46 protein-coding genes, 1 pseudogene and 1 riboswitch (2 of these 48 running past the window's edge) are annotated in these 57,671 nt (G+C 70.2%); of the genes and pseudogenes, 13 read left to right on the forward strand and 34 right to left on the reverse strand.

Annotated features, from left to right (window positions below; genetic code table 11):
• Nucleotides 1–399: the final stretch of a rhamnulokinase family protein gene (locus BGO46_RS13215; RefSeq protein WP_292675284.1), read on the forward strand. The gene continues 1,032 nt to the left of window position 1, outside the view; only the last 399 of its 1,431 coding nucleotides appear in the window; its start codon lies off the left edge, out of view; its stop codon occupies nt 397–399.
• Nucleotides 400–526: 127 nt separating this feature from the next.
• On the opposite strand, the gene BGO46_RS13220 is transcribed toward BGO46_RS13215, so the two are convergent.
• Nucleotides 527–2,575 carry a beta-galactosidase gene (locus BGO46_RS13220; protein WP_292675287.1) on the reverse strand — a complete coding sequence of 683 codons (2,049 nt, stop codon included), beginning with the start codon at nt 2,573–2,575 and terminating at the stop codon, nt 527–529.
• 69 nt (nt 2,576–2,644) lie between these two features.
• On the opposite strand from BGO46_RS13220, the gene BGO46_RS13225 reads away from it, so the two are divergent.
• From BGO46_RS13225 to BGO46_RS13235, 3 genes are all read left to right on the forward strand, one after another.
• Nucleotides 2,645–3,250, forward strand: coding sequence for a TetR/AcrR family transcriptional regulator (locus tag BGO46_RS13225; RefSeq protein ID WP_292675290.1), 606 nt, complete (start codon nt 2,645–2,647; stop codon nt 3,248–3,250).
• 116 nt (nt 3,251–3,366) lie between these two features.
• Nucleotides 3,367–4,935: a carboxyl transferase domain-containing protein gene (locus BGO46_RS13230; protein ID WP_292675293.1), complete on the forward strand. Its 1,569-nt coding sequence runs from the start codon at nt 3,367–3,369 to the stop codon at nt 4,933–4,935.
• 2 nt (nt 4,936–4,937) lie between these two features.
• Nucleotides 4,938–7,163 carry a biotin carboxylase N-terminal domain-containing protein gene (locus tag BGO46_RS13235; protein ID WP_292675296.1) on the forward strand — a complete coding sequence of 742 codons (2,226 nt, stop codon included), beginning with the start codon at nt 4,938–4,940 and terminating at the stop codon, nt 7,161–7,163.
• A 123-nt stretch (nt 7,164–7,286) separates the two neighbouring features.
• Here the strand turns inward: BGO46_RS13235 and BGO46_RS13240 are convergent, their stop codons facing one another.
• The 9 genes from BGO46_RS13240 to ddaH form a co-directional block, all read right to left on the reverse strand.
• The gene (locus BGO46_RS13240) at nt 7,287–7,661 is read right to left on the reverse strand and encodes a type II toxin-antitoxin system VapC family toxin (RefSeq protein WP_292675299.1); all 375 of its coding nucleotides are present in this window, start codon (nt 7,659–7,661) and stop codon (nt 7,287–7,289) included.
• Nucleotides 7,658–7,900, reverse strand: a complete 243-nt coding sequence (locus BGO46_RS13245) for a ribbon-helix-helix protein, CopG family (RefSeq protein ID WP_292675302.1) — start codon at nt 7,898–7,900, stop codon at nt 7,658–7,660. The genes BGO46_RS13240 and BGO46_RS13245 overlap by 4 nt, the downstream gene beginning before the upstream one ends.
• A gap of 222 nt (nt 7,901–8,122) precedes the next feature.
• Nucleotides 8,123–9,136 carry a zinc-dependent alcohol dehydrogenase family protein gene (locus tag BGO46_RS13250; protein WP_292675434.1) on the reverse strand — a complete coding sequence of 338 codons (1,014 nt, stop codon included), beginning with the start codon at nt 9,134–9,136 and terminating at the stop codon, nt 8,123–8,125.
• A gap of 118 nt (nt 9,137–9,254) precedes the next feature.
• Nucleotides 9,255–10,667 (reverse strand): MFS transporter, encoded by a 1,413-nt coding sequence (locus tag BGO46_RS13255; protein WP_292675305.1) that lies wholly within the window; start codon nt 10,665–10,667, stop codon nt 9,255–9,257.
• 168 nt (nt 10,668–10,835) lie between these two features.
• Nucleotides 10,836–11,732, reverse strand: coding sequence for a transglutaminase family protein (locus tag BGO46_RS13260; RefSeq protein WP_292675310.1), 897 nt, complete (start codon nt 11,730–11,732; stop codon nt 10,836–10,838).
• Nucleotides 11,729–12,661 (reverse strand): alpha-E domain-containing protein, encoded by a 933-nt coding sequence (locus tag BGO46_RS13265; RefSeq protein WP_292675313.1) that lies wholly within the window; start codon nt 12,659–12,661, stop codon nt 11,729–11,731. The genes BGO46_RS13260 and BGO46_RS13265 overlap by 4 nt, the downstream gene beginning before the upstream one ends.
• Entirely contained in the window at nt 12,655–14,439 is a 1,785-nt protein-coding gene (locus tag BGO46_RS13270; protein ID WP_292675316.1) for a circularly permuted type 2 ATP-grasp protein, read from the reverse strand. The genes BGO46_RS13265 and BGO46_RS13270 overlap by 7 nt, the downstream gene beginning before the upstream one ends.
• A 124-nt stretch (nt 14,440–14,563) precedes the next feature.
• Nucleotides 14,564–15,784: an ornithine--oxo-acid transaminase gene (gene rocD / locus BGO46_RS13275; protein ID WP_292675318.1), complete on the reverse strand. Its 1,221-nt coding sequence runs from the start codon at nt 15,782–15,784 to the stop codon at nt 14,564–14,566.
• A complete protein-coding gene (ddaH, locus tag BGO46_RS13280) occupies nt 15,781–16,659 on the reverse strand; it encodes a dimethylargininase (protein ID WP_292675321.1) in 879 nt (292 codons plus the stop codon). Before ddaH ends, rocD begins: the two co-directional genes overlap by 4 nt.
• Nucleotides 16,660–16,936: 277 nt before the next feature.
• On the opposite strand from ddaH, the gene BGO46_RS13285 reads away from it, so the two are divergent.
• A complete protein-coding gene (locus BGO46_RS13285) occupies nt 16,937–17,638 on the forward strand; it encodes a hypothetical protein (protein WP_292675324.1) in 702 nt (233 codons plus the stop codon).
• A 227-nt stretch (nt 17,639–17,865) separates the two neighbouring features.
• Here BGO46_RS13285 and BGO46_RS13290 read toward each other — a convergent pair whose 3' ends face one another.
• The 3 genes from BGO46_RS13290 to BGO46_RS13300 all read right to left on the reverse strand — a co-directional run bounded on the left by BGO46_RS13290 (nt 17,866) and on the right by BGO46_RS13300 (nt 23,991).
• Nucleotides 17,866–19,377 (reverse strand): alpha-N-arabinofuranosidase, encoded by a 1,512-nt coding sequence (locus tag BGO46_RS13290; protein ID WP_292675327.1) that lies wholly within the window; start codon nt 19,375–19,377, stop codon nt 17,866–17,868.
• Nucleotides 19,378–19,591: 214 nt separating this feature from the next.
• On the reverse strand, nt 19,592–23,320 hold the full coding sequence (locus BGO46_RS13295; RefSeq protein ID WP_292675330.1) for a bifunctional proline dehydrogenase/L-glutamate gamma-semialdehyde dehydrogenase: 3,729 nt from the start codon (nt 23,318–23,320) through the stop codon (nt 19,592–19,594).
• Nucleotides 23,321–23,430: 110 nt separating this feature from the next.
• Nucleotides 23,431–23,991, reverse strand: coding sequence for an acyl-CoA thioesterase (locus tag BGO46_RS13300; protein WP_292675333.1), 561 nt, complete (start codon nt 23,989–23,991; stop codon nt 23,431–23,433).
• 124 nt (nt 23,992–24,115) lie between these two features.
• Between BGO46_RS13300 and BGO46_RS13305 the strand changes: the two genes are divergently transcribed.
• Entirely contained in the window at nt 24,116–24,634 is a 519-nt protein-coding gene (locus BGO46_RS13305) for a GNAT family N-acetyltransferase (RefSeq protein WP_292675336.1), read from the forward strand.
• Nucleotides 24,635–24,747: 113 nt separating this feature from the next.
• Here the strand turns inward: BGO46_RS13305 and BGO46_RS13310 are convergent, their stop codons facing one another.
• The 11 genes from BGO46_RS13310 to BGO46_RS13360 all read right to left on the reverse strand — a co-directional run bounded on the left by BGO46_RS13310 (nt 24,748) and on the right by BGO46_RS13360 (nt 42,298).
• Nucleotides 24,748–26,388, reverse strand: coding sequence for a cytochrome b/b6 domain-containing protein (locus BGO46_RS13310; protein ID WP_292675339.1), 1,641 nt, complete (start codon nt 26,386–26,388; stop codon nt 24,748–24,750).
• Nucleotides 26,389–26,394: 6 nt separating this feature from the next.
• Nucleotides 26,395–27,381: an electron transfer flavoprotein subunit alpha/FixB family protein gene (locus BGO46_RS13315; protein WP_292675341.1), complete on the reverse strand. Its 987-nt coding sequence runs from the start codon at nt 27,379–27,381 to the stop codon at nt 26,395–26,397.
• A gap of 11 nt (nt 27,382–27,392) precedes the next feature.
• A complete protein-coding gene (locus tag BGO46_RS13320; protein WP_292675344.1) occupies nt 27,393–28,169 on the reverse strand; it encodes an electron transfer flavoprotein subunit beta/FixA family protein in 777 nt (258 codons plus the stop codon).
• A 180-nt stretch (nt 28,170–28,349) separates the two neighbouring features.
• Entirely contained in the window at nt 28,350–29,126 is a 777-nt protein-coding gene (locus BGO46_RS13325) for an enoyl-CoA hydratase-related protein (protein WP_292675347.1), read from the reverse strand.
• 102 nt (nt 29,127–29,228) lie between these two features.
• Nucleotides 29,229–30,383, reverse strand: a complete 1,155-nt coding sequence (locus BGO46_RS13330) for an acyl-CoA dehydrogenase family protein (protein ID WP_292675350.1) — start codon at nt 30,381–30,383, stop codon at nt 29,229–29,231.
• Nucleotides 30,384–30,490: 107 nt separating this feature from the next.
• Nucleotides 30,491–31,684: a thiolase family protein gene (locus BGO46_RS13335; RefSeq protein ID WP_292675353.1), complete on the reverse strand. Its 1,194-nt coding sequence runs from the start codon at nt 31,682–31,684 to the stop codon at nt 30,491–30,493.
• Between the two features lie 41 nt (nt 31,685–31,725).
• Nucleotides 31,726–37,785 carry a pullulanase-type alpha-1,6-glucosidase gene (gene pulA / locus BGO46_RS13340; protein ID WP_292675356.1) on the reverse strand — a complete coding sequence of 2,020 codons (6,060 nt, stop codon included), beginning with the start codon at nt 37,783–37,785 and terminating at the stop codon, nt 31,726–31,728.
• 125 nt (nt 37,786–37,910) lie between these two features.
• The gene (locus BGO46_RS13345; RefSeq protein ID WP_292675359.1) at nt 37,911–39,101 is read right to left on the reverse strand and encodes a bifunctional 2-methylcitrate synthase/citrate synthase; all 1,191 of its coding nucleotides are present in this window, start codon (nt 39,099–39,101) and stop codon (nt 37,911–37,913) included.
• A gap of 2 nt (nt 39,102–39,103) precedes the next feature.
• Entirely contained in the window at nt 39,104–40,006 is a 903-nt protein-coding gene (gene prpB, locus BGO46_RS13350) for a methylisocitrate lyase (protein WP_292675361.1), read from the reverse strand.
• Between the two features lie 139 nt (nt 40,007–40,145).
• The gene (locus tag BGO46_RS13355) at nt 40,146–41,666 is read right to left on the reverse strand and encodes an MmgE/PrpD family protein (RefSeq protein ID WP_292675364.1); all 1,521 of its coding nucleotides are present in this window, start codon (nt 41,664–41,666) and stop codon (nt 40,146–40,148) included.
• Complete coding sequence (locus BGO46_RS13360; RefSeq protein ID WP_292675367.1) at nt 41,663–42,298, reverse strand: GntR family transcriptional regulator; 636 nt, start codon at nt 42,296–42,298, stop codon at nt 41,663–41,665. The genes BGO46_RS13355 and BGO46_RS13360 overlap by 4 nt, the downstream gene beginning before the upstream one ends.
• Before the next feature lie 119 nt (nt 42,299–42,417).
• On the opposite strand from BGO46_RS13360, the gene BGO46_RS13365 reads away from it, so the two are divergent.
• Nucleotides 42,418–42,954, forward strand: a complete 537-nt coding sequence (locus BGO46_RS13365) for a ribonuclease H (protein ID WP_292675369.1) — start codon at nt 42,418–42,420, stop codon at nt 42,952–42,954.
• 99 nt (nt 42,955–43,053) lie between these two features.
• On the opposite strand, the gene BGO46_RS13370 is transcribed toward BGO46_RS13365, so the two are convergent.
• Genes BGO46_RS13370 through rlmN form a run of 4 tightly spaced genes read right to left on the reverse strand, consistent with a single transcriptional unit; the run spans nt 43,054 to nt 46,253 of the window.
• Nucleotides 43,054–43,413 carry a VOC family protein gene (locus BGO46_RS13370; protein WP_292675372.1) on the reverse strand — a complete coding sequence of 120 codons (360 nt, stop codon included), beginning with the start codon at nt 43,411–43,413 and terminating at the stop codon, nt 43,054–43,056.
• A gap of 58 nt (nt 43,414–43,471) precedes the next feature.
• Entirely contained in the window at nt 43,472–43,945 is a 474-nt protein-coding gene (locus BGO46_RS13375) for an NUDIX domain-containing protein (RefSeq protein ID WP_292675375.1), read from the reverse strand.
• A 19-nt stretch (nt 43,946–43,964) separates the two neighbouring features.
• Entirely contained in the window at nt 43,965–44,978 is a 1,014-nt protein-coding gene (locus BGO46_RS13380) for an aldo/keto reductase family protein (protein WP_292675377.1), read from the reverse strand.
• Nucleotides 44,979–45,020: 42 nt separating this feature from the next.
• Nucleotides 45,021–46,253, reverse strand: coding sequence for a 23S rRNA (adenine(2503)-C(2))-methyltransferase RlmN (rlmN, locus tag BGO46_RS13385; protein ID WP_292675380.1), 1,233 nt, complete (start codon nt 46,251–46,253; stop codon nt 45,021–45,023).
• A 266-nt stretch (nt 46,254–46,519) separates the two neighbouring features.
• On the opposite strand from rlmN, the gene BGO46_RS13390 reads away from it, so the two are divergent.
• The 3 genes and pseudogenes from BGO46_RS13390 to BGO46_RS13400 all read left to right on the forward strand — a co-directional run bounded on the left by BGO46_RS13390 (nt 46,520) and on the right by BGO46_RS13400 (nt 48,909).
• Nucleotides 46,520–47,638 (forward strand): glucose PTS transporter subunit IIA, encoded by a 1,119-nt coding sequence (locus BGO46_RS13390; protein WP_292675436.1) that lies wholly within the window; start codon nt 46,520–46,522, stop codon nt 47,636–47,638.
• Nucleotides 47,611–47,832: pseudogene (locus BGO46_RS13395) on the forward strand (family 1 glycosylhydrolase); the annotation flags it as partial. The gene BGO46_RS13390 and the pseudogene BGO46_RS13395, both read left to right, overlap by 28 nt.
• Before the next feature lie 192 nt (nt 47,833–48,024).
• Nucleotides 48,025–48,909, forward strand: coding sequence for a Cof-type HAD-IIB family hydrolase (locus BGO46_RS13400; RefSeq protein WP_292675384.1), 885 nt, complete (start codon nt 48,025–48,027; stop codon nt 48,907–48,909).
• A 155-nt stretch (nt 48,910–49,064) separates the two neighbouring features.
• Here BGO46_RS13400 and BGO46_RS13405 read toward each other — a convergent pair whose 3' ends face one another.
• The 3 genes from BGO46_RS13405 to BGO46_RS13415 form a co-directional block, all read right to left on the reverse strand.
• A complete protein-coding gene (locus tag BGO46_RS13405) occupies nt 49,065–49,907 on the reverse strand; it encodes an NAD(P)-dependent oxidoreductase (protein WP_292675387.1) in 843 nt (280 codons plus the stop codon).
• A complete protein-coding gene (locus BGO46_RS13410) occupies nt 49,904–50,680 on the reverse strand; it encodes an enoyl-CoA hydratase/isomerase family protein (RefSeq protein ID WP_292675388.1) in 777 nt (258 codons plus the stop codon). Before BGO46_RS13410 ends, BGO46_RS13405 begins: the two co-directional genes overlap by 4 nt.
• A gap of 184 nt (nt 50,681–50,864) precedes the next feature.
• A complete protein-coding gene (locus BGO46_RS13415) occupies nt 50,865–51,626 on the reverse strand; it encodes an SDR family NAD(P)-dependent oxidoreductase (protein ID WP_292675391.1) in 762 nt (253 codons plus the stop codon).
• A gap of 144 nt (nt 51,627–51,770) precedes the next feature.
• Here BGO46_RS13415 and BGO46_RS13420 point away from each other — a divergent pair, with 144 nt between their 5' ends.
• Nucleotides 51,771–52,130, forward strand: coding sequence for a DUF488 family protein (locus BGO46_RS13420; protein ID WP_292675394.1), 360 nt, complete (start codon nt 51,771–51,773; stop codon nt 52,128–52,130).
• An 82-nt stretch (nt 52,131–52,212) separates the two neighbouring features.
• Here the strand turns inward: BGO46_RS13420 and BGO46_RS13425 are convergent, their stop codons facing one another.
• The 3 genes from BGO46_RS13425 to BGO46_RS13435 all read right to left on the reverse strand — a co-directional run bounded on the left by BGO46_RS13425 (nt 52,213) and on the right by BGO46_RS13435 (nt 55,146).
• A complete protein-coding gene (locus tag BGO46_RS13425) occupies nt 52,213–53,001 on the reverse strand; it encodes an energy-coupling factor transporter transmembrane component T (RefSeq protein ID WP_292675396.1) in 789 nt (262 codons plus the stop codon).
• Entirely contained in the window at nt 52,998–54,488 is a 1,491-nt protein-coding gene (locus BGO46_RS13430) for an ATP-binding cassette domain-containing protein (RefSeq protein ID WP_292675399.1), read from the reverse strand. The genes BGO46_RS13425 and BGO46_RS13430 overlap by 4 nt, the downstream gene beginning before the upstream one ends.
• 13 nt (nt 54,489–54,501) lie before the next feature.
• Entirely contained in the window at nt 54,502–55,146 is a 645-nt protein-coding gene (locus BGO46_RS13435; protein WP_292675402.1) for an ECF transporter S component, read from the reverse strand.
• Nucleotides 55,139–55,248: riboswitch (TPP riboswitch) on the reverse strand. (Overlaps the previous gene by 8 nt.)
• A gap of 39 nt (nt 55,249–55,287) precedes the next feature.
• Here BGO46_RS13435 and BGO46_RS13440 point away from each other — a divergent pair.
• Nucleotides 55,288–56,814: a D-alanyl-D-alanine carboxypeptidase gene (locus BGO46_RS13440; RefSeq protein ID WP_292675439.1), complete on the forward strand. Its 1,527-nt coding sequence runs from the start codon at nt 55,288–55,290 to the stop codon at nt 56,812–56,814.
• A gap of 269 nt (nt 56,815–57,083) precedes the next feature.
• Nucleotides 57,084–57,671, forward strand: the 5' portion of a protein-coding gene (locus tag BGO46_RS13445) for an aldo/keto reductase (RefSeq protein ID WP_292675404.1). It continues 303 nt past the right edge of the window; the window shows 588 of its 891 coding nt (coding positions 1–588); the start codon lies at nt 57,084–57,086; the stop codon falls past the right edge of the window.

The following is a 57,671-nucleotide window of genomic DNA, read 5'->3' on the forward strand; positions in this document are numbered from 1 at the left end:
CCGCCGCGCGATGTCGCGGGCGACATGACCACCCGCATCGACGCGTGGTGCGCCGAGCACGACGTCGCCGCGCCGCGCACGCGCGCCGAGTACGCCCGCTCGATCGTCGAGTCGCTCGCGCAGGCGTTCGCGCAGACCGCGCTGACGGCGGGGCGCCTCGGCGGCGTCGACGTGCGCACGATCCACATCGTCGGCGGTGGCGCGCTCAACGCCCTGCTGTGCCAGCGCACGGCAGACCGCGCGGGAGTCCCGGTGCTGGCCGGCCCCGTCGAGGCGACCGCGCTCGGCAACGTGCTCGTCCAAGCGCGCGCGGGCGGCTTCGTCGACGGATCGCTCGAGGCGCTGCGCGACCTCGTCGCCCGCACGCACGCGCCGCGGCGGTTCACGCCGCGGGCGTAGCGCCCCGCCTCGCGCCGCGCTTTCTCGCCGAGTGCGCCGGTTCCGGCCGAGTGCGCCGGTTCCGGCCGTGCCGCAGGCGGCGCACTCGACACCACCCGGCGCACTCGATGCGGGCCCCGCGCCCGGGCTACGCCGGCACGACCTCGCGCCGCGGATCGGCGGTGAGCACCTGCGTGCCGGCGAGCACGACGACCGCGCGCGGGGCGACCTCGACCTCGCCGGCCTCGGTCGCCGCGACGACCGGCTCATCGGTGCGGTTGGCGAGGAACACGAACCGCTGCTCGGATGCCTCGCGCACGATCACCTCGAGACGGCCGTCCGCCGCGAGCGGGTGCGCCTGCAGCGCGACCGTGTCGGCGGCGAGGCGCTCGATGAGCGCCCGCACCCCGTCACGGCCGAGGTCGGCCGACACGTAGGTGGCCGTGCCGTCGCCGACACGGCGGCGGGTCACCGCCGGTGCACCGGCGAGATCACCGTCGGCGTAGGTGTCGAGCACCTCGGCATCCACCCCCACGCGCACGATGCGCTCGGTCCACTGCGTCGCGGCAGCGCCGGATACCAGTCGCACGGGGGCATCCGGCAGCAGCGGCACGAACTCTTCAACGGTGATGCCGAGCAGGTCGCGCAGCGCGCCCGGGTAGCCGCCGAGCCACACGCGGTCGTGCTCGTCGACGATGCCCGAGAAGAACGTCGTGATGAGGTGACGGCCGCCCCGCACGACCGCCTCGAGGCGCGTGCGCAGCGCGTCGGGCACGACGTGCAGCATCGGCGCGATCACGACGTCGTAGTCGTCGAATGATGCGCTCGCGGGCAGCACGTCGACACGGTTGCCCGCGTCGAGCAGCGCGCGGTACCAGTTCAGCGTCTCGACGTCGTAGCGCAGTTCGTCGGTGGGGTGCGAGTCGCGCTCGCTGACCCACCACGACTCGTAGTCGAATACGAGCGCGACGCGCGCGCGCTCGCGGCGCGAGCCGGTGACGGGCGCGAGCTCCTTCAGCTGCGCGCCGAGGCCGACGACATCGCGGAAGACCCGGCTGTCCGGCCCCGCGTGCGGCACCATCGCGGAGTGGTAGCGCTCGCCACCCGCGCGCGACTGCCGCCACTGGAAGTAGCAGACGGCGTCGGCGCCGTGCGCGACGTGCGTGAGGGCGTCGCGCACGAGCTCACCCGGCCGCTTGGGCGTGTTGACCTCACGCCAGTTGACGGCGCTCGTGGCGTGCTCCATGAGGAACCACGGGCGGCCACCGGCGATGTTGCCCGTGAGGTTCGCCCAGAACGACAGGTCATCGCGGCCGAACTCACCCGGACGCAGATAGTGGTCGTTCGAGACGAAGTCGACGTCGCCCACCCACGTCGTGTAGTCGATGTCGCGCACATTCTGCGCGACCATGAAGTTCGTCGTGCGCGGGATGCCGGGGCTCACCTCGGCGAGCACCGCCGCTTCCGCGCGCAGGTGGTCGCGCACCGCGTCATTCGAGAACCGCGTGAAGTCGAGCTGCTGCCCGGGGTTGCGCTGCGTCGGGGCGACACGCGGCGGCAGGATCTGCTCCCAGTCGGTGTAGTGCTGCGACCAGAAGGCCGTGCCCCACGCGGCATTGAGGGCGTCGAGCGTGCCGTAGCGCGAGCGCAGCCAGACCCGGAACGCGCGTGCCGCGTCGTCGGAGAAGTCGTATAGGTTGTGGCATCCGAGCTCATTCGAGATGTGCCAGGCGACGACGGCGGGGTGGTCGGCGTAGCGCTCGCCGAGCGCGCGCACGAGCCGCAGCGCGTACTCGCGGAAGATCGGCGAGGTCGGCCGCCAGTGCTGACGGGCGCCGGGCGAGAGCACCGTGCCGTCGATCGTCTGCGGCAGGATCTCGGGGTGCAGCTGCGCCATCCACGGCGGCGGCGAGGCGGTCGCCGTCGCGAGGTCGACGTCGATGCTGCCGGCGTGCAGCAGCTCGATGACCTCGTCGAGCCACGAGAAGTCGAACTCGCCGGGACGCGGCTCGAGCAGCGCCCACGAGAAGATCCCGAGCGAGACGATGTTCACGCCCGCCTCGCGCATGAGGCGCACGTCTTCGTGCCACACGTCGCGCGACCACTGTTCGGGGTTGTAGTCGGCGCCGTAGCGCATGCGCCCGGGGCCGAGCTCTCCGTCGTTTACCCAGCGGTAGGTCTTCTCGTCTGCTGCCATGCGTCCATCGTAACCCAAATCCGTGCACATGCACGGTTTACCCATCACAGGCCGGTACGATCGGATGCCATGAGCACAGCACCGGCCGCACGCCGCGGGCCGTATGCCAAGACCGCCGAGCGTCGCAGCGAGATCATCGCGTCGGCGACGGCGGTCTTCAGCGCGCACGGTTACCAGGGCGGATCGCTGCGCCAGATCGCGAAGCAGCTCGACCTCAGCCTGACGACCGTCATGCACCACTTCCCCACGAAGGTGTCACTGCTGGCGGCCGTGCTCGAGCAAGAGGATGCCGCCGACCCCGACTTCGCCGAGCGCTCGCGCCGCGACGGGTTCGTCCCCTCGATCCTCGGAATCGTGCGCCGCAACCTCGGCCGGCGCGAGCTCGTGCGCATGTTCTCGATCGTCTCGGCCGAGGCGACCTACCCCGGCCACGAAGCGCACGCGTGGCTGCAGCGGCGCTACGCGACCGTGACGGCCGACTACGCCGAGCTCATCGCGCACGACGTCGCGGCCGGCCGGCTTGCGCCCGCCGGCGGCACGGCCGACGCGGTCACGCTGGCGGGGCTCGTCGTCACCGGGTGGGAGGGCATCCAGATCCGCTGGCTCGCCGACGACACCGACCCCGTCGCCGCGATGGATGCCCTGCTGCACGCGCTGCTGCGCCCGCGCGGCTGACGCCCCGCCCGCGGTCGAGGAGCGCAAACGGCTCTGTTTCGACCCGAAACGCGACCGTGTGCGCTCCTCGAATGGGAACCCTCGACAACTCAGTTAATGAACGCTAACCTGACGGCATGTATCCAACGACGGATGCCACCGACTACCGCGCACTCGTGGACGAGTTGCGCGCGCAGCGCGCTCGCGCCGCGCGGGGCGGCCCCGAGGCATCCCGTCGCCGGCACCTCGAACGCGGCAAGCTGCTCGCCCGCGACCGCGTCGATGCCCTCCTCGACCGCGGATCGCCGTTCCTCGAGCTCGCGCCGCTGGCCGGGTGCGACCTCGGCGACGAGTGGCCGTCGGCGGGAGTGGTCGCGGGGATCGGACTCGTGCACGGCCGTCACGTCATGGTCGTCGCCAACGACGCGACCGTCAAGGGCGGCACCTACCACCCGCTGACGGTCAAGAAGCACCTGCGCGCGCAGGAGGTCGCCGCCGAGAACCGCCTGCCGTGCATCTACCTCGTCGATTCGGGCGGCGCGTTCCTGCCGATGCAAGACGAGGTCTTTCCCGACAAAGAGCACTTCGGCCGCATCTTCTACAACCAGGCCCGGCTCTCACGCGAGGGCATCCCGCAGATCGCGGCCGTGATGGGGTCGTCGACCGCGGGCGGCGCGTACGTGCCGGCAATGAGCGACGAGACCGTGATCGTCCGGCGGCAGGGCACGGTCTTCCTCGGCGGGCCGCCCCTCGTGAGGGCCGCGACGGGCGAGATCGTCAGCGCCGAAGAGCTCGGCGGCGGCGACACGCACGCCCGCATCTCCGGAGTCGTCGACCACCTCGCCGACGACGACGCGCACGCCCTGCGCATCGTGCGCGACATCGTCGCGACCCTGCCCGCCGCGGCGCCGCTCGCCGGCCCGCCCACGCCGGCAGCAGAGCCCGAGGCATCCGCCGATTCGCTCTGCGACCTCGTTCCGGTCGAGCTGACGACCCCCTACGACGCCCGCGAGATCATCACGCGGCTCGTCGACGGCAGCCGCTTCGACGAGTTCAAGCGCGAGTACGGCGAGACGCTCGTGACGGGGTTCGCGCGCATCCACGGGCACCGCGTCGGTATCCTCGCGAACAACGGCGTGCTGTTCAGCGAGTCGGCCCTCAAAGGCGCGCACTTCATCGAGCTGTGCGACCAACGGGGCATCCCGCTGCTGTTCCTGCAGAACATCACGGGGTTCATGGTCGGCCGCGAGTACGAGCACGGCGGCATCGCGAAGCACGGCGCGAAGATGGTGAACGCCGTCGCGTGCGCGCGGGTACCCAAGCTCACCGTCGTCGTGGGCGGCTCGTTCGGCGCCGGCACGTACTCGATGTGCGGCCGTGCGTACTCGCCGCGATTCCTGTGGCTGTGGCCGGGCGCACGCGTGTCGGTCATGGGCGGGCCGCAGGCGGCATCGGTGCTTTCGACGGTGCGCAGCGAGCAGCTGGATGCCGCGGGCACGCCCTGGACCCCCGAAGAGCGCGCCGCATTCGAGCAGCCGATCCGCGAGCAATACGAGCGCCAGGGCAGCCCCTACTACTCGACGTCACGCCTGTGGGACGACGGCATCATCGCCCCCGATGAGACCCGCGACGTCCTCGGCCTCGCGCTCGATGTCGTGATGCGCGCGCCGATGGAGCCGGTCGGCTACGGCGTCTTCCGGATGTGACCATGACCGCTTCACGCCCCTTCGACACCAACCTCTTCGACACCGCTCTGTTCGACACCGTGCTCATCGCGAACCGCGGCGAGATCGCGGTGCGCATCATCCACACGCTGCGTCGCCTCGGCATCCGCTCGATCGCCGTGTACAGCGAGGCGGATGCCGGTGCCCTGCACGTCCGCGAAGCCGACGAGGCCGTGCGGCTCGGCCCGGCTGCGGCGGCGGAGAGCTACCTGTCGATCGACCGCGTGATCGACGCCGCGCGACGCACGGGCGCGCAGGCGATCCACCCGGGGTTCGGGTTCCTCGCCGAGAACGCCGCGTTCGCGCGCGCGTGCGCCGCGGCGGGCATCGTCTTCATCGGGCCGACGCCAGAGTCGATCGAGGCGATGGGCGACAAGATCTCGGCGCGTGCCGCCGTCGAAGCGCGCGGCGTCGCGACCGTGCCCGGGCTCGCGCGGGCGGACCTGACCGACGCCGACCTCATCGCGGGAGCGTCCGCCGTCGGCTTCCCCGTGCTGATCAAGCCGTCGGCCGGGGGCGGCGGCAAGGGCATGCACGTCGTGACGGATGCCACGGAACTGCCCGCCGCGCTCGCTGCCGCGCGGCGCGAGGCCGCGGCATCCTTCGGCGACGACACGCTCTTTCTGGAGCGCTACGTGGCCTCACCCCGGCACATCGAGGTGCAGATCGTCGCCGACGCGCACGGCAACGTCATCCACCTGGGCGAACGCGAGTGCTCGCTGCAGCGCCGACACCAGAAGGTCATCGAGGAGGCGCCGTCGCCGCTGCTCGAAGGGCTCGAGAACGGTGCGGTGCTGCGGGCGCAGCTCGGCGCGGCGGCGTGCGAGACCGCGCGTAGCGTCGACTATGTCGGAGCTGGCACGGTCGAGTTCATCGTCTCGGCGGATGCCCCCGACGAGTTCTTCTTCATGGAGATGAACACCCGTCTGCAGGTCGAACACCCCGTGACCGAGCAGGTGACTGGCCTCGACCTCGTCGAGTTGCAGGTGCGCATCGCCGCCGGCGAGACCCTGCCGGTGAGCCAGGACGACATCGTGCTGACGGGGCACAGCATCGAGGCACGCGTGTACGGGGAAGACCCGCAGGCGGGATTCCTGCCGACGGGCGGGCGGGTGCTGCGGGTCGTGCACCCGGGGCCCGCTGTGGGTTCGGGGGTGGCGGTCGCGCGCCCGGGGCTCCCCGTGGGTTCGGGCGTGCGGGTCGACACCGCGCTCGCCGATGGCCTCGACGTGTCCACCGACTACGACCCGATGCTTGCGAAGATCATCGCGACCGGCACCGACCGCGCCGAGGCGCTACGACGTCTCACCACCGCGCTGAGCTCGACCGCGGTGCTGGGGTTCGAGACGAACCTCGAGTTCCTGCGGCTGCTGCTGCAGACGCCCGAAGTGGTGGCGGGCGACCTCGACACGGGACTGATCGCGCGGGTTTTCGACGCCCTGCCGTTCGCCGAGCCGGATGCCCGGCGCTTCGCCGAGGCGGCCCTCGTGTGGGATGCCGTGGGTTCGGGCGCTCCGCGGGGTGGCGGCGCGACTGGTGTGGGCGGCACGGGTGGCGCGGCTGGGCCGTGGCTGCGGGGCGACGGCTGGCGGCTCGGGCCCGCGGCGGCGCGGCGATGGCGGTTGGAGGCGGGCGGGCGGGAGCGCGTGGTGGCGGTGCGGGGGGCGGCTCATCCGTCCGGAAGTGCGGCTTCGGGGCATCCCACCCCGCCGAACGGGACGGATGAAGCCCGCGTGCAAGTCGACGACGGCCCCGAGTGGCGGGCATCCGTCACCATCGCCGGCGACGGCCACACGCTGGTGACGATCGCCGGGGTCACGCGCCCCGTCGTGTGGGCCGCCGATCCCGATGGGCCGGGCGGCGGCGGGCCGGGCCCCGACGGCTCGGGCGGCCTGTGGCTCGCCGCCGGCGGCGCGACCTTCCGGTTCACCGAGCGGGTTGCGGGCCGCGCGTCGGCGGCGGATGCCGAGGGGTCACCCCAGGTGGTGTCGCCCCTTCCCGGGACCGTCGTACTGGTGCCGGCATCCGACGGAGGTGCCGTGGCGGTCGGCGACCCGCTCGTCGTCGTCGAGGCGATGAAGATGGAGCACGTCCTGCGCGCCGCTGTCGCCGGCACCGTGCGGATCGCCGTCTCCCCCGGCGATCGCGTCACCCGCGGCGCCGTCGTCGCGACGGTCGAACCGCTCCCCACCGCCGCCCCGCCGCAATAACTCAGGAGTTGCGCCCCGGAAACGGCCCACGACCGCCCGAATGGGGCTCGATGCGGGCTCCGTTCCTGAGTTATTGCGGGTGGGCGGTGCATGCCGGCCCCCGCCCGCGGGCGCGAGCGGCGCTCAGTACGGAGCGACAAGCCCCGGGATCATCGGGAAGTGCTTCACGTTGCGGGTCAGCAACGGCACGCCGAGCCCGAGCGCCGTTGCCGCGATGGCCAGGTCGGCGCTGTCGATGCCGCGATGCGACGGCAGCCACTCGCGCCCGAGCGCTCCCGCGCGCTCTGCAACGCCCTCATCAACGGGATGCCACGTGAGCAGCCGCAAGAGTGTGCGCGTCGGCGCTTCCTCCCTCGGGCGCATTCCGGCGAGGACTTCCATCCGAGTGATCTCGCTCGCGTGCAGCGGCCCGCGCCGATGCGAGGCCTGCAGCACGGCGACCGCGGCATCCTGCCCCCGCAGCACGTCGATGAGGATCGACGTGTCGACGAGGGTCATGAGCCGAGTCGCGCGCCGGAGCGCACGCGCTCGACGTACGAGCGCCCGCCCTCGTCGCGGCCGCTCCACGCTCCTGCGACGGCAGCGATCGTGGCTTGCCCCTCCGGCGCGCTCGCGCCACCGTAGACACTCACCACTGCGTTGCGGATGAGCGCCGACATCGACAGCCCCGTGCGCGCGGCCGCCGCATCGAGCAGCCGACGCTCCTCGTCGCCGAGCGAGATCTGCGTGCGCATCATGATGTAAGGCTACATCATAAACCCATCGTGGGCCACCGGCAGTCCGGCGCCAGCACCGCCCCGCCGCAATAACTCAGGACTCGCGCCCCTGAAACGGCCCGCGACCGCCCAAATGGGGCTCACCGCGGGGTCCGTTCCTGGATTATTGCGGTGGGCGGCACGAGCCGAGCGCACCGCGAGCAGCGCGGCGCGCGGCGGCCGCGGCGCGCCCGCGCGCCTGCCTCAGGGCCGCACGAGGGTCTTGATCGCGCGGCGCTCGTCCATGGCGGCGTACGCCTCGGCGATCTCGCTCAGGGGCAGCTCGAGGTCGAAGACGAGACCCGGGTTGATCTTGCGCTGCCACACGAGATCCATCAGGTGCGGGAGGTACGCGCGGCAGTTGGCGGGCCCGCCCTTGAGCCCGACGTTGCGCCAGAACAGCTGGTCGACGGGCAGGTCACCGTGCGGCACGCCGACGATGCCGATGTTGCCGCCGTCGCGCACGCTGCCGACGGACTGCAGTCGCGCGCTCTCGGTGCCGACGCACTCCAGCACGCAGTCCGCGCCGATGCCGTCGGTCACCTCGCGGATGCGCTCGCTGCCGGCCTCGTCGCGCTCTTCGACGATGTGTGTCGCACCGAACTCGCGGGCCACGCGCTGGCGCGCCTCGTGCCGGCTCATCGCGATGATGGTCGTGGCGCCCAGCTCACGCGCGGCGAGGATGGCACACAGGCCCACGGCGCCGTCGCCGACGACCGCGACCGACGAGCCCGGGCCGACGCCCGCGCTGACTGCCGCGTGCCAGCCCGTGCACATGACGTCCGAGAGGGCGAGCAGGCTCGGGATGAGGTCAGCGGGCGGCGCCGCCGGCGTCGCGACGAGCGTGCCGTCGGCCATCGGGATGCGCACGACGTCGGCCTGCGCACCGTCGTAGTGCGACCCGTGCCGGCAGTTGGCGGTCGCGCCCTTGAGGCACAGCGGACACGTGCCGTCGGACGGGTTGAAGCCGCCCACGACGAAGTCGCCGACCTTGATCGTCGTGACGGCAGACCCGACCTCGGTCACGACGCCGCACAGCTCATGCCCGATCGGCGTCGGCCCGTCGACCTTCGAGATGCCGCGGTAACGCCACAGGTCTGACCCGCACACGCACGCGGCGGTGACCTCGAGGATCGCATCGGTCGGCTCGAGCAGCACGGGGCGCGGGCGCTGCTCATAGCGGACGTCGCCCGGCGCGTGGATGACGGCGCCGAACATCGTGCGGGTTTCAGTGACAGTGGTCATGACAGTCCTTTCGAGGGAGCGAACCGAGGAGAGCGAACGGAGAAGAGCGGACGGAGGGAGCGAACCGAGGAAGCGAACGGAAAACGACAGGTCAGCGACGGCGCGTCGCCGGGACGATCGTGAACAGGATGACAGCGGTCGCGATCGCAAGGAAGGCGCTCGCGCCGAGCAGCGCCGTCGAGACCTCGGCCGTGACGGCGGCGGCTCCGGCGGTCGCCGACGACGCTGCGGCCGTTCCGATTGCGACGAGGATGCCCAGGCCCAGCGACGACCCGATCTGGTGGAAGGTGTTGAGCACTCCCGAGGCGGCGCCGGCGTCGGAGGCATCCGCCCCGGCGATGCCGAAGGACGTGAGCGGCGCGAGCGCGAGGCCTTGCCCTGCACCGATCAGCACCATCGGCAGCGCGACTGAGACGAGGTATGAGCTGTCGGCGGTGACGCGGCTGAGCCAGAAGATCCCGGCGAGGGTGACCACGACGCCGACGACGAGGATGATCGTGCCGCCGAACCGGCGGACGAGACGCGGGATCGCAAGCGCGACGACGAAGTTGACGATCGTCATCGGCAGGAACGCGAGCCCCGCCTGCACCGGCGTGAACCCGAACACGAGCTGCAGGAACTGACTCGTGAAGTAGAAGAACCCGATCATCGACGCGAGGTACAGCAGGCGCGTGACGTAGGCGCCCGTGCGGACGGGGCTCGAGAACAGCTGCAGCGGCACGATGGGCTGCGCCGCGCGCGACTCGATGAACACGAACAGCGCGAGCGCGACGAGAGCGAACGCGGCCGAGAGGTAGGGGACGGGGCTGTCCCAGCCGAACTCGGCGCCGAACAGGATCGCGAACACGAGCGCACCGACACCGAGCATCGAGGCGACCGCACCGAGCACGTCGAAGCGGCCCGACTGCTTGCCACCGCCCGGCAGGAACCGCGGGGCAAGCAGCAGCATCGCGATGCCGATCGGCACGTTGATGAAGAATCCGGCGCGCCACGAGAAGAGGGATGCCGCGGCTCCGCCGACGACCATGCCCAGGCTCGCGCCGATGCCCGCCGCCGCGGAGTACCACGCGACCGCGCGATTGCGCTCCTCGCCCTCGAAGCTCGCGGTGATGAGCGCAAGCGACGACGGCGCGACGATCGCCGCGCCGATCCCCTGCAGGGCGCGGGCCGCGATGATGAGCCAGGATGCCGGGGCGATCGCGATCAGCAGCGACGCGGTCGAGAAGATGATGAGCCCTGTGATGAACACGGGCTTGCGTCCGAGCAGGTCGCCGGCGCGGGCGCCGACCAGCAGCAGACCGCCGAAAACGAGCGTGTAGGCATCCTGCACCCATGCCAGCTCGGTCGCCGACATGCCGAACTCAGCCTGCAGACTCGGCAGCCCCGTGAAGATCACCGAGTTGTCCAGGATGATCATGAAGTAGCTGACGAGCACGATCGCGAGCATCGCGCCCTTGTGGAGCGCGCGCGAGGCGACGGTCTGGGTTCCGGTAGTCGTGGTCACACATCAAGTAGACGCGCGCCGTGGCATCCGCGGCAGTGTCGCCCGTGCCCGGTACTGGCGGAACCCCCTTCGCCGCCGCGGCCGCCGCGCGCGCCTACGCCTACGCCTCGCGAGTACCCTTCGATACACCGCGCTGCGCGCGGCACTCAGGGACCGACGGCTGCGAGGCTACGCCTCGCGAGTTATTGTGACCTGGACGTGCAGCTCGCTCTTGAACGGGCCGGCGTACACGCCGCGCAGGGGCGGCACGTCGTTGTAGTCGCGGCCACGGCCCACGAGCACGTGCCGTTCGCCGATCTCGATGCGGTTGGTCGGGTCGAACCCCTGCCACTCGCCGGCGAACCACTCCACCCACGCGTGCGACTCGCCGGTGACGGCGACGCCGACCTCGGGGTGGGCGCTGGGGTGCAGGTAGCCCGACACGTAGCGCGCCGGGATGCCGACCTCGCGCAGCGCGCCGAGGGTGATGTGGGTGATGTCCTGGCAGACGCCTTTGTGCTGTCCCCACGCGTCGGCCGCCGTCGAGTGGACGCCGGTCGTGCCAGGCATGTACTCCACGGCATCCCGCACCGCCGCCGCGATCGCGAGGGCGGCGCGCGCCGGCTCGTCGTGCTGGGCGGCGATCGTGCGCGCGAGGTCTGCGACCTCGGCAGGCGGCGCCGTGCGGTGTGACTGCCCACGCATCTCGACCGTCGCGATCGACTGCGCACTCTCGAGCGCGAGGCGCTCCCACCCGTAGGCGAAGTACGCGAGCGGTCGCGGGCGCACCTCGACGAGCGAGCGGGCCGTGATCGACAGGTCGGTGTGCGCGGCGAGCACGTCGAATGCCGCCACGCGCGTGCCGAAGTAGTCGGTGTAGTAGTTGACGCTCGTGGACGGGTCGATGTCGAGCTGTGAACTCAGCACGAACTGCGTCTCGGTCGAGCTCGGCAGCATGCGCGCCTCGTTGTACGACGCGCCGACCTCGCCCTGGTAGGCGAAGCCCGTCGCGTGCTCGATCCGCAGCCGGTGCGGGCCCGACAGGGTCTGCGTGAAGGCCGCCGGCAGCGCCCGGTCGTCGGTCATGAGGTCTCTCCGATCCAGCTGGGCTCGGCGTGCGTCGGGAAGAACCGGGCGCGGATCGCCTCGGATGCCTCGCGCGTGACCTTCTGCACCTGCTCCATGTGCTCGGGCAGCTCGCTGAGGATCTCTTCGATCGGCCGGTACTCGAGGTCGTTGCGGATGCGTCCGAGCGCGCGCAGCACCGTGTTCGAGTGCCCGACGCGGTCGGCGACCGGGTCGATCGCGCTCATGCACTTCTCGGCGCGGGCGATCGAGTGGATGACCGAGCGCGGGAACAGCCGGTCCAGCAGCAGGAACTCGGCGGCGTTGGAAGCACTGGGCATCCCCCGGTACGTGCGCAGGTACGCCTCGTAGGCACCGCACGAACGCAGGATCGTCGTCCACGACGGGCCGGATGCCTCGGTCAGCGACCGCGTCGCGAGCAGCCGCGCCGTCATGTCGGTGCGCTCAATCGCGCGCCCGAGGGCGAGGAACTGCCAGGCCTCGTCGCGGCTCGTGGACGAGTCGGTGATGCCGACGGCGAGGGCCGAGCGCTCGCGCACCCACTGGAAGAACTCGTGCACCTTCTCGTTGTTGATGCGTCGGGGCATCCGCGAATAGGTCGTGTTGAGGGTCTCCCACAGGTCGGTCGAGACGATCTCGCGGGCGCGCCGGGCGTTCTCGCGCGACGCCTGCACGGCGTACGCGATGCTCGACGGGTTGGTCCGGTCGACGGCGAGGCTCGTGAGCACGTCGCTGCGCGTGACCTTCTCGGTGCCTTCGGGCGGGAACGAGCCCATGACCCCCATAAGCGAGCGGCACGCGGTGTCTTCGTCGACCCAGGGGTCTTCCAGCAGCAGCTGCAGGTGCACGTCGAGGATGCGCGCCGTCCCGTCCGCACGCTCGATGTAGCGCCCGATCCAGAACAGGCTCTCGGCGATGCGGCTCAGCATCCGCCCTCACCTCCCCGCCCGTGTCCCACTTCCGGCAGACCATGTCCCAAATGATGCTGGTCCAGGCCCTCAGAAGCAGCATTTTTTGGGACATGGTTCGGGAGCGACGCGGATGCCTGCTGCTGCTGTTCCTGCTGCTGCTGTTCCTGCTGCTCGGCCATCGAGCGGGGGCGATCCTGCGGCGAGTGGGTCTGCTCGTCCTGCGGGTCGTAGATGATCGGGATCGCCTGCGTGACGGATGCCTGGTCGGCGACCAGTCCGGCAAGACCGTCCGGCCCGCGCAGGCCGCGCTGCGGCGCATCGCCGCCGACGATCCAGGTGTCCTTCGAGCCGCCGCCCTGCGACGAGTTCACGACGAGCTGCCCCTCGGGCAGCGCGACGCGCGTGAGGCCACCGGGCAGCACCCACACCTCGTCGCCGTTGTTGACGGCGAAGGGGCGCAGGTCGGCGTGCCGGGGCCGCATGCCGTCTTCGACGAGGGTCGGGATCGTCGAGAGCATGATGACCGGCTGCGCGATCCAGCCGCGCGGGTCGGCGATGAGCTTCTTGCGCAGCTTGTTGAGCTCTGCTGGTGAGGCATCCGGCCCCACGACCAAGCCCTTGCCGCCCGACCCGTCGACGGGCTTGACGACGAGCTCGTCCAGCCGGTCGAGGACTTCTTCGAGCGCGGCGGGCTCTTCGAGCCGCCAGGTGTCTACGTTCTTGAGGATCGGCTCTTCGGCCAGGTAGTACCGGATCAGGTCGGGCACGTACGTGTACAGCAGCTTGTCGTCGGCGACGCCGTTGCCGACGGCGTTGGCGATCGTGACGTTGCCCAGGCGCGCGGCGAGCATGAGCCCGGGGGCGCCGAGCATCGAGTCGGCGCGGAACTGAAGCGGGTCGAGGAAGTCATCGTCGACGCGGCGGTAGATCACGTCGACGCGCTTGAGGCCGCGCGTCGTGCGCATGAACACCTTGCCGCCGATGCACTGCAGGTCGCGGCCCTCGACGAGCTCGATGCCCATCAGGCGCGCCAGCAGCGTGTGCTCGAAGTACGCGGAGTTGTAGACGCCGGGGGTGAGCACGACGACGTTGGGGTCGTCGATGCCCGACGGCGCGGACGCCCGCAGGGCCTGCAGCAGCTTGTTGGGGTAGTCGCCGACGGGCTGCACGCGCATCGAGTGGAACAGCTCGGGCAGGGTCTGCGCCATCACCCGGCGGTTGGAGATCACGTAGCTGACCCCGGAGGGCACCCGCACGTTGTCTTCCAGCACCCGCATCTCGCCGTGCTCGTCGCGGATCAGGTCGATGCCGGCGACCTGGATCCGCACGCCGTTGGCGGCGTGAATGCCGGATGCCTGACGGTAGAAGTACTGGCTCGACGCGATGAGCGCGGCCGGCAGCACTCCGTCGCGCACGCAGTGCTGGTATCCGTACGCGTCGTCGAGGAACGCCTCGAGCGCGCGCACGCGCTGCTGCACGCCCTTCTCGATCGTCGTCCACTCGTCGTACGCGATGACGCGCGGCACGGCGTCGAGCGGGAAGGGCCGCTCTTCACCCGCGAAGTCGAACGTGACGCCCTGCGCGAGGTACGAACTGGCGAGCGATTCGGTGCGCCCGCGCAGTTCTTCCTGGGTCAGCTGGGCCAGCGCCTGGTACAGCTCGCGATACGCCGCGCGCGACGGCGCAAGCCCCTCGGCACCGACGGATGCCTCGAACATCTCGTCGAACGCCGGGACACCCGACACGGTCTTCCGTGGCGCCAGAGTGGAGCCGTAGCCCTCGAACAGGTCACCCATGGCATGAGCCTAGTCCGCGCCGTGTTTCGGGAGTGTGACGCGCCCGTCGACCCGTCCGGTCAAGCCGGCGAGACCAGCCGGTCAGCCGGCGAGGCGACGCGATCAGCCCACGACAACGACGCGGTCAGCCGGCGAGGACGAGGCGGAGCTGCTCGACGGCCCAGTCGAGCTCGGTGGCGCGCACCACGAGCGGCGGGGCCATGCGGATGGTCTGGCCGTGCGTGTCCTTGACGAGCACGCCGCGGGCAAGCAGCCGCTCGGCGACCTCGCGTCCCGTGCCGTGCACCGGGTCGATGTCGATGCCGGCCCACAGCCCCGCGATGCGGACGGCCGTGACACCGCTGCCGACGAGCGATGCCAGCGACGCGGCGAGGTGCTCGCCGAGCGCGTGCGCGCGGGTCTGGAACTCGCCCGAGGCGAGCATCTCGACGACCTGCAGGCCGACGGCGCACGCGAGCGGGTTGCCACCGAAGGTCGACCCGTGCTCGCCGGGGCGGATGACCCCGAGCACGTCGGCGTTCGCGACGACCGCAGACAGGGGCAGGATGCCTCCGCCGAGCGCCTTGCCGAGCAGGTAGATGTCGGGTACGACGTCCTCACGGTCGCACGCGAAGGTCGTGCCGACGCGGGCGAGTCCGGACTGGATCTCGTCGGCGATGAACAGCACGTTGTTGCGGTCGCAGATCTCGCGGATCTGGCGCAGGTAACCCGTCGGCGGGATGATGACGCCGGCTTCGCCCTGGATCGGCTCGACGAGCACCGCCGCGGTGCTCTCGTCGATCGCGGCTTCGATCGCCGCGGCATCCCCATAGGGCACCGACACGAATCCGGGGGTGAACGGGCCGAAGTCGTCCCGCGCCTGCGGGTCGTCGCTGAAGCTCACGATCGTGGTCGTGCGGCCGTGGAAGTTGCCGTCGGCGACGATGATCTTCGCCTCGCCCGCGGCGACGCCCTTGACGCGATACGCCCACGCGCGCGCGACCTTGATGCCCGTCTCGACGGCTTCGGCGCCCGTGTTCATCGGCAGCACGAGGTCTTTGCCGCAGAGTTCGGCGAGCGCTCCCGCGAAGGCGCCGAGCTTGTCGTTGTGGAACGCGCGGCTCGTGAGCGTGACGCGGCCGAGCTGCTCGGTGGCGGCCGCGACGATCGCGGGGTGGCGGTGCCCGAAGTTCAGCGCGGAGTACGCCGACAGCAGGTCGAGGTAGCGCTTGCCCTCGACGTCGGTGACCCACGCGCCCTCGGCGCGCGCGACCACGACCGGCAGCGGGTGGTAGTTGTGTGCGACGTGGGCTTCTTCGGCGGCGATCAGGTCACCGGTCAGCGCGTCGATGGTGGGGGTGGTCATGGCTTTCCTCGCAGTTCGAGTGTGCAGCATTTGATGCCGCCGCCGCCGAGCAGCAGCTCGGACAGGTCGATCAGGATCGGGTTGTAGCCGCGCTCGCGCAATTGGGCCTCGAAGCCCGTCGCGCGCGGCGAGATGAAGACGTTGTAGCCGTCGGATGCCGAGTTGAGGCCGAACACGGCACCGTCGGCATCCGACACCTGGATCGCATCGGGGTAGCGCTCGCGCAGGATCTGCAGCGACGGCTCGTCGAACGCTGATGGCAGGTAGGCGATGTTCGCCTTCTCGACGCCGCTGGCGCCTTGGACCGGGTCGAGCACCGAGATCGCGGTGTCGAGGTGGTAGAACCGCGGGTCGACCAGGCGCAGCGAGACGACCTCGCGGCCGAAGACCTCGGCGACTTCGCGGTGGCTGTCGCCGACCGAGCGGAATCCGGTGCCGGCGAGGATCGTGTCGCCGACGAGCAGGAAGTCGCCCTCACCTTCCTGCACCTCGATCGGCTCGACGACCTCGAACCCGTGGGCGGCGAACCAATCCATGAACGGACGCTCCTCGCCACGGCGCTCGTCCACACGGAAGCGCACACCGAGGGCGCGACCGTCGATGATGAAGCCGCCGTTGGCGGTGTAGACCATGTCGGGCAGGCCTTCGACGGGGTCGATCAGCTCGACCTCGTGACCGAGCGCGAGGTACGTGTCGTAGAGGGTCTGCCACTGCGCGACGGCCTTGGCGGTGTCGGTCGGCTTGGCCGGCTCCATCCACGGATTGATGCGGTAGCTGACCGTGAAGTGCTCGGGCCGGCACATGAGGTACCGCCGGTGGTGCGCGCGCCGCGCGGGTGTCGTCTGCGGCTGCTGCGCTGGTGAAAGGGTGGACATCTCGCTCCTCGACGTGAAGGGCGGCGGACGCTGTCCAGAGGCCCGTTGCTCTTGCGAGAACCCTTCGACCCGGCTCGCTGCGCGTCGCACGGCGGACGAGGAAAGGCTGTGGCGGGCACGCCGGCATCCATTGTGCCACGCGGATGCCGTGCTGACGCCGAACCGGCACCGGGTGGATGCCGAGCGACCACCTCGCCAAAAGTGAGTAGATTTCTTCTCTATGGGGCGTCGTACGGGGGACGAGACACGCGCGCTGTTGCTGCGCGTGGGGATGCAGATGTTGCTCGAACGCGGAGTGTCCGCGGGGGTGCAGCACATCAGGTTGCAGGACGTGTTGCGTCACGCGGGGCTGACAACGGGGGCTGCCTACCGACTGTGGGCCGACCAGAACGACTACCAGCGCGATCTTGCCGTCGCGATGGTGCGGCTGCGGCTCAGCAGCCCTGCCGACTACGCCCGCACGGCCGTGCAGGACCTCATCGACGCCGGCGCGACCGGCGATGACGTCATCCGCGCCGCCGCCGAGGCGCACGTCCGCACCGCCGATGCCGACGTCGACGACCCCGCGCAGGCGCGCGACGCGCAGCAGTTCCTCATCGCTCTCGCGCTGCGCACGACAGCGGACACGTGGCCCGAGCTGCGGGATGCCAGCCGCGCGCGCCACCACGAGTCGATGGCCGCATTCGCGGATTTCTACACCGACGTGATGGCGATCTACGGCATGCGCATGAAGGCGCCGATGACCGTCATGGACTTCACCGAGGCGATGGCGGCGATGGGCGAGGGGTTCGCGGTCCGCGCACTCGAGGGCATCGATCACCCGCGCTACGACGTGGGCGAAGCCGACGAGATGCCGACTGGCCAGTGGACGCTGTTCGCACTGGGCGTCAGGGCCCTGGTGAACGAGTTCATGACGACAATCGACGGCGCCGAAGAGGCAGAGCGTCCCGACGGGGGCGGGAGCTCTGGGGCCGAGTGATCCCCCAACCCCAGAGCGACACTCCCCCCGGCGTGTCAGTGACGGTCCGACCTACGGCGAATGCCGCGCTGGAACCGGTCTCCGTCGGCGCTCCCCAGATGCGCCACTGCTATCGTGGCCCGACTCACGCGCGGGGGTACAGAAAGATAAGTTGTTTCTCTTGATTCCAAAATGCTGGCCTGACTCCAGAGATTTCGGCCCGCCGAATCAGGGTCGCTGAAGGGCCGCTACGCCAGCGCGATCGCGGTCCACGACACCGGCGGCAGGGTGATGGTCAGCTCGCCTCCGGCGATCCGGGCCGTGTCGTTGGGCTTCGGCGAGACACGCTCGCGGTCGTCGAGCGTGTTCTTCGCGTACACGTCGTCGTCGCTGATCGTGTGCGACTCGACGACGGCCACCTCGCCGAGCGCCGCGACGTCGATCGTCAGGGTGACGGGTTCTGTCGTCGAGCGGTTCACGAGGAAGACTGCGCTGCGCCCCGCCTCGGCGTCGTGCGTCGCCACGGCATCCACCAGGGATACCTCGCCGTAGGCCTCGGTCTCATACGTCGGCGCGTCAAGCTTCACCCGCAGTGCTTCGCCGCGCGCGAGGCGCGACGTGATCGAGAACGGGAAGAACGTCGTCTGGCGCCAGGCCGGGCCGCCGGGCTCGGTCATGATCGGCGCGATGACGTTGACGAGTTGCGCGAGCGACGCGGATGCCACACGATCGGCGTGCTTGAGCAGCGAGATCATGAGGTTGCCGAACACGACCGCGTCGACGACCGAGTAGACGTCTTCGAGCAGGCGCGGCGCGATCGGCCAGTTGTCGATGCCTTCGATCTTGTCGACGCCGTGGTAGCGCTCGAGGTACCAGACGTTCCACTCGTCGAACGAGATGTCGATCTGCTTGCTCGAACCGCGCACGGCCTTCACGTGGTCGGCGGTCGCGACGACCGACTCGATGAAGCCGTCCATATCGACGGCAGAAGCGAGGAAGCTGCCGATGTCACCGCCGCGCTCTTCGTAGTAGGCGTGGCACGAGATGAGGTCGACGTCGTCGTACGTGTGCGTCAGCACGACGCGCTCCCACTCGCCGAACGTCGGCATGTGGGCACTCGACGAGCCGCACACGACGAGCTGGACATCGGGGTCGAGCTGGCGCATGCCCTTGGCCGCCTGCGACGCGATCTTGCCGTAGTCGTCGGCCGAGCGGTGGCCGAGCTGCCACGGGCCGTCCATCTCGTTGCCGAGGCACCACATGCGCACGTTGAACGGCTCGATGCGTCCGTTGGCGATGCGGCGCTCGCTGAGGGCCGTGCCGCCGGCGATGTTCGAGTACTCGAGCAGGTCGATCGCCTCGAGCGTGCCGCGCGTGCCGAGGTTGACCGCCATCATCAGGTCGCTGCCGACCTTGTCCAGCCACGAGGCGAACTCGTGCAGGCCGACCTCGTTGGTCTCGGTCGAGTGCCAGGCGAGGTCGAGCCGACGCGGGCGCTGCGCGACGGGTCCGACCGAGTCTTCCCAGCGGAAACCCGACACGAAGTTTCCGCCGGGGTAGCGGATCGTGTCGACGCCGAGCTCGCGCACGAGGTCGATGACGTCGGTGCGGAAGCCCTCGGCATCCGCCGTCTCGTGCCCCGGCTCGTAGATGCCGTCGTAGACGTGCCGGCCGAGGTGCTCGACGAAGCCGCCGAACAGCTTGCGGCGGATCGGTCCGATCGAGAAGTGCGGGTCGATGGTCAGGCGTGCGGAGGGCATCATCGCCTTTCTGCTCGTGTCAGCACGACTATAACGTTTCAACGGCACCGATGGCGGGCGTATGCGCTGGCCACGGCCGCGCTCGGGCTCGGTCTCCACATCCGCGCGGCGCATAACTCAGGCAGTTCGGTCGGGTCGTAGCGGCCGACCCGCGGATTTCCGCGGGTTCGGCGCTCGAGCCCACGCAGATTGCCTGAGTTATGCGCCATGGCGGTCAGATGACGGCGCGGCTCCAGTCGTCGGGGTTGCCGAAGCGGTGCGCGGTGATGGTGACCGACTGCTCATGCAGGAACGGCAAGAGTTCGATGCGGCCGGCCGTCGTGACCGGCCCCGCGTAGACGGCGAGGTCGGGGTCTCCGCCGGATGCCTCGGCGAGCGCCGTCTGCAGGGCACGCACCGACTCGACCGCACCCACGAGCCGCGCGCGCGGCACCCGCTCGGCCGCGTCCGTTCCGGTGAACGCAACGATGCGCCCGATCCATTCGTCGTCGGTCTCGACCCACACCGGCACGCCGAGGTCGCCGAGTTCTCGGCGCACGGCTGCGGGCACGGGACCGGGCACGCTGAGGTCGAACCGGCCGCCCGCGCGGACACCCGCCACGACGACGCGCAGGATGCTCTGCCACGTGGCATCCCGCGTCGCGCGCACGGCCACGTGGTCGACGGGCCGGTAGCGGAACAGGTTGCGCTCGATCTTCAACTGCGAGACGTCCTGCACGCGCCCGAACTCGCGGTCCCACGCGACGGCATCCGACAGCGCGCCTCGGCGCAGCCACTCGAACGCCTCGTAGTCGAGCGTCGGCTGGGCCGCCTCGATCAGATCGGTGATGCGCGAGTCGAGCCCGCGCAGGTGCAGCGTGGACGACGGCGCTCCACCCGACGACGGCCGCCACGACCCGAGCCCGATCAGGTAGTTCGGGCCACCCGCCTTCGTACCGGCCCCGACCGACGACCGCTTCCAGCCGCCGAACGGCTGGCGCTGAACGATCGCGCCGGTGATCCCGCGGTTCACGTACAGATTGCCCGCCTGCACGCCATCGAGCCACAGCTGCAGATCGGCGGGGTTCTGCGTGTACAGCCCCGCCGTCAGGCCGTATGCGACCGCGTTCTGCAGCTCGATCGCCTCGGCGAGCGAATGCGCGTGCATGATGCCCAGCATCGGGCCGAAGAACTCTTCGAGGTGCGTCCGCGATCCCGGCCGCACGCCCACCCGGATGCCCGGCCGCCACAGCCGGTCGGCATACTCGGGCGGCGCATCGGCGATCCGCTCGGGCTCGACGAGCCACTGCTCGCCCTCTTCGAGGGTCGTCAGCGCCCAGGCGAGCTTGCCGCGGGGCGCCTCGATCACGGGCCCGACCTCACTGCGCGGGTCGGAGGGGACGCCGACGCGCAGTGATCGCGTCGCGTCGATGAGCTGGCGGGCGAAGCGCTCCGACCGGCCGACCGGCCCGACGAGGATCGCGAGCGAGGCCGCCGAACACTTCTGGCCGGCGTGCCCGAAGGCGCTCTTGACGAGATCGGATGCCGCGAGGTCGAGATCGGCCGACGGCATGATGATCATCGCGTTCTTGCCGCTCGTCTCCGCCAGCAGCGGAAGCTCGGGCCGCCACGACCGGAACAGCGCCGCCGTCTCCCACGACCCGGTCAAGATCACCCGGTCGACATCGGGGTGGGCGATCAACTGCCGGCCGAGACCGCCCTCATCGATGTCGACGAGTGCGAGGACATCGCGCGGCACGCCGGCATCGTCGAGCGCCTGCCACAGCGCTTCGGCGACGACCGCCGCACAGCGGCGCGCCTGCGGCGCGGGCTTGAACACGACGCCCGACCCGGCGGCGAGCGCTGCGAGCACGCCGCCCGCGGGGATCGCGATCGGGAAGTTCCACGGCGGAGTCACCACCGTCAGTCGCGCCGGTGTGAAGACCGCGCCGGCGACCCGGTCGAGCTCTTTCGCCGTCGCGGCGTAATAGTTCGCGAAGTCGACGGCCTCGCTGACTTCGACGTCGGCCTCGGCGAACACCTTGCCGGTCTCGGATGCCGCGACGTCGATCAGCTCGCCGCGGCGCTCTTCGAGCGCGCGAGCCGTGGCCTGCAGCACGGCCGCCCGCTCGGCGGCGGGCTTCGCGCCCCACCCCGCTGCAGCCGTCCGCACCCGCTGCACGGTCTGCTCAAGGAGTTCCTCGTCGACGATGCGGGCGGCGGTGATCGTGGCATCCCCCGCCGTCGACGTCTCGACGTGCGCGAGGATCTCGGTCGCCCACGCCCGGTTGGCGGGCAGCGCCGGGTCGGAGTCGGGCGCATTCGCGAACCCGGGCGCCCCGGCGAAGCGTGCGTCGGACTCGCGCGCGGCGTACACCGCGGTCTCCACGAACTCGGGGCCGAACAGCGAACCCGCACCGTCGGCGACGACCGCGTCATCGTCATCCCGGGTTGTGCGGGCGATGCCGAGCACAGCCTGGGTCAGTCCGTCGTCGGCGGGCCCGGCCGCCCGCACGAGACGCCGCGCGGCCCGTCCGTCCGCGGCCGCCTCACCCGGCCCGTGACCTGCCGTCCGGTCCTGTCGCCGGTTTGGCCCGACCGGCAACGCCGGGTCGGCGGCGCGATCGAGCGACGCGAGGAAGCGGTCACGCTCGCGTGCGAACAGCGTGGGGTCGGATGCCAGATCGAACGCCGCGGAAAGGAAGTTGTCGCTCGAGGCGTTCTCTTCGAGCCGCCGCACGAGGTAGCTGATCGCCACATCGAACTCGTCGGGACGCACGACCGGCACGTACAGCAGCACGTGCCCGACCTCGCGCGTGACGGCCTCGACCTGCCCCTGCGCCATGCCGAGCAGCATCTCGAACTCGACGTCCGCGCGTACCCCGCGCTCCCCCGCCAGCAGCCACGCGTACGCGATGTCGAAGAGGTTGTGGCCCGCGACGCCGACGCGCACGGCGCGCGTGTGCTCGGGGCGCAGCGCTTCGTCAAGGCAGCGCAGGTAGCTGGCATCCGAATCGAGCTTCGACGCGTGGGTCGCGAGCTCCCACCCGTGCATGACGGCGTCGACGCGCTCCATCGCGAGGTTCGCGCCCTTGACGAGCCGCACCTTGATGCGGGCGCCGCCGGCGTCGACCCGCTGCTGCGCCCACGCGGTGAGCTGCTGCAGCGCGGGCAGCGCGTCGGGCAGATACGCCTGCAGCACGATGCCTGCCTCGAGGCCTCGCAGCCGTGGGTCCTCGAGCAGCCGAGTGAACACCGCGATCGTCAGGTCGAGATCGCGATACTCCTCCATGTCGAGGTTGATGAACGTGGTGGTTGCGGACGCCGTCAGATACAGCGGCAGCAGCCGCTCGACGACGAGGTCGACGGTCTCATCGAACGCCCACATCGAGATGTGACTCGCGATCGCCGAGACCTTGACCGAAACGTAGTCGACGTCGTCGCGGCGGATGAGGTCATGGATGCCTTCCAGACGGCGCAGCGCCTCGTGCTCGCCCAGCACGGCCTCACCCAGCAGGTTGAGGTTCAGCCGCGCCCCGCCCTCGCGGATCTTCGCGAGCGCGGGGCCGAGCTTCTCGGGCCGCGCGTCGACGATGAGGTGGCCGACCATCTCGCGCAGCACGCGGCGCGCGATCGGCACGACGGGGCTCGGCAGTACGGGGGCTACGGCTCCACCCGTCCGCACCGCAGCGCGCAGGTACCAGGGCAGGAACTCCGGGACGAGCGGCGCGATGCGCTGCAGGTTCGCGGCGGCGGCGCCCAGCGCTTCGGGGCGCATCACGCCGTCGACGAACCCGAGCGTGAAGGGCAGGCCGTGGGGATCCTTGAGCACGCCGGCGAGCCGCTGCGCGGCGGGGTCGGCATGCACCTCGGCTGCTTCGCCGACCCAGCGCTGGGCGAGAGCGATCGCGCGCTGCGCCCGTTCAGCGGTAGCCGGGTCGGATATGGCGATGTCGTCGGTCACGGTTCCAGATTGCACCGTCCGCGCGCGAACGCGATGCGGCGTGCGCAGGTTCCGGAAAAGCTCCGGCGCCGGTCAGTCCCAGGTGCCGCGGTCAGTCCCAGGTGCCGCGGTCAGTCCCAGCTGCTCGGCGCGGATGCCTTCGTCGAGGGCAGCGCGGCGCCGGCCGCCCAGTCGGCGATCCAGTCCGGCAGCGGTGGCAGGTCGTCGGGTGTGCCCAGGGCCGCGAACAGCTCCTCCGTGTTCACGACGCCGCCGCTCTTGCGCAGGAACCGCGCGCGCACGATCATCTCGGCGTAGATCTCGCCGTCGACCACCGCGCGGTGGATCTGGTAGACCGCCTTGTCGTCGTGCCCGTACAGGCGCGACTCGACCGTGAACTTCTGCCACAGCTGCAGCGACTTGCGGAAAGTCACCGTCTCGCTCGCGACCACGGCGTACCAGTCGTGCGCATTCATGGCATCCCACAGTCCCGTGCGGATCAGCAGGTCGAAACGTCCCAGATCGAACAGTGAGGCGTACCGCCCGTTGTTCATGTGCATGAGCAGATCGATGTCAGTGGGCAGCGTGCGCAGTCGCACGCGACCCACGGAACGCGTCGGGATCGGGCCTCTGCGGCGCAGCAGCACCTTCGCGCGCCAGATCGTCAGCAGGGTCCGCCACCACACATTCACGCGGGGATGTTACCGGCAGCGGTGACCAGGGTGCGATATCGGTTGTAGGCATCCTCCACACGGCACCCGTCCGGTCTGGACGGGCCGATTTCGCGTTTTCATAGGCCCGACGTAGAGTCTGGCCATGGAAGCCACCACTGACACTGCAGCGCAGACCGACATCGTCGTCCGTCCCGTTCGCGACGTCGACGCCGAGGCCCTGGGACGCGTCCACGCGGCCTGCTGGCATCAGACGTACGACCACCTGATCAGCAAGGCGGCCCTGGAGAACGTGTCGCCGCGGCGCCTCGCCGAACTGTGGACGCACTGGGCCGCACAGGGGCCTGAGTTCCACATGTTCGCCGCCCTCGTGCAGGGCGAGATCGTCGGTTTCGTCGGGTCGGGTCCCGCGCGTGACCGCGACGCTCCGCGCAACCGCGAGCTGTACTTCATCTACCTGCTCGAGGAGTATCAGGGCACGGGCACCGGCCAGCGCCTGTTCGACGCGGCGATCGACGCCGACGAGCCGGTGTACCTGTGGGTCGCCGACGACAACCCGCGCGCGCACCGGTTCTACACCCGCAACGGCTTCGCCCTCGACGGCGCGACGCACACCGAGCCGTTCCTGGGCGAGACCCTCACCGAGGTGCGGTTCGTCCGCTGACGGCCTCGCGGGTGTTTCTCGCGGCACGAACTCCGCAGAATCGCATGAACTCCGCAGACATCCATGGGGATGCCTGCGGAGTTCGTCACATTCTGCGGAGTTGACGACCCCCGTCAGCGCCCGCTGACCGTCCCGAACAGCTTCGCGATCGGCGCGAGCACGAGCGGCCGCGCCGCGACCCATGCGCCGGCGATGACGGCCAGCGACAGCACGAACATCCAGAAGCCGGTCCAGTTGTCGGCGTAGGCGACGCCGTCGACCGAACCCTGCGCCGCGTACATGTGGTTGAGGTTGCGCAGCGCACCGGTCGCGAGCACGAGCACGACGTGGATGATGATGAACACGACGAAGAACAGCATCGTCGGGAAGTGCAGCTTGCGCGCCCACTCGATCGGGTAGGCGGCGCTGAGCTTCGCGTTCTTCTTCGGCCACAGTCCGCTCATCCGGAAGCCCGTGACCACCGCGAGCGGCGCGGCGATGAACACCGTCGTGAAGTAGGCGAGCTGCTGCAGTGAGTTGTAGTTGACCCAGCCGTTCTCGGTCGGCCAGTCCAGCGACACGTACTGCAGCGCGGCGCTCACCGCGTTCGGGATCACTTCCCAGCTCGTCGGGACGATCCGCATCCACTGCCCGGTCACGAACAGCAGCACGACGAAGACGACGCCGTTGATGATCCACAGCAGATCGAGGCTCTGGTGGAACCAGATCGTGAGACTCGTCTTGCCCTTCTTGTTGTTGCGGGGCGTCCAGAACACCGCCGGCCGCTTCTCGGTGCGGATCGTGAGACCCGTCCGGATGATCAGCACCATCAGGAACACGTTGAAGAAGTGCTGCCAGCCGAGCCACGCGGGGATGCCCACGGGTGCGCCCTCGGGCAGGTGGTACTCGCCCGGGTAGGTGACGAGGAAGTCCTGCATGAACTCGAGGCTCAAGAACCAGCGCACGAACAGGACGGCCATCGCCGCAGCAAACAGCAGGCCCGCTCCGCCGACGATGACGGCGCCCGCCCACTGCGCCTTCGTGAAGGGACCGATGCGGGCCGGCTCGGGCTTCGGCGCGGGGCGATGCGCTGCCGCGCGGCCCGGCCAGACCGACGGGGTGAACGGCAGCGGCGCGCGATCCGCTGGCGCGACGGCGACCGGCGCGGCGGGCTTCGGTGTGGCGGGCTCAGTTATCGGCACGACCGGAACTCCGTGCTCAGGTACGGATGCCACGACCGTGGCATCCGCGACAACGCGCGCGACACCCGCGGGCGGCCACGGCTCGCCGCCGACCTCGCGGGGCAACCCCTGCCGCAGACTGGCACCGGCACTGGCCCCTGCGCTTGTCGCACTGGCCCCCAAGCTTGCCGCACTGGCCCCCGAGCTTGTCGAGGGGCCATCCGCCACAGCCACGGCCGCCGCCTCGACAGGCTCGGCGACCGGGGCGACATCGGCGACCGCTGCCGCAGCTCCCGCCGGCGGCCACGGTTCGCCACCGGCCACGCGCGGCAGCCCGCGCCGCAGGCTGACCCCCGCGACCGCACTGGCCCCCGAGCCCGCCACCGGACTGGCCCCCGAGCTTGTCGAGGGGCCGCTCGCCGCCACAGCCGCCGCGCCCGCAGCCGCCGCCTCGACAGGCTCGGCAACCACAGCAGCCGCCGCCTCGACAGGCTCGGCGACCAGGGCGACCGCCGCAGCGCCCGCGGGCGGCCACGGCTCGCCACCGGCGACGCGAGGCAGGCCGCGGCGCAGCGCACTTCCGAAGGTGGCCATGGGGCGTTAGGCCTTCTTGGCTTCGAGTGCGGCGATGAGCTGGGGCACGACGGTGAACACGTCGCCCACGATGCCGTAGTCGGCGATCTCGAAGATCGGCGCATCACCGTCCTTATTGATGGCGACGATCGTCTTCGAGGTCTGCATGCCGGCCTTGTGCTGAATGGCGCCGGAGATTCCGAGAGCGACATACAGCTGCGGCGCGACCGAGACACCGGTCTGCCCGACCTGGTGCGAGTACGGGATGTAGCCCGCATCCACGGCCGCGCGCGAGGCGCCGATGGCCGCGCCCAGCGCGTCGGCGAGCTGCTCGACGAGCACGAACTTCTCGGCCGAGCCGAGTCCGCGGCCGCCCGAGACGACCTTCGCCGCTCCGCGCAGTTCCGGGCGAGACGAGGTCGAGGTCTCGGCGGTGAAGCCCGTGACCTCCGCCGCGGCAGCACCCGAGGCATCCACCGTCAGCGGCACGACGACCGGTGCGGCGACGGCCTCGGCGCGCGCTTCTATCGCTCCCTGGCGCACCGTGATGACGGGGGCGCCGAAGGTCGCCGCGCTCGTGGCGTTGTAGGCGCCGCCGTACACCGAGTGCTGCGCGAGCACGCCTTCGTCGTCGCGGGCGACGCCGACGGCATCCACGGCGAGCGCCGAACGCGACCGCACGGCGAACCGGCCGGCGACATCGCGACCCTCGATCGAGTTCGAGATCAGCACCGCGTCGGGCTTCACGAGCGCGGATGCCGCGGTCAGGGCATCTACGACGGGCACCGTCAACGCCGACGCAGCTCCCCCGTGCCCTGCCGTCAGCACGGTCGGCGCACCGAGGTCACCGGCCGCGGCCGCGAGCGACGCGAGCGCGTCGTCAGCGGCGACGACGAGTGCGACCGGCGTGCCGACCGACGCGGCGGCGCCGATGAGGCCGGCCGATGACGAGGCGAGCGTGCCCGCCGGAGTGACGTCCAGCAGGACGAGAATCGAGTCTGCAGCGAAATCCATCACAACGTCCCTTACGCCAGTCGGTTCTCGATGAGGTAGGCGGCGAGCTTCTCGCCCGCATCGCCCTCGTCGACGATCTTCACGCCCGCTCCGCGCGGCGGCTTCTCGCTGACGACGGTCAGGATCGACTGCGGAGCGGATGCCGGGTCGACGTCGACGCCGAGATCGGCCAGCGACACCGTCTCGAAGGGCTTCTTCTTGGCCGCCATGATCCCCTTGAAGTTCGGGAACCGGGCATCCGGAAGCGCCTCGGTGATCGAGATGACGGCGGGCAGCGACGTCGTGACCTCGGCCTTGCCGCCGTCGGTCGCGCGTGTGCCTGACACACTGTCGGCGCCGATCGTCACCGACGAGAGCGCGGTCGCCTGCGGCACCCCCAGGTGCTCGGCGAGCATCGCGGGGATGACTCCGCCGGAGCCGTCGGTGGAGAGGTTGCCCGTGATCACGAGGTCGAACCCGGTGCGCTGCACGGCGGCGGCGAGCACGGCGGCGGTCACGCCGAGGTCGGCGCCGACCAGCGCGGGGTCGACGACCTGCAGGGCGGATGCCGCGCCCATCGCGAGCCCCTTGCGGATCGTCGCGGCGGCGTCGTCGGATGCCATCGACACGACCTGCACCTCGGTGCCGGGGTTCGCGTCGGCGTAGCTCAGCGCAACCTCGAGTGCACGCTCGCCGATCTCGTCGAGCACCCGGTCAGAGGCGCCGCGGTCGGCGAGCCCCGTCTCCAGACTCAGCTTGCGGTCGCCATAGGTGTCGGGGACTTCTTTGACCAGCACCACGATCTTCATCGGTTCTCCTTCGCGATGCGCTCATTCTATGAGATGCGACGCAGTGTCGCCAATTGTGAGACTGAGAGTCAGTTGGGTTGGCTACCCGAGAACAGGCATTCGCACCGGAACAGGCGGATGCCACGCGCAATCGGCCTGTTCTGGGCAGATCGCCTGTACTCGGGCACCGACAGCACCCGCTCAGCGGTGCGTGAAGTTCGCGGCGCGCTTGTCGCGGAAGGCGGCCATGCCCTCTTTCTGGTCGTCGAGGGCGAACAGCGCCGTGAAGGCCTGGCGCTCGAACCGCAGTCCCTCCGCGGCGGTCGTCTCCTGCGAGGCGCGCAGCGCCTCCTTGGCGGCGTAGACGACCGGCAGCGACTTCGCCGCGATCGTGGCGGCGACCTTCGCGGCCTCCTCCAGCAGGTCGGCGGCGGGCACGACCCGTGACACAAGACCGGCGCGTTCAGCCTCCGTGGCATCCATCATCCGGCCCGTCAGCACGAGCTCGGCCGCCTTGTAGTAGCCGATCGCGCGCGGCAGGCGCTGCGTGCCGCCCAGGCCGGGGATCACGCCGAGGTTGATCTCGGGCTGGCCGAAGCGCGCCGTGTCGGCGGCGAGGATGATGTCGCACGTCATCGCGAGCTCGCAGCCGCCGCCGAGCGCGAAGCCGGCGACCGCCGCGACGACAGGCGTGCGCAGGCGACCGAACACGTCGAGGCCGGCGAATGGGTTGTCCATCGACATCTCGAGCGGCGACTTGTCGGCCATCTCCTTGATGTCGGCGCCGGCGGCGAACGCCTTCTGCGACCCGGCCAAGACGATGCAGCCGATGCCCGCATCGGCATCGAACGCGGATGCCGCGGTCGCGAGCTCGCTCACGAGCGTGGAGTTGAGCGCGTTGAGCGCCTCGGGGCGGTTCAGCGTGATCCAGCCGACGCGTCCGCGCGTCTCGACCAGAATCGTGGAGTAGTCGGTCATGCGCTCAGTCTTCCAGCCGCGGGCGGCGCCGTCACGCGCTTCGCGCCGTGTATCCCGCGCGGTGCATCCCGCGCCGTGCGTCAACCGAGCGCGCCGGGCGGCTCAGCCGAGCACGCCGCGGCCGATCACGAGGCGCATGATCTCGTTGGTGCCCTCGAGGATCTGGTGCACGCGCAGGTCGCGCACGACCTTCTCGATGCCGAACTCCTGCAGATAGCCGTAGCCACCGTGCAGCTGCAGCGCCTGATTGGCGACCTCGAATCCGGCATCCGTCGCGAAGCGCTTGGCCATCGCGCAGCGCACGGCGACATCGTCGGCGTGCTCGTCGATCGCGTGCGCCGCGTCGCGCACGAGCGCGCGGGCCGCCTGCAGCTGCGTCGCCATGTCGGCGAGCGTGAACACGACCGACTGACGCTGTGCGAGCGCCTCGCCGAACGTGAAGCGCTCGTGCACGTACCGCACGGCTCGGTCGAGCGCCCACTGCGCGCCGCCGATCGAGCACGCCGCGATGTTGACGCGGCCGCCGTTGAGGCCGGTCATCGCGATGCGGAACCCGCCGCCGAGTTCGCCCAGCACGGCGGATGCCGGGACGCGCACCTCGTCGAGGATCACCTGCCGCGTCGGCTGCGCGTTCCACCCCATCTTGTGCTCGTTCGGCCCGAACGCCAGCCGCTCGGTGGCGGCCGGCACGAGGAACGCCGTGATCCCCTTCGCCCCGGGCTCGCCCGTACGCGCCATGACGACATAGACGGATGCCTCGCCGGCGCCGGAGATGAACTGCTTGACGCCGGTCAGCACGTACTCGTCACCGTCGCGGATCGCGCTGGTGGTGATCGCCGCGGCATCCGACCCGGCACCCGGTTCGGTCAGGCAGTACGCGCCGAGGTCGCGCATCGTGACCAGGCGCGGCAGCCATTCGTGGCGCTGCGCCGCGGTGCCGTGGGCGTCGATCATCCACGCGACCATGTTGTGGATCGAGACGTACGCCGCGATCGTCGGGTCGCCCATCGCGAGCTGCTCGAAGATCGCCGCGGCATCGCGCCGGGTCAGTCCCGAACCGCCCACATCGTCGCGCACGTAGATGCCGCCGAGGCCCAGCTCGCCGGCGGCGGCGAGCACGTCGCGGGGGAAGTGCTTACGGCGATCCCAATCGAGTGCATGGGGCGCCAGACGCGTGTCGGAGAACTCGCGCACGGCATCGAGGATGGCGGTGCGCTCTTCTGCGGAGAGAGCACCAGGAACGGCAGTCATGCTCATACGGTCACGTCCTCGTGAGACAGATCGACATCTTCGTCGCGGCCCGGTAGGGCACATTGCTCAGTCTAGCGGGGTACGCGGTGGTATGGCCAGGCGGGTGGCGCCGCCTACAGGCGCTCGATGATGGTCGCGTTGGCCATGCCGCCGCCCTCGCACATGGTCTGCAGGCCGTAGCGACCGCCGGTCGCCTCGAGGTAGGCCAGTAGGGTGCTCAGCAGGCGCGTTCCGCTCGAGCCCAGGGCGTGGCCGAGGGCGATCGCGCCGCCCCAGGGGTTGAGCTTCTGTGCATCCGCGCCGACTTCGGCCGCCCACGCGAGCGGCACCGACGCGAACGCCTCGTTGACCTCATAGGCATCCAAGTCGTCGATCGTCAGGCCACTGCGCTCGAGGATCCGCCGCGTCGCGGGAATGGGCCCCGTCAGCATCATGAGCGGGTCATCGCCGACGACCGCGAACGCGTGGAACCGCGCGCGCGGCGTCAGCCCGAGCTCGCGCGCCTTGGCTTCGCTCATGATGAGCACGGCGGATGCCCCGTCGGTCAGCGGCGACGAATTGCCCGGCGTGATGCGCCAGTCGATCTCGGGGAAGCGCGCGGCTGCGGCATCCGTCCGGAACGCCGGAGCGAGCCCGGCCAGGCCCGCGACCGTCGTGCCCGGGCGCACGGTTTCATCGACGGTCACCTCGCCCGCGTCGGCCGGCACCGGCAGCAGCTGCGACGCGAACCGGCCTTGCGCCGCCGCCTCGGCGGCCCGCTCGTGCGACTCGGCCGCGAACGCGTCGAGGTCGGTGCGACTGAGTCCCCATCGCTGCGCGATGAGCTCGGCCGAGATCCCTTGGTTGACCAGGCCCTCGGGGTAGCGCTCGCGCAGAGCGGGCGAGAACGGCGATCCGGCGACGGATGCCGAGACTCCCAGCGGCACACGGCTCATCGATTCGACGCCGCCGGCGATCACGATGTCGTACTGCCCCGCCATGACGCCCTGCGCGGCGAAGTGCGCGGCCTGCTGGCTCGACCCGCACTGCCGGTCGATCGTCGTCGCCGGCACCCGCTCGTCGAACCCGGCGGCCAGCACCGCCTGACGCGCGATGTTCAGCGTCTGCTCGCCGACCTGGCTCACGCAACCCAGCAGGACGTCGTCGATCTGCGTCGAGTCGAGCCCGTTGCGCTCGAGGACACCGCGGAGCACGTGCGCCGCGAGGTCGACGGGATGGATGCCGCTGAGTGCTCCTCCCGGCTTGCCGCGGCCGGACGGAGTGCGGACAGCGTCGACGATGACGGCGGTGCGGGCGGCGATGCTCATGGCACCATCCTCCCCCTCTCCCGGCGAGCCGCGTACTCCGCTCAGTACGCGACCACCGGCAGCACCCCTCGCGCACGGGAATCGAGCCAGCCCGGCGCTCCGGTGAACGTCACCCGGATGACGTGCAGGCCACGACTCACCTTCGGCAGCGTGACCGAGAAGCGTCCGCGGTCCGACGCATCCAGCTCGACCGTCCCGACCGTCTTGCCGTTGTCGGTCACCGTGACGGTGCCGATCGGAGCGCTCCGGTCATCCGCCGTGACCCGGCCCGACACGTCCACGGTCGAGCCGCCGCGCACGAAGGCGCGGTTCGGCTGCGCCGTCACGTGCGTGGCGACCGGCTGCACCTGCGCTTCGGTCAGCACGGCGACCGAGCGCGCAGGCACCGTGACGGTTCCCGTCGTGGCATCCCACGTCGTCGTCTTCACGACGGCGTCCGCCCCGTTCGCCTGAGCCGCCGTCAGCGCGAACGCCCGGCCGGCGAGCGCCGGCAGCTGCTGCGTCGTCGGCTCGGTCGAGGCGTTGAACACGACGAGCGCGCCGGAAAGATCGGGATCGACGTCGTCGCCGACGAGATCGTCGATCAGCATCGTGATCACGCCGGGCGTCGCACCCGCGGCGCCGCTCGGGAACGACACCTTCTGCTCGATGCGCTCGGCCGAGCCGAGCCGCAGCAGGGGAACCTCGCCGCGCACCCGCAACAGGTCGAGAGCGGATGCCTCGGCCGCAGCGATGTCGGCGGCGCCCGGCTTGAGTGCGGGGTTCGCCAGCAGCGGCTGCATGATGCTCCACTTGTCCTGGTTGTCGGCGGCGGGCGGCAGGCCCGATCCGAAGGTCGACTCCTGCCCCGTCCAGTCGATGCGGTTGAACCAGTCACCCGAGTTGAAGCTGTTGCGGTCGAGCGATTTCGAGCGCAGCAGCTCGGTGCCCGCGTGCCAGAAGGACGGCGTCTGCGAAAGTGTCACGGTCGCGAGCGAGAGCGTGTTCATGCGCACGCGATCGGCCATCGTCGTGTCCGTCGGCAGCTTGAGAACACCGAGGTCGTACAGCGTCTCGTTGTCGTGGGCGTCGACGTAACTGATGATCTCGTCGGGCTGCGCGGCGTACCCGGCCGCCTGCCCGTTGTAGTCGAGATCGGAGCCCTTCTTCAGCGTGCCGTCGGATGTCGGGAACGAGAAGTCGGCGAGATTGCCCGCGAGCCCGAGCTTGACCAGGTCGGTCAGATGTCCGAGGTCGGCGAGCGCCTGCTCGGGCGTCCCGTTGATCGCGTCGCCGTTGGGATCGGTCGCGAGGCCGGTGCCGAAGCCCTGCCGGAAGGTCGAGCTGCTGTCGACGGGGCTGCCGCCGTGCACCGCGTCGCGCAGCCGGTCGCTGAACGTGCCGATTCCCGTACCGCCGAGGTTTCCCTGCCGCGCCTGCACGAACAGGGCGTCATCGGCGACCTCGCCGAAGTTCCAGCCCTCGCCGTACAGGTAGACTTTCGATCCGTCGACGCCGTCCTTCTTCAGCGTCAGCTCATCGAGCGCGGCACGGACCGCGAGCATGTTCTCCTTCGAGTGATGCCCCATCAGATCGAAGCGGAACCCGTCGACCTTGTACTGCTTGGCCCACAGCACGACCGAGTCGACCATCAGCTTCTCGGCAACCTCGTGCTCGGTGGCGACGTTCTGGCAGCACGTCGAGGTCTGCACCGCGCCGTTGCCATCGAGCCGCTGATAGTACCCGGGTACGACCTTGTCGAGCACCGACGTATCGGCCTGGCCCGATGCCGAGGTGTGGTTGTACACCTCATCGAGCACGACCTGCAGACCCATCGAGTGCAGCGAGCCGACCATCGAGCGGAATTCGCTGACGCGCGCCCCGCCCTCCGCATTCACCGCGTACGATCCCTCGGGCGCCTGGTAGTGATACGGGTCGTACCCCCAGTTGAAGCCGTCGGCGTCGGCGACCGCCGCGACGCACGCCTGCTGCTCCGCCGAGTCTGGCGCGAACGAGGCGAGGTCGCACGCGGGCGTCGCCTGCTCCGAGCGATCCTCCTCGATCGTCGCGATGTCGAACGAGGGCAGCAGGTGCACCGTGTTGATGCCGGCGGATGCCAGCTGCTTCAGCTGCCGCGTGCCGGCGCTGTCGCGCGCGAACGCGAGGTAGGTGCCGCGCTCGTTCTCGGGCACCGTCTCGTCGGTGATCGAGAAGTCGCGGATGTGCAGCTCGTAGATCGCGCGGTCGACGTCGCGCGCGATGACCGGCGCCTTCGCCTTCGTCCAGGTCTTCGGTTCCCACGCCTTGTCGTTCAGGTCGATCGCGACCGACCGGGTCGAGTTCGTCGTGAGCGCGATCGAGTACGGATCGGTGACGTCGTTCGTCTCGATCTTCCCCGTGGTCGGGGCGTAGACCCTGACCTCCCAGAGGTACTCGTCGCCCTTGAGTGCCTTCGCGCCCGTGACGGTCCACGTCCCGGATGCCGCGTCGAACGAGGCGTCGTGCCGTGCGGGGTCGCCGGTCTTCCCCGCATTCCACGTCAGCAGGGTCGCGGTCTGTGCCGTCGGCGCCCACAGCCGGAACGTCGGCTTCGACCCGCGGAACGACACACCGAGATCGTCGTCGGCCACGGCATCCGCATACAGATCGTCGAGCACGCCCGGAATCTGCACGCCCGTGAACGCGGTGAGCACACCGTCCGCGCCGCGCTGCGCGACGGCGAGTTGGCCGCGCAGCAATGCGGCGACGGCATCCCGATCCTGCCCCTCGACGTGCAGGGCGATGAAGCCCGACAGGGCGGGGAAGCGGCCCCGCTGCTCGCCGGTGAGTCCTGACGCGACGCGGGTCAGCGCGACGGGGTCACCGCCGGTGACGTCGCCGTTCGTCACCGCGAGCTCTGCCGAGGCCGAGCCGTAGAGCTGCCACGCCGCCCCATCGGCCGGTGCGCCCAGCTCGCCCGGCCACGCGATGGTGTCGGCGTCGATCCAGTGCGCGCGCGACTGTCCGATGCCGGTGAGCGGCGGGTCGGCCGACTCGATCTCGAGCGAGTGCGTCGCGGAGTCGTACGTGAACGTCACGCGCTTGCCCTCCGTCGCCGAGAACGCGATGTTGGGGCCGTCCTTCACGCCGCCGTCGCCGTAGTTCTCGTCCCAGCCGAGGCCGTGGGTGACCTTGAGTTCGTACGACCCGGTCGGCAGCTTCGTCGTCGAGAATTCGTAGACGCCGTCGCGGTCGCCGTCGAACATCATGGCGCGCAGGCAGTCGGGCGCCCAGTCGCCGGCGCAGCCGAGCTCGGACTGGAACGAGCCCGCGAGCGTCACGACCGGCCCCTCGATGCTCGATTGCACGACCTTCGTGCGGGGATCGAACCAGAACGTGATCGGACCGCCGGCATGGCTGATCGCGATGTTCGACCCGCTGAGCACACCGTTCGCGCCGTAGTTCTCGTCCCAGCTCTTCTCGGTCGCGACCTTGTACTCGTAGTCACCCGCGGGCAGGTCGACCGTGAGGCGCCAGATGCCGTCCACCTGCGTCATCTGCGCCTGATCGCAGTCGGGCGCCCAATCCCCCGCGCAGCCCATCTCGGAGTTGAGCGATCCCGGAATGCTCACGAAGTCGTACGGTGTCGCGTCGTCGGGCTCTTCCGGCGTGGGCTCCTCGGTGAGGTTGACGCGGTTCCCGACCGACGCGTAGGTGGACGCCGCGGAGCGGTGGCCGGCGGCATCCGTCGACACGGCGCGGTACTCGACGAGCGTGCCCGCCGCGAGCCCCGCGACGTCGTGGAAGACGCCGGGCGTCGTGTCTTCGGCGGTGCCGAGGTCGTGCCACTCGTCGCCGCCGACGACGCGCCACGCGAAGCTCGTCTGCCGCCACGATTGGTCGACGGTCGCCGAGACGGCGACCTGCCCCGACAGGCCGGCGCCCGCCACCGGCACTGCGACCTCGATCGGCGCCGCCTCGGCGGGCGCGGTGACCTTGCCCCCGGCGCGGTACACGACAGCCGACAGCGCGGGGACGGTGACGGATGCCGCGGCATCCGCACCCGTCGTCACCGTGCCGGTCGAGCCGTACAGGCCCGTGAAGCTCGCGTCGGCGGTGAGGGTCGGGACCGTGACGGTCGCAGCGGATGCCGTGTTGTTGAGCGCGACGAGGTATTCGACCTTCTCGTCGGTGCCGACACGCGAGAACGCGTAGACGCCGTCCTGCGCGTAGCGCTCGATCTGCGCCCCGTCGACGAGCGCGGGGTGGTCCTTCCGCAGCGAGGCGAGAGCCGCGATGTGCGTGTAAAGGCCCGTGTCGGTGCCGTATCGGTCGACCGACCCGACCGGCGTGCCGTCGATCAGGTTCTGGTTCTGATACTCGGGCACCTGGCTCGCGAACAGCGTCTGGCGGGCGCTCTTGTCGTTCCCCGGGGCGGCGCCCGTGAAGCCCTGCTCGTCGCCGTAGTAGACGACGGGCTGGCCGCGACTGAGGAACAGCAGGTCGTGGGCGAGAAGATCGCGCTGCTCGGCATCCGCCGTGTCCTTCAGGAAGTACCCGATGCGCCCCATGTCGTGGTTCCCGAGGAACGTCGGCAGCGCCGTCGCCGACGAGTCGGGCGTCGTATAGCGGTCATCGCCCGCGAACATCTTCTGCAGCACCTCCGCGTCGCCGCCCTTCGCGAAGCTCGTCGCGGCGGACTGGAAGGCGAAGTCGAGCACCGAATTCATGTCGGTGTCGCGCACGTACGGCGAGAGGACGGCGGGGTCGGCGTCGTACACCTCACCGAACATGAAGAAGTCCGGCTTGCCCTGGCTGTGCGCGTAGTCGAGCACCTTCGTCGTCCACTGCTGCCAGAACGGGAAGTCGACGTGCTTGGCCGTGTCGATGCGGAAGCCATCGATGCCCATGTCGATCCACGACTCGTAGACCTCGGCGAAGCCGTTCACGACGGTCGGGTTCTCGGTCATGAGGTCGTCGAGTCCCGAGAAGTCGCCGTAGGTCGTGGACTCGCCGGTATAGGTCGAGTCGCCGCGGTTGTGGTACAGAGTGACGTCGTTGAGCCACGCGGGGACCTTCACGTCCGCCTCGGACGGGTCGACCACCGGCGTGTAGGGGAAGCTCGTCGCGGCATCCATCGCCGGGAAGGTGCCGGTGCCCGCGTAGTCGGCGGGGTCGAACGCGTTGCCGGCGGCGTCGGTGTACGGCTTGGCCGCCTGGTCGATGTAGGTGTACTGGTTCTCGGCGTAGGAGATGACGTCGGCGGTGTGGTTCGTGATGATGTCGAAGTAGACGTCGATGCCCCGACCGTGCGCGTCGTCGATGAAGGCCTTGAGCTCGTCGTTCGTGCCGAGGTGCGGGTCGATTCGGGTGAAGTCGGTGATCCAGTACCCGTGGTACCCGGCGCCGGCGTTCGCCCCCTCGCCCTGCACGGGCTTGTTCATGAAGCTCGGCGTCAGCCAGATCGCGTTCGTGCCGAGCCCCGCGATGTAGTCGAGGTTCGCGCGCAGCCCCGCGATGTCGCCGCCGTTGTAGAAGCCGGTCGAGGTGGGGTCGAAACCGGTCGTCAGGCGATCGCCGCTCAGTCCCCCGGTGTCGTTCGTGGCGTCGCCGTTGGCGAAGCGGTCGGTCATCACGAAGTAGAACTGCTTGCCGTCGCCGGGTTGACGCACCGGAGCGGAGACGAGCGCGTCATCGGCGGTCGTGTAATCGGATGCCAGGGACTCCGCCTCGATCGCGATGCGGTGCGACTCGTCGTCGTACACGAAGCGCAGCGTGGCGGGGCCGGCGACGGTGAGGGGGATGTTCGCGCCGCCCGCCGCGCCGTCGGCGCCGTAGCTCTCGTCCCAGGCGCCGTTCAGAGCGACCTTGTACTCGTAGGTGCCTGCTGGCACGTCGAACGTCTTCGCATACCGCGTCGTGCCGTCGATGGGCTCGAGCGCGGTTGCCGCACACGTGGGATCCCAGTCGCCGAGGCATCCCACCTCGCTCTGCAGATCGCCGACGAGGGCGGGGGTGCGGTCGGCCGCGAGCGTGGGGCTCGCCCCGACCGCGACCGCGCCGGTCGCGACCACGAGGGCGCTCGTCAGGACGGCGATGGCTCGCCGTGCGGAAGTGGACAGGGTCGTCGTCGACTGCGGCACGTGGAGCTCCCGGGGTGTGCGGGCACGGCGCCGTGCCCTCTGCGGTTGCTCTCCACGCTACTGGGACCGGTCACAGCGCGGTGTGAGAATCCTCTCATCCGGCTATGCGCGGGCTGAGTGCGGGCTCAGTCCTCCGCTTCAGCCGCCCGCAGCGAGATGGTCGACGTGCCGACCTCGTCGACGAAGCCCTCAATGTGACGCTCGTCGGGGCCGACGTACTCCGACAGCGGGCGGATCAGAGCGTTGGCTCCCGCCTGCTCCATGATGTGCGCCGTCCACCCCACCACGCGCGCCGCGACGAACAGCGGGGTGAAGGTGAGAGTGTCGAAGCCGATGAGGTTGTAGGCGGGACCCGACGGGTAGTCGAGGTTGGGGTAGATGCCCTTGCGCGCCACGAACTCGCGCTCGAGCGTCGCATACAGCGCCTCGACGTCGGGGCGGTCGTAGTAGGCGATGAGGGTGTCGAGCGCCGCCTTCATCGTGGGCACGCGCGAGTCGCCGTGTTTGTAGACCCGGTGCCCGAAGCCCATGATCTTGCGCTTGTGGGCCAGGGCGTCGTCGAGCCAGGCGACGACGTTGTCGGCGTCCCCGATCTCGTCGAAGATGTGCAGCACCGCCTCGTTGGCACCGCCGTGCAGCGGGCCCTTGAGCGCTCCGATGGCCCCGACGACGGCGGAGTAGAGGTCGCTGAGGGTCGAGGTGATGACCCGCGCGGTGAACGTCGACGCGTTGAACGAGTGCTCGGCGTAAAGGATCATCGACCGGTTGAACGCGTCGACCACGATGGGATCGAACTCCTCACCGAAGGTCATCCAGAGGAAGTTCGCGGCGTAGTCGAGGTCATCGCGCGGCGCGATGAGCTCCTGACCGCGGCGGCGGCGCTGGCCGTACGCGACGATCGCGGGGAGGGCGGCGAACAGGCGGATGCTGCGCTCGAGGTTCTCCTCGGCGGTCCCCGTCGCGTCGAGCACGGACCCCGTGCCGGCGAGGTCGCGGGCGCCCAGCACGCTGACGGCCGAGCGGACCTCGTCCATCGGGTGCGCGTCGAGCGGCGTCAGGTCGATGACGGCCTTCACGTCCTCGGCGAGCCGTCGGTGGGCACGCTCGGTCGCGCGCAAGGCCGCGAGCTGGTCGGCGTCCGGAAGGTCGCCGTTCCAGAGCAGATAGGCGACGGCCTCGAGGGACTGGGTCGCCGCGAGCTCGTGCACGGGGTAGCCGCGGTAGAGCAGCGAGTTGGTCTCCGGGTTGACCTTGCTGATGGCCGTAACGTCGGCGATGACGCCGGTCAGGCCCTTGTGGATGTCCTGGTCAGGCATGCTCACTCCTTCGTGATCTGGAAGTTGAAGACGTTCGTGTCGAAGTGGTTGTACGCCTCGTAGTCGATCAGGTCGTACAGCTCTGCGCGGTGCTGCATCTGGTCGAGCTGCCCCGTGAGGTGACCCTCGGAGTTCAGCGTATCCAGCGCACGCCCCGCCGCGCCCATGGCCATGCGCAGGAGCGATACCGGCCAGATGACGATCCGCACCCCGGCATCCCGCAGCTGGTCGACCGAGAACAGCTCACTCTTGCCGAACTCGGTCATGTTGGCGAGGATCGGCACGTCGACGGCCTTCGCGACCGCCTCGAACTCGGCGACGTCGCGCATGGCCTCCGGGAAGATGGCGTCGGCCCCGGCATCCACGAGCGCCTTGGCTCGATCGATCGCGGCGTCGAGCCCGTCGATCGCACGGATGTCGGTGCGCGCCATGATCAGGAAGTTCGGGTCGCGGCGGGCGTCGACGGCCGCGCGGATGCGCTTGAGCGCCGTGTCTTCGTCGACGACCTGCTTACCGTCGAGGTGGCCGCATCGCTTGGGGTTGACCTGGTCTTCGATGTGGGTGCCGGCGATCCCGGCATCCTCGAGCGTCTGGATCGTACGGGCCACGTTCATCGGCTCGCCGAAGCCCGTGTCGGCGTCGATGATCGCCGGCAGTTCAGTCATGCGGGCGATCTGCTGCCCGCGCCCGGCGACCTCCGTCAGCGTCGTCAGGCCGATATCGGGCAGGCCCAGGTCGGCACTGAGCACCGCACCCGAGATGTAGACACCCTCGAAGCCCTTGCGCTCGATGAGTCGGGCGCTCAGCGGGTTGAACGCGCCCGGGAACCGCAGCAGCTCGCCCGCCGCGAGCCGTTCGCGCAGCAGCCGCCGCTTCTCTGTCGCCGGTGTCTGGCTGTACAGCATCAGTTCCTCCCTCTCTTCTGTTCGGTATTCAGTCTCCGCGCGGTGCGCGCGAACGCCGCGCCGCGAGATTCCGCGGGATGGCAGCCGCCCGCCGAGCGCGGAGACTGAATTGCGAACGCGCGCGCGGCGAGCCCCGCCATCAGAACAGCCCGCGCGGGCTCGGCACCGCGGCCAGAACCCCCGCCTTCGCGACGATGTTGAGCTCGCGCACCTCGTCGGCGGTCAGCTCGGGCAGGCGCTGCGCGAGGGTCAGGAACCGCTCGATCTCCTCCGGCGTCAGCACGGGCTCGGCCAGCAGGCGGAACTTCGCGACGTAGTCGGCGCGGGCGAACGGGCGCGCCCCGAGCGGGTGCGCGTCGGCGACGGCGATCTCGTCGGTCAGCACGGTGCCGTCGGCGAGGGTGATCTCGACGCGGCCGCCGAAGGCCTTCTCGTCGGGGTCTTCGGAGTGGTAGCGGCGCGTCCACTCGGCATCCTCGGCCGTCGTGATCTTGTGCCACAGCGCGACGGTGTCTTCGCGCCCCGCCCGCGCGGGCAGGTACGAGTCGACGTGGTGCCAGCCGCCGTCCTGCAGCGCGACCGCGAAGATGTACGGGATCGAGTGGTCGAGGGTCTCGCGGGATGCCTTCGGGTCGTACTTCTGCGGGTCGTTCGCGCCCGAGCCGATCACGTAGTGGGTGTGGTGGCTCGTGTGCAGGACGATCGACGCGACGTCGGCCGGATCGAAGGATGCCTCGCGGTGGAGCTTCCGGGCCAAGTCGATCCACGCCTGGGCCTGGTACTCGGCGGAGTGCTCCTTCGTGTACGAGTCGAGGATCGCGCGCTTGGGCTCGTCGGGGGCGGGCAGCGGCACGTCGTAGGAGGCATCCGGCCCATCGAGCAGCCACGCGATGACGCCGTCCTCGCCTTCGTAGATGGGCGAGGGCGAGGTCTGTCCGCGCATGGCACGGTCGACGGCTTCGACCGCCATCTTCCCGGCGAAAGCGGGGGCGTGTGCCTTCCAGGTCGAGATCTCGCCCTTGCGCGACTGGCGGGTAGCGGTCGTCGTGTGCAGCGCCTGGCCGACGGCCTGGTAGATCGTGTCGGCGTCGAGGCCGAGCAGCGTGCCGATGCCGGCGGCGGCCGACGGGCCGAGGTGCGCGACGTGGTCGATCTTGTGCTTGTGCAGCGAGATCGCCCGCACGAGGTCCATCTGGATCTCGTACCCCGTCGCGATGCCGCGCACGAGCGCCGCGCCGTCCTTGCCGGCGTGCTGGGCGACCGCGAGGATCGGCGGGATGTTGTCGCCGGGGTGCGAGTACTCGGCGGCGAGGAACGTGTCGTGGTAGTCGAGCTCGCGCACGGTGACGCCGTTCGCCCACGCCGCCCACTCGGGGCTCGTGCGCGTCTCGCTCGGCTCGCCGAAGATCGTGCTGCCCGCGCCGCCGCGCGAGACGGGGTGGTCGAGCGCCTGCGCCCGCGCCGCCGTAACGGGTCCGCGGGTGAGGGATGCCGCGGCCACCGACGCATTGTCGATGACGCGATTGATGATCATGTCGACGACCTCGGGCTCCACGGCGACGGGGTCGGCGGCGACCTCGGCGATCTTGAAGGCGAGCTGGTCGGCGCGGTCGAGGTTCTCTTCGCTGCGGTGGACGCGGACGTGATGTGTGACGGTCATGCGCTGGTCTCCAGTGATTCGAGGATCGAGGTCAAGGCGTTGTGCAGGTGGACGTGGGTCGCGTGCGCGGCGAGGTCGGCGTCGCCCGCGCCGACCGCGGACGCGATGAGGCGGTGCTCCGAGACGGATGCCGCGAGGCGTTCGGGCTTGTCGCGGGCGAGCCGGCGCACACGCACGAGGTGGGTGCGCACGTTCCGCATGGCCGCCGTCAGGTAGTCGTTGGCGACCGCGGCATCCAGCGCCCCGTCGAATCGCGCGATGAGCGCGTAGTACGCATCGGGGTCGGCCGCGGCATCCGTTCGGGCGAACTCGGCCGCGAGGGCTGCGAAGCGGTCACGCTCGGACGTGTCGCGGGCGGCAGCCAGGCGCGCGGCGAGCTCTTCGAGCGCGCGGCGCAGGTCGAACAGCTCGCGGATGTCGTCCGCGTCGATGTCGCTGACGACCGTGACACGCGGGGATGCCTGGACGACGAGCCCGTCGGCGGCGAGGCGACCGAGCGCCTCGCGCAGCGGCGTGCGGCTCACGCCGAGCCGCGTCGACTGGTCGACTTCGCCGAGCACGGTGCCCGGCGCGAGGATGCCCGACTGGATCTCGTCGAGGATCGTGACGTATGCCCGGTCGCTCGCTCGCATGACGCCATTGTATACATAATCTTACGGTTCTGTTCATGTCGGGATACCGAGCGGATGCAACGTATACATCGCCGGCGGGGGCTGCGGGGGTCGAGCCGCGCATCGACTACCGTCGAGGGGTGACCGATTCCTCCCCCCGCTATGTCGTGGCCACCGACGGCGCCTGCAAGGGAAACCCCGGGCCGACCGGCTGGGCCTGGGTCGGCGAAGACGGCCAGTGGGCTGCGGGGGCGATCCCCGTCGGCACGAACAACATCGGCGAGTTGATGGGACTGCTGAAGGCCATCGAGGATCACGCCGACGTCGCGCACCTCGTCGTGCAGGCTGACTCGAAGTACGCGATCGACACCTATTCGTCGTGGATGGATGCTCATCGCCGTCGCGGCTGGAAGACCTCGACGGGCGCACCCACGAAGAACCGCGATCTGCTCGAGCAACTCATCACCGCCCGCGACGCGCGGCGCGACGCGGGCCTGCCTGACGTCATGCTCGAGCACGTGCGCGGGCACCGCGGTCACGTGCTCAACGAGTGGGCCGACGAGCGCGCCGTGCGGGGCGCCGAGCACGCCGCGAAGGGCACCGCGAGCGCGTGGTCGTCGCTCGGCGGCCTGCATCCGACCCTCGACGTGTCGTCCGCCCCTTCGAAGAAGCGCTGACCTGGCGTTCGTAATTCAGTCTCTGCGCCGCGAAAACCCCGATCGCAACGGTTCGACGGTCGGTACAACGCCGCTCAGACTGAATTACGACCGCGCGAGTCAGTCGGTCGTGCCCTCGAACAGCCCGATGTGGTTGCCGTCGGGGTCGACGATGACGGCCCACCAGCTCTTGTCGGTGATGTTCGCCTTGGCCATCGCGACGGTGCCGCCCGCGGCGCGCGTCTTCGCGACCGTCTCGTCGATCGAGTCGACCTCGACATACGACCGCGGCTGGGTGAACCCCTCGCCGCGCGGCGCGAGCCCGCCACCCGAGATGCCGTTGGGTGCCGACCACATGGGGTAGCCCTCGAACCCCTCGATCTCGGCGATCTTCCACCCGAACAGTCCGGAGTAGAAGTCGGCCGCCTTCTTCAGGTCAGAAACCGGGATGTCGATGTGCGTGATGTCTCCGTGCGCCACGATGGCCCCTTCCGTCGGCCCACAGTCTGCGCCGCACGCCCCACACCTCACAAGAGGGTCAGGGCACCAGGAACGAGGCCAGGCGATCGAGCGCGGAGCGCTGGCCCGCGACGAGCCGCGGGCGGGCGCGGGCCAGCGGCATCCACTCGACGCGGTCGACCTCGGGGAAGGCCTGCACGCGGCCCGACCGCGGAGGCCACTCCAGCTCGAACTCGCCGAAGACCGCCCCAGCCGGGTCGAATCCCGCCCCGTCGGCCACGAAGACGGTCACCCGCTTGCCCGAGCTGTACGCGAACGTGCCGAGCTCGGCATACTCCCCGACCGGCGGCTCGAGCCCCAACTCCTCGCGGAACTCGCGCTTCGCGGCATCCAGCGGCGCCTCGCCCGATGCGTCGTATTCCCCCTTGGGAATGGACCAGGCGCCGTCGTCCTTCGCCGCCCAGTACGGGCCGCCCATATGTGCGACGAGCGCCGACACCTCGCCGTCCGGGTCGACCCGATACAGCAGGATGCCAGCGCTCGTAACAGCCACGACGGCTCAGGCCGGTGGCTCAGGCCGGGCGACCCTTGGGGGAGACCTTGTAGGTCTCCTCCGGGTCGGTCACCGACACCCCGGCGAGCGCGGCGTTGACGGCGTCGTACGCCGCCTGCTCGAGCACGATGTCGGATGCCTTGACGGTGTCCTCGAGCTGCTCGGGGCGCGAGGCTCCGACGAGGGCCGCGGCGATGTTCGGGTTGTGCAGCACCCACGCGAGCGCGAGCTGCGGCACAGTGATGCCGGCCTCGTCGGCGATCGGGGCAAGCTTCTGCACGGCCTCGAGGACCTCGTCGCGCAGGAACCGCTTGATGAAGTTCGCGCCGCTCTTCTCGTCGGTCGCGCGCGAACCGGCGGGCACCGGCTGGCCGGGCAGGTACTTGCCGGTGAGCACGCCCTGCGCGAGCGGCGACCACACGATCTGCGAGATGCCGAGCTCCTGCGAGGTCGGGATCACCTTCTCTTCGATCACGCGCCACAGCGCCGAGTACTGCGGCTGGTTTGACACCAGCTGGAAGCCCAGCTGCTTCGACAGTGCGTGACCCTCGCGCAGCTGCTCGGCCGTCCACTCCGAGACGCCGATGTAGAGCGCCTTGCCCTGACGGACGATGTCGGCGAAGGCCTGCATCGTCTCTTCCAGTGGGGTCTCGTAGTCGTAGCGGTGCGCCTGATACAGGTCGACATAGTCGACCTCGAGGCGGCGGAGCGACCCGTTGATGCCGTCGAAGATGTGCTTGCGCGACAGCCCCTGGTCGTTCGGGCCCATGCGCCCGATGGGCCAGTAGACCTTCGTGAAGATCTCGAGCTGCTCGCGGGGCTGCCCCTTGAGCGCCTTCGCGAGCACGACCTCGGCCGCCGTGTTGGCGTATGTGTCGGCCGTGTCGAACGTCGTGATGCCGAGGTCGAGAGCCTTGTGCACCGTCGCGATCGCCGCATCGTCACCAACCTGCGACGCGTGCGTCACCCAGTTTCCGTAGGTGATCTCCGAGACCTTGAACCCGCTGTTGCCGAGATAGCGATAGTTGACCATGCCTCCACGCTACCCGCGCACGCGGGTGCCGCGGCGCGCGTATCAGTCGACGGGGACGGATGCCGCTACCGCGCGGTCTTCCTCGGTCGCGACCAGCTGCCCGCACGCGCCGTCGATCTCCTTGCCGCGGGTGTCGCGGAGGGTCGTCGGGATGCCGGCTTCGTTGAGCCGTCGCACGAACTCGCGCTGCACGTCCTTCTCGGAGGCCGTCCACACTGAACCCGGCGTCGGGTTCAGCGGAATTGGGTTGACGTGCACCCAGCCGCGGCCGCGCTCGTTGAGCTTCTGCGCGAGCAGGTCGGCACGCCAGGCGTGGTCGTTCATGTCCTTGATGAGCGCGTACTCAATCGACACGCGGCGCCCGGTCTTCTCGAAGTAGCCGCGCGCGGCGTCGAGGGCTTCGTCGACCTTCCAGCGCGAGTTGATCGGAATCATCTCGTCGCGCAGCCGGTCGTCGGGCGCGTGCAGCGACAGCGCGAAGGTCACCGGGATGTCTTCCGCCGCGAGCTTGTTGATCGCCGGAACGAGACCGACGGTCGACACCGTCACGCCGCGCGCGCTCATGCCGAGGCCGTGGTCCCCATCGACCATCGTGCGCACCGCCTGCATGACGCGGTTGTAGTTGGCCAGCGGCTCGCCCATGCCCATGAAGACGATGTTGGTGACGCGCTCGTCGGGGTGCTCGGCAGGCCCGAGCTCGCCCGCGCGGATCGCGGCGTTCGCGCGCACGACCTGCTCGATGATCTCGGCGGCCGACATGTTGCGGGTCAGGCCCGCCTGCCCCGTCGCGCAGAACGGGCAGTTCATTCCGCAGCCGGCCTGGCTCGACACGCACAGCGTGATGCGGCCCGGGTAGCGCATGAGCACCGACTCGACGAGGGCGCCGTCGTGCAGCTTCCAGAGGAACTTGATCGTGTCGCCGCGGTCGGTCTGCAGGCGCCGCACCTCGGTGAGCAGGTGCGGCAGCAGCCCCGTGACGAGCTCTTCGCGACCGGATGCCGGAAGGTCGGTCATCTGCGCCGGGTCGGACGTGTAGTGCTGGAAGTAGTGCTTCTCGATCTGCTTCGCGCGGAAGCCGGGCAGTCCCAGCTCCTTCACCTTCTCGACCCGCTGCTCGGGGGTGAGGTCGGCGAGGTGGATCGGCGGCATGCCCTTCTTGGGGGCCGCGAACTGCAGCAGCGGACGCCCCTCGGCATCCTTCTGCTGCGTCCACCCCTCGGTGCGGGGTCGAACCTGGCGCGGCTTCGTGGAGCGCACGGGGGTGGATTCGGTCATGTCTCAAGGGTACCGACGCCACCTGGGCGCACGGCGGGTGCGCGCTGCCCGGGCGGGTCGACGTCATCGAGTGCGAGCCCGCGCCGCGCGCGCACCTGCCCCCACGCGAAGGTGAGCGCGAACCCGAGCAGCGCCGCCGCCGCCCCGGCCAGCAGGTACAGGCCCCCCGAACCCGGCGCGATCGACGCGACGCCGAGGACTCCCGCAGCTCCCAGCGTGATGGCTTCGACGTGCCACCCGGCGAGGATGCCACGATCATCATCATCGTGTGGCTGCAGGGCTACGCCGAGCGCTGGCTCATGAAGGTGCTGCCCGGCGCGATCCGCCGCTTCGTGACGCCGATGATCGTCGTGCTCGTCGCCGTGCCGATCGTCTTCCTCGTCATCGGCCCGATCTCATCGCTGTTGGGCACGTGGCTCGGCGACGGCATCGGCTGGGTCTTCGAGGTCGTGCCGTGGCTCGGTGGCGCGATCATGGGTGGTCTGTGGCAGGTCTTCGTGATCTTCGGTCTGCACTGGGGTCTGGTCCCGGTTTTCCAGATCGAGTTCCAGACGACCGGTCAGATGCTGCTCATCGCTCCCGTCTTCGCGGCCGTGCTGGCCCAGGCCGGTGCTGTCGCCGGCGTCTGGGTGCGTGCGCGCAACAAGAACCTCAAGTCGCTCGCCGCTCCCGCGACGCTGTCGGGCTTCCTCGCCGGCATCACCGAGCCCGCGATCTACGGCCTGAACCTGCCCCTCCAGCGTCCCTTCGCCTTCGGCATCGTCGGCGGTGCGCTCGGTGGGGCGATCATCTCGATGGGTTCCGTCTTCTCGACCGCGTTCGTCGTGCCCGGCGGCCTGGCCCTGCCCGCCCTGTTCGGCAACGGCAACATGCTGATGCTCGCGCTGGGCCTCGCCGTCGCGATCCTGCTGCCGTTCATCCTCACGATCGTCGTCGGTTTCACAGAGCCGGCTGAGGATGCCGCTACTCCCGCCGCGGGTGCCGACGCCGCCAACGACGTCGCGATCCTCTCCCCCGTCGACGGCACCGTGATCTCGCTGAGCGAGACACCGGATGCCGCGTTCGCGGACGGCTCGCTCGGTCAGGGCGTCGCGATCCGCCCGCGATCGGGCGCTGTGTACGCCCCCTTCGACGGCACCGTTGTCGCCGCGTTCCCGACCGGCCATGCGTTCGGACTCCGCCACGCCGACGGCACCGAGGTGCTCATCCACATCGGCATCGACACGGTGAAGCTGAACGGCGAGCACTTCTCGGTGAAGGACGGCGACGCGATCGAGAAGGCGGGCTACGACCTGACCACCCCGGTCATCGTCACCAACCCCGACCTGTACCCCGAGATCGCGGTCACCTCGTGCAGGTCGGCGAGGCCCTCGCCGATGGCGTGAACGTGCTCGGCTACACGACGTGGGGTTGCATCGACCTCGTCTCGGCATCCACCGCGCAGCTTTCCAAGCGGTACGGCTTCATCTACGTCGACCGCAATGACGACGGCACCGGCACGCTCGACCGCTTCAAGAAGAAGTCGTTCGACTGGTACGCCGAGGTCATCCGCACCAACGGAGCGTCGCTGCAGTCATGACCGACACCGGCCGCCGCGCCGTCTTCCTCGACGTCGACGGCACGATCATGCAGGACGGGCACTACATCCCGCCCACCGCAGCGGCCGCCATCCGCAGGGCCCGGCTCTGCGGATGCGGGTGGCTGCGCCGGGCGGGGTGCGCCGGGGTTCGTGCCCAGACTCCGTTCACCCGAGTACGAAAGGATGGATCACGTGACTTCTGCTGAATCCCGTCCGCGAATCGTGTTCCTCGACGTCGACGGGACGATCCTCGAGCACGGATCGGTCATCGCGTCGTCGACCGTGACGGCCATCCGTACAGCACGCGCGAATGGGCACCTCGTCTACCTGTGCACGGGCCGCGCCGAGGGCGATCTGCACCCGTCCGTGCGCGAGATCGGCTTCGACGGGGCGATCACCAACGGTGGCGCCTTCGCGACGCGGGGCGATGAGCTTGTCGTCGCGCACCCGATGGAGCGCGCCGATCTCGACCGGCTCACGGGGTATCTCGTCGACCACGGCATCCAGTTCTTCCTGCAGTCGCACGAGGCCGTCTTCGCGAGCGAGGGCATCTTCGCGATGATGGCCGACTTCCTGCGCATGCGCGCCGAGCGCCGACGCGAAGACCTGCACCACCTGGGACTCGACGACAGTGATGACCTGCTCGACAGCGTCATGGCCGAGGCCAGCCAGCGCTACCGGCCGCTCGAAGAGGCGCCGCTCGACGAGATCGCGAAGGCTGTCTTCATCAGCGGCGACTCCGACGCCGTCACCCGCGCGCAGCGCGATCTGGGCGACCGCTTCCACGTGATCCCGGGCAGCATGCCGCTGCCCGGCGGATCCAACGGCGAGATCTCACCCCTCGGGGTGAACAAGGGCGCGGGCATCCTCGAGATCTTGGCGCTGCTCGGCCGCGACGCCGCCGACGCAGTCGGCATCGGCGACAGCTGGAATGACGTCGAGATGTTCGAGGTGTGCGGCGTCTCGTTCGCGATGGGCGGCGCCGATCCCGAACTGCAGGCGCTCGCGGGCCGCACCACGACCGGTGTCCTCGACGACGGCGTCTGGAACGCCTTCGTCGAGATCGGCCTCGTCTGACCCCGCGCCGCGGGTGCGCTCGCGCCACGGCGCATAACTCAGGCAATCTGACCTCTGAGCGGCCGTGCAGGCCGTGCAGGCCGTGCAGGCCGTGATCCTGCCTGCGTTATGCGCCCGCAATCACGCGCGCTGGCGGTGCGCCACGGCGCCGCGGGTCACAAGAAGATGTCGGGGAACAGCTCACTATCGGGCGTGCCGGCCGTCGCGGCGTAGCCGGAGAAATCGGTCACCCCGGCATCCCGCAGCACCTGCTCGACGATGAGGGTCTGCCCCGTGTACTCGCGCGCGGGGCGCGTGAGCACCTCGTAGGCGGCGTCGGCGTAGACCTCGGGCGTGCGACTGACCTTCATCATGCGGTCGCCGCCGAGCGCGAACTGCACGGCGGCGGTCGCGATCGTCGTCTCGGGCCACAGGGTGTTCGCGGCGATGCCGTCCTTCGCGAACTCGGCGGCAAGGCCGAGCGTGGCCATCGTCATGCCGTACTTCGCGAGCGTGTACCCGGTGTGCGCGCCGAGCCACCGCGGCGTGATGTTCAGCGGCGGCGACAGCGACAGGATGTGCGGATTCTCGGCATCCTTCAGGATCGGCACCGCGGCACGCGACAGCATGAACGTTCCGCGGACGTTGACGTCCTGCATGAGGTCGTACTTCTTCGTGGCGAGGTCGAGCGAGCCCGACAGATCGATCACCGACGCGTTGTTGATGACGATGTCGATGCCGCCGAACTCGCCCTGCGCCTTCAGGACGGCCTCGGTGATGTCGTCGTCGCTGCGGACGTCGCCGACGATCGGCAGGGCGCGCCCGCCCGCCGCCTCGATCTCGGCGGCGGCCGAGTGCACGGTGCCCTCGAGCTTCGGGTGCGGGGTGTCGGTCTTCGCCATGAGCGCGATGTTCGCGCCGTCGCGCGCGGCGCGCAGTGCGATCGCGAGGCCGATGCCGCGGCTGCCACCCGACATCAGGATCGTCTTGCCGGCGAGGCCGGCCCCTGAGCTTGTCATGCCTTCTCCTTACGTCGGGCGGATGCCGCGGCGAACGCCGCCACCCGCACGCGGGATTCTTCGGTGTCGAATGCGGCGCCGATCGTGCGCGCCTCGTCGGCGAGGTTGTCGGCGAACGAGCGACCCGCGCCCGTGCGGACGAGCCGTTTGGCCTGTCCGAACGCGGCTGTCGCGTTCTGCAACCAGAAGTCGGCGACCTCAGCCGCGCGCTTTGCGGGGTCGATCGAGACCTCGCTGATGAGGCCCCAGTCGAGGGCCGTGTCGGGGTGGATCGTCTCGTCGCGCAGCAGCAGTCGCAGCGCACGCGTCTGGCCGATCGCCGCCACGAGCAGCGTCGAGACGCCGAGGTCGGGCGTCAGTCCGATGTTGGCGTAGCGGCTGACGAACTGCGCGCGAGGCGACGCGACGATGTAGTCGGCCGTCAGCATGAGGCCGAGTCCCCCGCCCGCGACGGCGCCCTGCACCGCGGCGACGATCGGCTTGTCAGACTCGACGAACGTGCGGATGCCGTCGTGGATGACATCCGCCATCGCCGTCACGTCGGTGCCGCGCGCGCCGCCCGACCCCATCTCGAGGACGTCGCCGCCGGCGCAGAAGGCAGGCCCCGCGGCATCCAGGATCACGGCACCCACGGAGGGGTCGGCGGTGACCTCGTGAGCGAGGTCGCGCCAGCGCCGCCCCATCTCGAAGCCCATCGCGTTGAGCGAGGCGGGGCGGTTGAACGTGAGGCGCGCGAGCGCGCCGTCGCGCGTGTACAGGATCGAATCGGTCATCAGCGGCTCCTTGGGTCGGTCACGAAGGCGTTGGCCACGGATGCGGTCGCAGCGGGCGTCCCGCAATAACTCAGGAACGACGCCCCTCGCTGCGGACCCGGGCCGCGGAATTCCGCGGCCCGGCGTGCGGCAGGGACGCGCAACTCCTGAGTTATTGCGGCGAGGTCGTGGAGCATGCCGCGCGTCACTTCGGCGCCATGCGGATCGCGCCGTCGAGGCGGATCGTCTCGCCGTTGAGGTAGCCGTTGTCGACGATGTGGGCGACGAGCGCCGCGTACTCGTCGGGTCGGCCGAGGCGGGCCGGGTAGGGCACCTGCTCGCCGAGGCTCGCCTGGGCGGCTTCGGGCAGCCCCGCGAGCATGGGGGTCTCCATGATTCCCGGTGCGATCGTGCAGACGCGGATGCCGTAGCGCGCGAGCTCGCGCGCGATCGGCAGCGTCATCGCGTGCACTCCGCCCTTGCTCGCGGAGTACGCCGGCTGGCCGATCTGGCCGTCGAAGGCGGCGACGGATGCCGTGTTGATGATGACGCCGCGGTCGCCACCCTCGGTCGGCTCGGTCTTCGCGATCGCGGCGGAGCTTTGCGCGATGACGTTGTAGGTGCCGATGAGGTTGACCCGGATGATCCGCTCGAAGTGCGCGAGGTCGGTCGGCGCACCCTCGCGGTCGAGCACCTTCGCGGGCGGGGCGACGCCCGCGCAGTTGACGACGACGCGCAGCGGCCCGTGGTCGCCGGCCGCACCGACCGCGAAAGCGATCTGCTCGGGGTCGGTCACGTCGGCGGGAACGAAGGTCCCGCCGATCTCGGCCGCGCGCTCGGCTCCCGGCGACGTGGGCAGGTCGACGATCACGACGTGCGCGCCCGCGGCCGCGAGGCGGGTCGCGGTGGCGAACCCCAGACCGCTGGCACCGCCCGTGACGAGGGCGGATGCTCCGACGATGTCCATCTGTTCTCCTTCGAACGGGCGCTACCGCGTATCAGCATACGCGGTACTGAGTCTCACATGCGATCTTTTGCGGGATGCCTCCGCGTACCCCTCCATCTCAGCATGGGCCTGGCGACGGCGCGAGCTTCGGAGTTGACTGCGAGCATGGAGTTGCAGACCAAGCACGTGTACGACGAGGCATCCCCCGGCGACGGATACCGGGTGCTCACCGACCGGTTGTGGCCGCGGGGACTCTCGAAGGAGCGCGCCCACCTCGACGAGTGGGCGAAGGAGCTCGCCCCCTCGACCGAGCTGCGGACGGCGTTCCATCACGAGGGTCTGCCGTGGCCCGAGTTCGAGCAGCGCTTCCGCGCCGAACTCGCCGCCAACCCCGAGCTCGCCGAGCGCGCGGCAGCCTGGGCAGAGCACGACGTGGTCACGCTGCTGTACGGGTCGCACGACGCGCAGCACAATCAGGCGGTCGTGCTGCAGGAGGTGCTGGAGGCGAGGGCCGAGGGTCGCTGACCCGGCATCCGCTCGCCTTCATCGGTTCCGATACGCGGCTCGCGGGCCGTCACATGGGACGGACGAAGCTCGCCCACGCGCGTCACCCCGGCCCGAGGATGAAGTTCCACGTCCCCGCGGCGACGGCGGATGCCACGGCTACGGCCGAGATCGCCGCGCCGATCGCGACGAGGGCCCACTCGCGTCCGCCGAAGCGCGACTCGCGCGCCCACGTGCGTCGCCCGGGGGCGCCGAATCCGCGGGCCTCCATCGCGGTCGCGAGCTTCGATCCGCGCCGGATCGAGAGCACGAGCAGGGCGAACGCCATGCCGACGAACCGGCGCACACGCCCCCGGTCGGCGACACCCCGCGCCCGGCGCGCAAGCTCGAGCGCGCGCCAGTCGTCGAGGAAGAGCCCGACCATCCGCAGCCCGGCGAGCGCCCCGAGCACGAATCGCGCGGGCAGCCGCACGATCTGCGCGAGACCGTCGGCGAGATCGGTCGGGTCGACCGTGACGAACAGCACGACCGACGGCAGCGCGACCGCGAGCACGCGGAACAGCGTCGCGACCGCAAGTGTCAGCGAGCCCTCGCTGATGCGGATCACGAACCACTCGACGTACACCTGACCGGATGCCTCGCCGTACAGCGCGATCGTCAGCGCCGTCAGCGGCGCCGCGATCCACACCGGCAGCGTGCGCAGCCAGAACTCGCGCCAGCCGAGCCCCGCGAACAGGAACAGCAAGCTCTCGAGCACAAGCGCCACCGCCGCCGACACCCAGTCGAGCGTCAGGATCAGTGGCAGCGCGATCAGCGCGCTCGCGGCGAGCTTCGCGACGGGGTTGATCCCCGCGACCACCCCGGTGCGCGCACGCGTGTCGAGCAGGGTCATGTCGCCGCCCCCAGCACGAAGCGCCGCGCCTGCAGCGCGCGCACGACGGCGTCGTCGTGCGTGATCGTGACGATCGCGACGCCGTCGTCGCGCAGCGCGGCGAGCATCGCGACGAGCTCGGCCCAGGTGCGGGCATCCTGCCCGAACGTCGGCTCGTCGAGCACGAGTACGCGCGGCGCCGTCGCGAGGGCGGCCGCGACTGTCAGCCGCCGCTTCTCACCGCCCGACAGCGTGTACGGGTTGGCGCGCGCGAGCGGCGCAAGCCGCAACCGCTCGAGCAGTTCGCCGACGCGCGGCGCAATCACGTCGTCGGTCAGCCCCAGCGCGCGCGGACCGACCTCGAGCTCTTCGCGCACGGTCTTCGCGAGCAGCTGATGCTCGGGGTCCTGGAACACCATCCCGATGCGCGTCAGCAGCTCGCGTGACCGCCACGCGATCGGCGACCCTCCGGCGTCGCCGGCGAGAACGGATGCCGCGGTCACCTCCCCCGCGGCCGCCGGCAGCAGCCCCGCCAGCGTCAGCCCCAGCGTCGACTTGCCGGCGCCATTCGCGCCCACGATCGCGAGCGCCTCACCCGCCCGCACCTCCAGATCGATGCCCGACGCGACCGGCACACCGCGCACGCGCGCGACCGCGAGATCCCGCGCGTCGAGCAGCACCTCGCCGCCGACAGAAGAACCCGCAGGCCCCAAACCACCCACAGACCTCAAGCCACCCACAGAAGCCGGAACCACCGGCGGAATCCCCGGCACCCACACCCCGGCATCCGCCAGCTCGGCACCGCGCTCACCGAGCACCGCCTCCGGCGACCCGTCGGCGATCACGCCGTCGGGCCCGATCACGATGACGCGGGTCACGAGCGGCAGCCACACCTCGACGCGGTGCTCGACGACGACGAGCGACGCGCCGGTCTCGTCGAGCACGCGCTCGACGGCACCACGCACTTCGGCGACGCCGCCCGGGTCAAGGTTCGCCGTCGGCTCGTCCAGCAGCAGCAGGCCGGGCCGCATCGCGAGGGCGCCTGCGAGCGCGAGCCGCTGCTTCTGCCCGCCCGACAGCGCCTTGGTCGGCCGGTCGAGCGGGACGTCGAGCCCGACGGCATCCAGCGCCCAGCGAACCCGAGGCCAGATCTGCTCGCGCGGCACCCCGAGGTTCTCGCACCCGAACGCGACGTCGTCGCCCACGCGCGCGAGGATCATCTGCGCGTCGGGGTCTTGCAGCACGAGTCCGCTGCGTCCGCGGGATGCCGCGGCGAGCGCGCCGTCGACGAGCAGCTCGCCGTGCGACTCGCCCTCGTCTTCACCGCCGAGCACGCCCGCGAGTCCCTGCAGGAGCGTCGACTTGCCCGCGCCGGAGGCGCCGAGCAACAGCACGCGCTCACCGGGCTCGATGTGGAACGAGACGTCGCGCAGCGCCCATGCCCGCCGCGACGCGTGGCGCCAGCCCCAGCCGTGCGCGTCGACAGACGCCGGCGCGACGGACTCCACCCGCACGCCCGGGTCAGACCAGCGCGCGGCGCTCGCGCCCCGAGGCGAAGCGGTCGAGCGCGCCCGTTGCGGCGAGGCCCCGCGCGAGCACCCACGACAGGCCACCCGCGATGACGGCGCCCGAGACGACTGTGCTGATCAGGTAGACGGTCGTGAACGTGGCATCCGCCCCCGCGTACCAGAGGATCAGGTTGTTGATGCCGCCGGCGAACGCCGCAGCGGCACCGGCGACCAGCGCGACCGGCAGCGACCACGCCCGGTAGAGGAAGAGCAGGAAGATGATCTCGGCGCCGAGGCCCTGAACAAGCCCCGCCTCGATCGTGAGGAAGCCGCCCCACTGGTTGCCGACGAGCGCCGAAACGACCGCGGCGAGCGTCTCGACGTAGATCGCGGCGCCGGGCTTGCGAATGATGAGCGCCCCGAGCACGCCCGCAAACAGCCACGGCCCGTCGAGCAGGCCCTGCAGGCCCGGCAGCAGTGGGTCCAGCAGCGCCTTGGGTCCGAGATAGCCGAAGTTCCAAAGCAGGAAGATCAGGCCGGATGCCACGCCGATGACGCTGGCGACGACGATGTCGACGATGCGCCAGCGCAGGCGACCGAGGGCCGAGTTTGCGGCAGACGTGGGCCGAACGGTGGATGGGGACGCAGATGCGTGCATGTTCTCTCCTCCCTGCGCCGGCATGATCCGGATCAGGTTCGACGGTCGAAGCGTGGTTCGCTTCCTCTCAGCCCGGCTCACCGGACTCCCGTGGTTGTGTCGTTGAGTATAGCTGTGACCGGGTAGTTTTGGCGGGTGACCATGGAAGACGCGCCACCATCGTCACGTCGCGCGCGCCGTGAGCAGGCTGTCGCCACCGGCGAGATCGACGCACCGACGGGCACGGGCACGGATGCCTCCGACGCTGACACCCCCGACACCGACATCCTCCGCGCGGACGACGCCGTAGCATCCGTCCTTCGACCCACACCCACATCTGCCCCGGCCGGTCGCGTCGCTCTCGGCTGGATCGACGAGGACGCCGTCGCCGCGCGTCTCTCGCCGCAGGATCTGACCAGCTCGACGCATCCGTACGCGGCCGCCTACCCCGACCTGCTGGCCCGCCGCCCGCGCCGTTCACCGGTGCGAGCGGGCGTCGTCGCGCCGGTGCTCGGCACGCTCGGCCTGCTCGGCGCGTACGCCGCGACGACGCTGCTGTGGCCGCTGTACGCGGTCGCACCCGCCGTGGAGACCGTCGCGATCGCCGACATCACCTCCCCTGCGACGGCCGTCGTGTGGCCGACCGAAGGCTCGGCCGCGATCGGCGTCGCCGGCTTCGACGGATCACCCGCAACGACGACGGATGCCGTGCCGATGGCGAGCATCACGAAGCTTGTGACGGCGCTCATGATCGTCGAGGAGCTGCCGCTGTCCGTCGGCGAGAGCGGGCCTGAGTTCTCGTTCACCGCGCGCGATCGCCAGACGTATTACAACTACCTGGCGGCCGACGAGTCGGCGCTGAATGTGCCGGTCGGGGGAACGCTGACGGAGTATCAGATGCTCCAGGGCATCCTGATCGGCTCTGCCGGAAACTACACCGACCACTTGGCGAGCACCATCTGGCCCACCGACACCGTCTTCGCCGCGGCGGCGACGAACTGGCTGTCACGGCACAATCTGACCGGCATCACCGTCGTCGAGCCGACGGGAATCGAATCGGCCAACGTCGCCGACCCCGCCTCACTCATCACCCTCGCCCGGTATGCGATGGCCGATCCGGTGATCGCCGAAATCGTGCGCACACCGTCGGTGACCCTGCCGGGAGCCGGCGAGGTCGTCAACACGAACGACCTGCTGGCCGATCCCGAAGTCGTGGGGCTCAAGACCGGCACGCTCTACGGCGCCTACAACCTGCTCGCCGCGAAGGAGATCACCGTCGGCGACACAACCGTGCGCGTCTACGCGACGGCGCTCGCCCAGACCAGCGATGAGGCCCGCGACAGCGAGACGGCGAGGTTGCTGAGCGACGTCGCGGCCGAGGTCGCGCAACCGCGCGTCCTGCCGGCCGGCACCATCGCCGGTGTCGTGACGACCGCGTGGGGCGCGACGGCGAACATGGTGACGGATGACGAGGTGTCGCTGCTCCTGTGGAACGGCGCGACCGCCGCGGTCACGAGCGACCTCGCGCTCGGCGATGCGCGCGAGGCGAACGACACCGTCGGCTCGATCAGCACGAAGGGCCCGCTGGGCACGGCATCCACCGGCGTTCACCTCACGGCCGACATTCCGGGGCCGGATGCCCTCTGGCGCCTCACCCACCCACTCGAGCTCTTCGGCCTCGTCGACTGAGCCCGCCAGCAGCCCCGCGACCGCCGGGGCACGAGTCCCGTCGACAGCAACGCGATCATCGCGCCGAGGATCACGAGCGCGCGCTTCGCACCGTGCCCGAGCGGCACGACCCGCTGCACCGACTGCCGCAGCGTGACCGCGATGATGTCGGGCGACTGCACGTAGCGCTGCAGCGGGGCCCACGGCCCCTGCACGAGCACCGCGTCGCAGGTGGCAGGCTGGAGGGTGTCGGCCGGAGCCGGCGCCTCGCCCACGACCGGAGGTCACTCATGCAGCAGCGCCACATCGGAGAGTTCACCGTCTCGGCGATCGGTCTCGGCGGCATGCCGATGTCGATGAACGGCGACAATGAGTTTCCCGACCACGAGACGGCGATCGCGACCGTCCATGCCGCGCTGGATGCCGGGGTCACACTCATCGACACGGCCGATATCTACGCGCCCTCGTGGGATCTGATGGGTCACAACGAGCGGATCGTGCGGGATGCCCTGGCATCGTGGGACGGGGATCGCTCGGGCATCCTCGTGACGACCAAGGGCGGGATCACGCGCACCGCTGAGAAGGACTTCGGTCGCGACGGATCGCTCGCGTACCTGCGCAGCGCCGTCGAGCGCTCGCGCGAGAACCTCGGCGTCGACGTCATCGACCTGTACCAGTACCACCGACCCGACCGGTGGATGGTCTACGGCGAGATCATCAAGAACCTGGCGACGCTGAAATCGGAGGGACTGATCCGCGCGATCGGCATCTCGAACGCGAGCGTCGAAGAGATCGCCATCGCGCAGGAGGTGCTCGGCGAGGGCGAGCTTGTCAGCGTGCAGAACGAGTTCTCACCGCGGCATCCGGGTAGTTACGAC

This window comes from Microbacterium sp. 70-16, from assembly GCF_001898315.1.
Classification (GTDB): Bacteria; Actinomycetota; Actinomycetes; order Actinomycetales; family Microbacteriaceae; genus Microbacterium.

What these genes read in the sequence shown, in the direction of transcription:
- BGO46_RS13330 (WP_292675350.1), bottom strand. Translation starts at nt 30,383, where the DNA reads ATGAGCATGACTGCCGTTCCTGGTGCTCTCTCCGCAGAAGAGCGCACC.
- BGO46_RS13240 (WP_292675299.1), bottom strand. Translation starts at nt 7,661, where the DNA reads ATGACCCTCGTCGACACGTCGATCCTCATCGACGTGCTGCGGGGGCAG.
- BGO46_RS13335 (WP_292675353.1), bottom strand. Translation starts at nt 31,684, where the DNA reads ATGAGCATCGCCGCCCGCACCGCCGTCATCGTCGACGCTGTCCGCACT.
- BGO46_RS13360 (WP_292675367.1), bottom strand. Translation starts at nt 42,298, where the DNA reads ATGCGAGCGAGCGACCGGGCATACGTCACGATCCTCGACGAGATCCAG.
- rlmN (WP_292675380.1), bottom strand. Translation starts at nt 46,253, where the DNA reads ATGACCGAATCCACCCCCGTGCGCTCCACGAAGCCGCGCCAGGTTCGA.
- BGO46_RS13225 (WP_292675290.1), top strand. Translation starts at nt 2,645, where the DNA reads ATGAGCACAGCACCGGCCGCACGCCGCGGGCCGTATGCCAAGACCGCC.
- BGO46_RS13310 (WP_292675339.1), bottom strand. Translation starts at nt 26,388, where the DNA reads ATGGCCACCTTCGGAAGTGCGCTGCGCCGCGGCCTGCCTCGCGTCGCC.
- BGO46_RS13420 (WP_292675394.1), top strand. Translation starts at nt 51,771, where the DNA reads ATGGAGTTGCAGACCAAGCACGTGTACGACGAGGCATCCCCCGGCGAC.
- BGO46_RS13435 (WP_292675402.1), bottom strand. Translation starts at nt 55,146, where the DNA reads ATGCACGCATCTGCGTCCCCATCCACCGTTCGGCCCACGTCTGCCGCA.
- BGO46_RS13380 (WP_292675377.1), bottom strand. Translation starts at nt 44,978, where the DNA reads ATGGTCAACTATCGCTATCTCGGCAACAGCGGGTTCAAGGTCTCGGAG.
- BGO46_RS13425 (WP_292675396.1), bottom strand. Translation starts at nt 53,001, where the DNA reads ATGACCCTGCTCGACACGCGTGCGCGCACCGGGGTGGTCGCGGGGATC.
- BGO46_RS13320 (WP_292675344.1), bottom strand. Translation starts at nt 28,169, where the DNA reads ATGAAGATCGTGGTGCTGGTCAAAGAAGTCCCCGACACCTATGGCGAC.
- BGO46_RS13355 (WP_292675364.1), bottom strand. Translation starts at nt 41,666, where the DNA reads ATGACCGTCACACATCACGTCCGCGTCCACCGCAGCGAAGAGAACCTC.
- rocD (WP_292675318.1), bottom strand. Translation starts at nt 15,784, where the DNA reads ATGACCACCCCCACCATCGACGCGCTGACCGGTGACCTGATCGCCGCC.
- ddaH (WP_292675321.1), bottom strand. Translation starts at nt 16,659, where the DNA reads ATGTCCACCCTTTCACCAGCGCAGCAGCCGCAGACGACACCCGCGCGG.
- BGO46_RS13405 (WP_292675387.1), bottom strand. Translation starts at nt 49,907, where the DNA reads ATGACAAGCTCAGGGGCCGGCCTCGCCGGCAAGACGATCCTGATGTCG.
- BGO46_RS13220 (WP_292675287.1), bottom strand. Translation starts at nt 2,575, where the DNA reads ATGGCAGCAGACGAGAAGACCTACCGCTGGGTAAACGACGGAGAGCTC.
- BGO46_RS13290 (WP_292675327.1), bottom strand. Translation starts at nt 19,377, where the DNA reads ATGCCCTCCGCACGCCTGACCATCGACCCGCACTTCTCGATCGGACCG.
- BGO46_RS13325 (WP_292675347.1), bottom strand. Translation starts at nt 29,126, where the DNA reads ATGACCGACTACTCCACGATTCTGGTCGAGACGCGCGGACGCGTCGGC.
- BGO46_RS13250 (WP_292675434.1), bottom strand. Translation starts at nt 9,136, where the DNA reads ATGTTCGGCGCCGTCATCCACGCGCCGGGCGACGTCCGCTATGAGCAG.
- BGO46_RS13260 (WP_292675310.1), bottom strand. Translation starts at nt 11,732, where the DNA reads ATGACCGACGACCGGGCGCTGCCGGCGGCCTTCACGCAGACCCTGTCG.
- BGO46_RS13315 (WP_292675341.1), bottom strand. Translation starts at nt 27,381, where the DNA reads ATGGATTTCGCTGCAGACTCGATTCTCGTCCTGCTGGACGTCACTCCG.
- BGO46_RS13265 (WP_292675313.1), bottom strand. Translation starts at nt 12,661, where the DNA reads ATGCTGAGCCGCATCGCCGAGAGCCTGTTCTGGATCGGGCGCTACATC.
- BGO46_RS13410 (WP_292675388.1), bottom strand. Translation starts at nt 50,680, where the DNA reads ATGACCGATTCGATCCTGTACACGCGCGACGGCGCGCTCGCGCGCCTC.
- BGO46_RS13245 (WP_292675302.1), bottom strand. Translation starts at nt 7,900, where the DNA reads ATGATGCGCACGCAGATCTCGCTCGGCGACGAGGAGCGTCGGCTGCTC.
- BGO46_RS13285 (WP_292675324.1), top strand. Translation starts at nt 16,937, where the DNA reads ATGTTGCTCGAACGCGGAGTGTCCGCGGGGGTGCAGCACATCAGGTTG.
- BGO46_RS13270 (WP_292675316.1), bottom strand. Translation starts at nt 14,439, where the DNA reads ATGGGTGACCTGTTCGAGGGCTACGGCTCCACTCTGGCGCCACGGAAG.
- BGO46_RS13345 (WP_292675359.1), bottom strand. Translation starts at nt 39,101, where the DNA reads ATGCCTGACCAGGACATCCACAAGGGCCTGACCGGCGTCATCGCCGAC.
- BGO46_RS13230 (WP_292675293.1), top strand. Translation starts at nt 3,367, where the DNA reads ATGTATCCAACGACGGATGCCACCGACTACCGCGCACTCGTGGACGAG.
- BGO46_RS13415 (WP_292675391.1), bottom strand. Translation starts at nt 51,626, where the DNA reads ATGGACATCGTCGGAGCATCCGCCCTCGTCACGGGCGGTGCCAGCGGT.
- prpB (WP_292675361.1), bottom strand. Translation starts at nt 40,006, where the DNA reads ATGCTGTACAGCCAGACACCGGCGACAGAGAAGCGGCGGCTGCTGCGC.
- BGO46_RS13305 (WP_292675336.1), top strand. Translation starts at nt 24,116, where the DNA reads ATGGAAGCCACCACTGACACTGCAGCGCAGACCGACATCGTCGTCCGT.
- BGO46_RS13440 (WP_292675439.1), top strand. Translation starts at nt 55,288, where the DNA reads ATGGAAGACGCGCCACCATCGTCACGTCGCGCGCGCCGTGAGCAGGCT.
- BGO46_RS13235 (WP_292675296.1), top strand. Translation starts at nt 4,938, where the DNA reads ATGACCGCTTCACGCCCCTTCGACACCAACCTCTTCGACACCGCTCTG.